The sequence below is a fragment of the Leeuwenhoekiella sp. W20_SRS_FM14 genome (genome assembly GCF_052119605.1).
Taxonomy (GTDB): Bacteria; Bacteroidota; Bacteroidia; order Flavobacteriales; family Flavobacteriaceae; genus Leeuwenhoekiella.
Genome location: NZ_JBGQOK010000007.1, coordinates 173015 through 230685, shown reverse-complemented (window position 1 = coordinate 230685; position 57671 = coordinate 173015). Strand labels below are relative to the sequence as shown.

Below are 57671 nucleotides of genomic sequence, written 5' to 3'. Positions count from 1 at the left end.
CCTACATTCAATATAAAAACACTAACCTGAGAAATTCCCTCATAATAACTTGAAAATCCAAATTGTGGACTCACACCTGTACCGGGCTCTACTGCAACGGTTGTCGCGGTACCTTGTAAAATTGTGGCATTGTTGGCAAAGGTGATTCCCGTAGGATTATTATGCGAATAAGAATCAGGAAGGGGGCTTAATTGTACACGTTCTCTTAAATCTACATTGTTACCATCAACGTCTAATGCGGTTATATTAAAATTTAGTGTTACCGGGGTATTTGTACCCGTAATCACATATTGAATGTTAAATCGAGCTCCAGAATTGGCACCATTTGTTCTAAGTGTAGGTTGAAAAGCTCTATCAAACCCATCAGAACCCTCTATTAGTGCTGGTCTGTCAAGTTGAGGTAAAGTAGCTCCGTTTAGTAGTTGGGTAATTGTTACACGGGCATCAACGCCAGGCGCAACATTTGAAAAACGATAAATATCTCCTTGATTTGCAACATTATTGTTACTGCCACTTTCAAATGTTGGGTTTTGAAAGTCTAGACTCGCCGGTGAAAGACTTACATTATTACAAGAGCGCTGAGAAAAAGCTGTAAAACACGAAAAAAATATAAAAAATGATACTAAAAAGTAGGTGAAAGTAGTTTTTTTCATGGGTGCGAATTAAAGTTGGGATACAATTCTTAAAAAGCTGTTTAGTGACATTAAATTTACAAATCAATGTTAACATCTTTGCGATTTTGTTGATAAACGACGCTTAAATATCGTCAAATATACGTAATAAAGCGATAAATGGGTTTTTACGCTCTTGTAGAATTAATTATTTTTTAGTAGGAAAATTCAACAACACGCGCCAATTTATTATTAAGGTTATATGAGAGCATATAAATTATTATTTATAGTAATAAATATTGTCGTTTTTATTATGTTTTGAAGTAATGTATGGGAAAATTTTTTATATGTTAAATTTTATAATTTTTTTATAACAATCGATTGTGCAATTATTTACGTAGGTATTTTAAGTTTTTTATAAGACAATCTAGTGCGTTGAATATGTATATTCTTATTTAAAAAAGCGACGTTATGAGCAGAGGATTTGTAAAAGAAGATGATCAGGAAGAAGCACTAATTATTCCGCCCAGGGCAGCTTTGCCAAAAGGAGAAATTAATTATGTAACAAAAAATGGACTAGCTGCACTTAAGGCTGAAAAACTAGAATTAGAAAATGAACTTCTAAATCTCACTGAAATTGATGAACGCGAATTAAGGCGTTCAAAAGCTATTATCGTAGGTAAATTGCAACTGCTTAATGAGCGGTTGCTTTCTGCTCGTGTTTTAGAAAATACAGAAAGTGACGAAGTACGTTTTGGAGCGACAGTAAGTTACCAAATAGAACCTAACTCAAAGCTAAATACCATTACAATTGTAGGGGTAGATGAGGCAGATGTAAAAAAATTGAAAATTGCATTTACAGCACCTATAGCGAAAGCTTTAGTGGGAAAAAAAGTAGGTGAAATTGCAGAATTAAAATTAGGTAATGAAACGAGACTTTTAAAAGTTAAAGAGATTCGTTACACTAATTAGTTTGTTTTAAAGGTAGTAAATCTATATAATGATAATTAATTGTTCCCAAGTGCTCAACTTCAATAGATTCACTGTGTAAAGTACTCCAGTTACATTTTCTAATAAACTCTTCTTTGTTGTAGTTGTTTAGAAGTTGGTCTGAAATGAGTAAATACTCATCAATTTTTATAGAATTTTTTAATAATCTGTGCGCGGTAATGACATCTTCCCCCATTAATTTAATTCTGTTCCCTATAGGAACCATGGCTATTTCTTCACCGTAATGTACGATGATTTTTAACCCTAAAATTTGCGGAATACTTTCTGCGTCTTCAGCTTTCTTATGTTCTTTATAAAGCAAATTCATGCGGTGATAAAAATCAAGATAAAACCGTTTACATTGATCTATAAGATCGTCAAGGATTGGTAATTCTCCACTTCTAAAAAACAGAACGGCGTCTCCTTCAATTTCAGACACTTTTAAATCTATTGTGTTTGAATAAATGATCTCATTGAGTAGTGCAGGTATAATTTGTGAAGTAAGCTCAAAATTGGCCTCGCGCATAAATTGGGTAAAACCGCTAATGTCTGGGATACAAATTAAAGTGGGTTCTGCTTTCATAGCGGTAAATATCTATTATTTTAAAATATACCTGTGATATATTGGGAAATATTTAATCGCCCGTGATGTCTTTGACTTGGGTAGCTTTTAGAATTGCTTTTAGTTTATCTGCTCTCAATTGTTTATCATCACGTAATTTGTCTTTTTTGCGCTTGAGCAGCTTTGTATGTAATGCCTTATTCTTTCCGTTCTTGGGAGTTCCTCGCTTTGCCATTAGATTTCAGTATCTGTTTTTGCCTTTTTAAAGATAAAGGGATCTACTAATTTTGCTAAAGCAAAAATAATTAAAGTGGGTATAACCCAGGTGATTCCGTAAGTTGTAAATGGGATTAATTCTTTGGCTGTTTCTATAGACAGTAGGTTAAGACTTATTAAAAAATCTGGGATACTCAATAAAAAAGTGCTAATGGTTACAGTTCTAAATATAAATGCTGACACCATTCTAGCCGGAAAGACATTCAGGATAATCAAAACGATTACTAACGGATAAATAAAATTTAATGCGGGTACTGCAATACTTATGATATATGCTACGCCGGTTTGACCGATAATGACTCCTAAAATACATGCAGAAACGGCGGTAATTATATAGGCTTTTTGTGACCCTTTGAGAATGCCTTTTACAAAGTCTGAAGTACCTGTAACAATTCCTATAGCGGTTGTAAAACAGGCCAGGCTTATAAGTACAGAAAGCATTACCCTGCCACCTTTACCCAGGGTCTCATAACTAAGTAATGAAAGTAGGTCTGTACGGGAAGAAGTCTCCAGTATTGTGCTGTATAATGCCCCTACGTAAATAAGACCAAAATAAATTAAGAACAAGCCTAGACCTGCAAAGATACCTGCTCTAAAAAGAAGCTTTTTCTTTATATCTGCAGATTCGTGATCTTTAAGATTTAAGGAAACTACTAAAATCGCACCTATTACAATAGCTCCTATAGCATCAAAAGTTTGATAACCTTCTATAATTCCTTTAAAAACTGAGCCCTCTTCCGAGATTTTTTGAGGAGCGGGTAATTCTGCAAAAACAGCAACTCCAATTATAGTTGCTAATATGATTAATAAAAGTGGGGTTAGATATTTACCTAGGAGGTCAATAATTTTAGATCTGTTAAGTACAAAAATTAGAACCAATCCAAAATAGATGCTGCTAGACGTTAATGAGTTAATGGCGAAATAAGGTTGTAATCCCATTTCGTAGGTGACAGAAGCAGTACGCGGCCCTGGTAAGGTAATGGCAATAAGATAGACGATAATACAAAAAATAAGACTAAATATAGGATGTACTTTATTTCCAAAATCTAGTAAAGTTCCCTGTAAACGTGCGTGAGCAAAAATGCCTAAAATGGGAATTACCACTGCCGAAAGCGCAAATCCTAAACTGGTTATAAGCCACATACTGCCAGCTGTATATCCTAAAAAAGGAGGTATAATTAAATTTCCGGCTCCAAAAAAAAGGGAGAACAAGGCAAATGAAGTAATTGCGGTCTCTTTGGTAAATCTCATATGCTGCGTATCTTTCGGGGCGAAAGATAAAATAAAATGACACTATCTATAAAGTCTGAAGGACTTAATTACACCGTTGTTGGAAATGGGGAAAATCTTTGCTTACTGCATGGTTTTCTAGAAAATAAAGAAATCTGGGATCCATTCTTAACTAATCTCGCAAAACATTACCGGGTTATTAGTATTGACTTACCGGGTCATGGAGAAAGTAGTTTGCTTGCTGCCGGAAACACAATGGTAGATATGGCACATGCAGTACATTCGGTTTTACGAGAATGCGGTATAGCTAAGGTTAAATTTATAGGGCACTCTATGGGTGGTTATGTTGCACTGGCTTATGCGGAAACATTTCCGCAAGAAGTCATGGGTGTTCTATTAATGAATTCTACACCTGAAGCAGATACTTTAGAACGCAAAGAATTGCGTAAACACGGAATAAAAGTAGCTAAAACCAACTATGAGGCGCTCATATCAATGTCTGTAGTGAATTTATTTACACAAAAATTTAGAGCAAATTTAGAGGAAGAAATTCAGCAAACAAAAAATACAGCTTTGGCTACTTCTCAACAAAGTTATATAGCTTGTCAGGAAGCGATGGCTTTACGAACAGACTATAGCAATTTATTTAAACAAGCCTTATTTAAGAAGAAAATTGTGTTAGGAGCTCATGATACATTGCTAGATTCTAGTCATTTGACCCATAAATTTAGCAACCAGAATGTCGAAGTAGTCGTTTTAGATGGCGGGCATATGTTGCATCTTGAAAATCCAAATGATTTAATGAAGCATTTAATTCAATTTTAAAAAACTGTAAATCAATAATTTAACCAGCTATAAGTGTAATGTGTTAAATTGAATTCAAAGATTTACAGCGCTTATAATGTTTTTAAGCGTCAAAATAAACCTTTTAACGTTATTTTTTGTTAATTTCACGGTGTTCAACAGTTTAACTCCCTAATATGAATTCTCCACAATTAATTAAAAACATGTTTAGCAGTATACTATGTAAAATCTTAGGTCATAAATATGAGATCTTAAGATTTTATAAAAATGAACAGAAAGAATTTCAGTGTATTCAATGCAAAAAGCAGTTCACAGAAAATGAAGATGGCGATAAACTAATACTTACTCCAAAACTAAGACAGATAAACGAAGTAATGGAGAAGTTTTATGTTTTTAGGCATCAGCGTCAATCTGCATAATCTAATCTTCACTATCGTTAGTTAGTGCATTCCAGCCACGTGCTACAAGCGGAATAGAGGTATCTGCTCGTGTGATTAAATTCATTCCGTCACCTTCTGGAGTAATATGGCCTATAATTGTAAAATTAGGATTTCCTTTAATCTTCTCATAGTCTGCTTGCGGCATTGTAAACAAGAGTTCGTAATCTTCACCGCCACTTAATGCTACTGTGGTGCTGTCTATTTTAAACTCTTCGCAAACAGTAATCATTTGCGGGTCTAGGGGTATTTTATTTTCATAAAGTCTCACACCCACATTTGAGTTTTTACATAAGTGAATAATTTCTGAAGAAAGACCGTCGCTAATGTCAATCATTGCGGTGGGTTTTATTTCTAATTTTTTGAGTAACTCAATAATATCTTTACGAGCCTCAGGCTTAAGTTGGCGCTCTATTAAGTAGGAATAAGGTTCTAAATCTGGTTGAGAATTAGGGTTTACTCTATGTACTTGTTTTTCTCGTTCTAAAATCTGAAGCCCCATATAGGATGCGCCTAAATCACCAGATACAACAAGTAAATCTCCATCTTTAGCACCATCTCTGCCTACGATTTGATCTGCATCGGCCAGACCCAGAGCGGTTATACTTATTAGTAACCCTTTTGTGCTTGAAGTTGTGTCACCACCTACCAGGTCAACGTTGTAGATCGCGCAGGCTAGCTCAATACCGGCATATAATTCTTCTAAAGCCTCTAACGGAAACCGGTTAGATACGGCAATAGAAACTGTAATTTGTGTAGGTTCTGCATTCATCGCGTAAATGTCAGAAAGGTTTACCATAACGGCTTTGTATCCTAAATGTTTTAAAGGCATAAAGCTCATATCAAAATGAACACCCTCAACCAGTAAATCTGTAGAGATTACAAGTTGTCTTCCGTTTGCATCTACAACCGCAGCATCATCGCCAATGCCTTTTACAGTGCTAGATTGTCTTATGGTAAAATCTTTAGTTAAGTGATTAATTAAACCGAATTCACCAAGTTCGCTTAGAGACGTGCGGGATTGATCTTTATTGTCAAACATAATAGCTGTTATTTTGCGCACAAAGTTAGTTTGAATATGTTGAATGGAAAATTACAGTCCCAAAATATTCATTTGTTTGTAATTTCAGTTTTAATGAGATGCTTCTAACTCTTACTTACTATGGATCTATTAATTGCTTATTTAAAACCAAATAGACGCTGAAACAAGTATTTTTGTTGCTTTTGCAGTCTAAACTTGTTTAATTTTTCGTAAGAATAAATTATTGTGATAACTAAATATTTTGCTATATATAGAAGCTATACAATCATAATATAGTTTAATGTAAGGAAGTATGGTAAAACCCTACTTAAATGGTATATTTGCACTAATTGAAAATGATATGATTAAAGTAAGTGAAGACGCTAAAAAGAAAATAGCCGCCTTGATGAATGAGGAGGGTTATGATGCTGTCGCTGACTATGTTAGAGTGGGGGTAAAGAGCGGTGGTTGTTCTGGTTTATCGTATGAATTAAAATTTGATAAAAGCATTGCTGAAGAAGATAAACTCTTTGAAGACAATGGTATTAGGCTTATAGTAGATAAAAAAAGCTTTTTATACCTCATAGGTACTGTTTTAGAATACAGCGGCGGTCTTAATGGTAAGGGTTTTGTATTTAATAATCCCAATGCACAGCGTACATGCGGTTGTGGTGAAAGTTTTTCACTTTAAAAAGAATTAAAAAGTTGTTCAATTATTTGAACAGGTTATAAAAAGTATATGGCATACACAGAAGACGATTTAGAAAAGGAATTAGCCACTAAAGAATATAAATACGGGTTTTATACAGATATTGAGTCTGAAACATTTCCTATAGGACTTAATGAAGATATTGTACGTGCTATTTCTTTAAAAAAGGGCGAGCCAGAATGGATGACCAATTGGAGGCTCGAGGCTTTCAGACATTGGCTAACGATGGACGAGCCGGAATGGGCAAATGTGCATTATGAAAAACCAAATTTTCAGAGCATTTCCTATTATTCTGCACCTTCAAAAAAACCTAAATACGATAGTCTTGACGAGGTAGATCCAGAATTGCTGGACACGTTTAAAAGATTAGGTATTTCTTTAGATGAGCAGAAAAAACTTGCAGGTGTTGCAGTAGATATCGTAATGGATTCTGTTTCTGTAGCAACTACTTTTAAAAAGACATTGGCTGAAAAAGGTATAATCTTTTGTCCTATTTCTGAAGCGATAAAAGAACACCCTGAGCTAGTGAAGAAATATTTGGGAACAGTAGTTCCTCAAAAAGATAATTTCTACGCCGCTCTTAATAGTGCTGTATTTAGTGATGGTTCTTTCTGCTATATTCCTAAAGGGGTGCGTTGCCCAATGGAACTTTCTACATATTTTAGAATAAATCAGGCAAATACCGGTCAGTTTGAGCGCACGCTTGTAGTGGCAGATGAGGGTAGCTATGTGAGCTATTTAGAAGGTTGCACAGCTCCATCACGAGATGAAAATCAATTACATGCCGCTGTAGTAGAGCTTATCGCTCTTGATGATGCTGAGATTAAATATTCTACAGTTCAGAACTGGTATCCTGGTAATGAAGAGGGTAAAGGCGGTGTTTACAATTTTGTAACAAAACGTGGTCTTTGTGAGAAAAACGCTAAAATTTCCTGGACGCAGGTTGAAACAGGTAGTGCGGTAACCTGGAAGTATCCTAGTTGTGTTCTTAAAGGGGATAACTCAATTGGTGAATTCTATTCTATTGCGGTAACTAATAACTTTCAGCAGGCAGATACCGGCACAAAGATGATTCACTTAGGAAAAAACACTAAGAGTACAATTATCTCTAAAGGTATTTCTGCCGGAAATTCTCAAAATAGTTATCGTGGTCTGGTTCAAATTAATAGCAGAGCAGACAATGCGCGTAATTTTTCTCAATGTGATTCCTTATTGATGGGTAATAAATGTGGGGCGCATACCTTCCCATACATTGAAGCTAAAAATAAATCGGCAAAAATAGAGCACGAGGCAACTACAAGTAAAATAGGTGAAGACCAGATTTTTTATTGTAACCAGCGTGGTATAGATACAGAGAAGGCTATTGCACTTATTGTTAATGGCTTTAGTAAAGAGGTTTTAAATAAACTTCCTATGGAGTTTGCTGTTGAGGCTCAAAAGCTTTTAGAAATTTCATTAGAAGGGTCTGTAGGATAATTGTTTAATAATTAGGAAAAGAAATACTAAATACAATGATTAAAAAAATTGCTTTTTATTCGCTTGTTGCTCTTGCTTTTGCAAGTTGTAAAGACTCAAAAAAAGAGGAAAATAAAGAAGAAGTTGTTGTAGAAGAAACTGCAAAACCAGACGTTGAGCTTTATGCCTTTGATGGAGGAACGGTAATGGCTAATAATTTAAATCTTTTTGCGCAGGGAGACACCTACAAAGGAGAAAGTAAAGAGTTAGCAGACGCATTTTATGTGATAAAACACCCTAACGGGATTCTTTTGTGGGATACTGGTTTGCCAGAAATGCTAGTAGGTCAGGAGCCATATACTCCAGAAGGAGGAGCCTTCACAATTACTAGAAAAGACAGCATACTTAATCAATTAAAAACAATAAATCTTAAAGCTGAAGATGTTAATATGATTGCGTTTTCTCACATTCATTTTGACCATACGGGAGCTGCAAATCATTTTCCAAATGCAAAATGGTTAATTCAGCAAAGCGAAGATGATTTCTTAAACAGCGATGATATAAAAGGAAATACATTTTATGCTCCTGATTCTTTTTCGGCATTAAAGAATAAAGAAATTATTGCAAATACAGATTATGATGTTTTTGGAGATGGTAGTGTTGTCATCAAATATATGCCTGGTCATACAGCAGGTCATAATGCATTGTTTGTAGATTTGCCAGAGACAGGACCTCTGGTTTTAACAGGCGACACCTATCATTTTGAGCAAAATAGAATAGATGGTGTAGTGCCACAGTTTAATTATGATATCCCTCAATCTGAAGAGAGTATTAAGGCATTTGAAGCTTTTGTAAAAGAGAAGAATGCTAAAGTAATTATTCAGCACGATATGGATGATTTTAAAGAAATAACTAAAGCTCCTGACGCTATTAAATAGTTAGGTTTAGAAATTCTTAAGGGAGTTTCAGTTTAGAGAAATAAATCGTAATTCTTACCCTTTAACGGTCAGAATTTAAACGTTAAATAAGAAATTAAAGAACGATTGCTAAAGTGCAATCTGTAGAATCGAGATTATGTTAGAAATTAAGAATCTAAGTGCAGGTATAGAAGGAAAAGATATCCTCAAGGGAATTAACTTAAAAGTAAATGCAGGTGAAGTACACGCAATTATGGGGCCTAACGGTTCTGGTAAAAGTACTTTGTCATCTGTAATTGCCGGTAAAGAAGAATACGAGGTTAGTGCAGGAGACGTGATTTTTGAAAAAGAATCGCTTTTAGATTTAGATGCCGAGGAACGAGCACATAAAGGAGTTTTTCTTTCATTTCAATATCCTGTAGAAATTCCTGGAGTTTCAGTTACTAACTTTATTAAAACGGCGATCAATCAAACGCGTAAAGCTAAAGGTCTAGAAGATATGCCAGCAAGCGATATGCTAAAGATGATACGTGAAAAGTCTGAACTTTTAGAAATTGACCGTAAATTTTTATCAAGATCGTTAAACGAAGGTTTCTCGGGAGGAGAGAAAAAGAGAAACGAGATTTTTCAAATGGCAATGTTAGAGCCAAAATTAGCAATATTAGATGAGACTGATTCTGGTCTTGATATTGATGCATTACGTATAGTATCTAATGGTGTTAATAAATTAAGAAGTAAAGACAATGCGGTAATTGTAATTACCCATTACCAGCGTTTGCTAGATTATATCGTACCTGATTTTGTACATGTATTAGTTGATGGTAAAATTGTTAAGTCTGGAGGTAAAGAATTAGCTCTTGAACTAGAAGAAAAAGGTTACGACTGGGTGAAGGCAGAATTAGCTGCAGGATAATAATTATCTGGAATTACAGATCGTTATTAAACAATGAATATTGAATTGAACACATATGAATCTTAAAGATAAATTACTTTCTTCTTATTTAACATCTCAGGAACATCTTGATTTAGATAATAGCATTCACGATATTAAAGATGAAGCTATTAAGATTTTTGAAGAAAAAGGTTTCCCTACTAAAAAGCAGGAAGACTGGAAATATACGTCACTTAACAGCCTCGTAAAACAAGACTTCAGTTTAGTTCCTAAGCAAGAGGATACTATAGAGTTTAAAGACGTTAAAAAATATTTCATTCACGATATAGACACCTATAAGATTGTGTTTATTGATGGTGTTTACAGTTCGTACCTTTCAGAAACTACCCACGATGGTGTTGATGTTTGTTTATTGAGTGCTGCGCTTACAAAGCCTAAGTACAAGGCCGTAATAGATGTTTATTTTAATAAAATAGCACCTCAGGATAGTCTTACTTCTCTTAACACAGCTTTTGCAAAAGAAGGAGCCTATATATATATTCCTAAAGGAAAAGCAGTAAGCAAGCCTATTCAGATTTTACATTTTGCTACCGGTAATGAGTCAAGTTTAATGCTTCAGCCACGTAACTTAATTGTTGCTGAAGAGAACGCAGAAGTTCAGATTATAGAGCGTCACCAGAGTTTAAATGCTAATGCTGTATTCACAAATAGTGTTACAGAGATTTATGCAGGTAAGCGTGCGATGATAGATTACTATAAGATTCAGAATGATAAAGAGAATGCTTCTTTAATAGATAACACCCATATAGATCAACAAGATTCTAGTGAAGTGTCTGTACATACATTTTCTTTCGGTGGAAAATTAACACGTAACAATCTTAATTTTTACCAGAATGGAGAGCATAATAATTCCATTTTAAAAGGGGTTACCATAATTGAAGATAAGCAACACGTAGATCACAATACATTAGTGCATCACAAGCAGCCTAATTGTGAGAGTCATCAGGATTACAAAGGTATTTTTGATGATAGTTCTACGGGAGTTTTTAACGGTAAAGTACTTGTAGACAGCATTGCGCAAAAGATTAATGCATACCAGTCTAATAATAATATTCTGGTAAGTGATAAAGCTTCTATAAATTCTAAGCCGCAACTTGAGATTTTTGCCGATGATGTACGCTGTTCTCATGGTTGTACAATAGGTCAGCTAGATGAAGATGCCTTATTTTATATGCGTTCACGAGGTATTGGCGTTAAAGAAGGTCGTGCATTATTGATGTATGCTTTTGCAAATAACGTACTCGAGAGTGTAAAAATACCTCAGTTAAAAGCTCGAATTACAAAACTAATAGCCAATAAATTAGAGGTGAATTTAGGATTTGACGTGTAGTAGAATACATTTTGTGTCATAAAATATTTGCACAAAGAGTTAAACTTGAATTGGCTTTAAAATTTAATTGAAAACATTTCTGATAGCTGTAGGCATTGTCAGGAATAAAACAAGAAATGCTTATGGCTTCCGCTACTGCAACTACCACTTTTGATGTTTCTAAAATACGAGCAGATTTTCCTATACTTAACAGAAAAGTTAATGGGTATCCGCTAGTGTACTTAGATAATGCTGCGACCTCTCAAACACCGCAACAGGTAATTGATGTTATTGTAGATTATTATTCTAACTACAATGCAAATATACATAGAGGTGTTCATGCACTTTCTCAGGAAGCAACAGATGCTTATGAGCAGGCTCGTATTAAAATTCAGAAGCATTTTAATATTCCCAATTCGTATCAAACTTTATTTACTGCTGGTACAACACACAGTATAAATATAGTGGCATCGGGTTATGCTTCAATACTTAAGGCTGGCGATGAAGTGATGGTTTCTGCTTTAGAGCACCATTCTAACATTGTGCCCTGGCAAATGTTATGTGAGAAAACAGGGGCTGTGCTTAGAGTAATTCCTATGCTAGAAAGCGGAGAGTTAGATATACAGGCTTTTGATAAATTAATTTCAGAAAATTTAAAACTGGTTTTTGTTAATCATGTGAGTAATGCTTTAGGTACTATAAATCCTATTGAAGAAATTATTCAAAAAGCACACCGAGTAGGGGCAGCCGTTTTAGTAGATGGTGCGCAAGCAGCCCCACATATAAAAGCAGATGTGCAGGAGCTTGATGTAGATTTTTATGTAGTTTCGGCTCACAAAATATGCGGTCCAACAGGAGTGGGAATGCTGTACGGAAAAGAAGAGTTACTTAAAAAGTTACCTCCATATCAAGGTGGTGGTGAGATGATAGATCAGGTAACTTTTGAGAAAACAACTTATGCCGGTTTACCACATAAATTTGAAGCAGGCACACCTAATATTTGTGGAGGTATTGCTTTTGGCGCTGCTTTAGACTATATGAATGCAATAGGTTTTGATGCTATAGCAAACTATGAGCAGGAACTTTTAGAATATGCTACGCTCAAGCTTAAAGAAATAGAGGGTTTGCGTATTTATGGGGAGTCAACACATAAAACAGCTGTAATTTCTTTTAATATAAAAGGAATACACCCGTATGATATGGGGACAATTCTAGATAAGCTAGGTATTGCAGTGCGTACAGGGCATCACTGCGCACAACCTATAATGGACTTTTATAAAATACCCGGAACGGTAAGAGCCTCATTTTCATTTTATAATACGTTTGAAGAAATAGATAGCCTTGTGAGTGCAGTAATTAAGGCGAAGGAGATGTTGAGTTAAATTTAACCTAGTATTAGAAGTCTATATCGATGATTACTAGTAATTTCATACAAAATTTAAAATATGAAAGCAACCACAACCATCTTACTCGTAATTATAATTTGTTTCAGTTCGTGCAAATCTTCAGATAAGAAAATGCTGGGCCCTAAAGGAGAATATCTTGTAGAAACAATAGATAAAGACTCTGTAGTAGATAAGCAAATTACTATAAAATTTAACCCCGAAAAAGGCCAGATTAATGGTACGGGAGTTTGTAACAGTTATAGTTCTACATACGTCGTGAGTGCAGAGAATATAAAGTTTTCTCCTGCAATGGCTACAAAAATGATGTGTCCTGAAGGAACTTCTTTAGAATATAACTTTTTTCAATCATTACTAAAGGCAAATACCTACAAATTAAAAAAAGGCATTTTAAGTATTTATAATGCTGAAAATAAACTGATTTTGACAGCAAAAGAGGATTAATGCGTATGAGTAGTATACAAGAAATACAAAACGAAATTGTTGAAGAATTTGAGATGTTTGATGACTGGATGCAGCGCTATGAGTATATGATAGAGTTGGGTAAGTCACTGCCTCTTATTGATGAAAAATACAAAACCGAAGAATATATTATTAAGGGGTGTCAGAGTAAAGTGTGGGTTCACGCTAATTTGAATGAAGATAAAATAGAATTTACTGCAGATAGTGATGCTATTATTACAAAGGGTATAATAGCTATTTTAATCCGTTCATTTTCTAATCAGCCACCACAGGAAATTTTAGATGCAGACACTTCCTTTATTGATAAAATAGGTTTAAAAGAGCACCTTTCACCTACACGTGCAAATGGGTTAGTGAGTATGATTAAACAAATTAAATTATATGCCATAGCCTATCAGGCTAAGGCAAATTCTAATTAGAATACTATGAGCGATACAAAAGAAATAGATACAAAAGAACTTGGCGAAAAAGTCGTTCGTGTTTTAAAAACTATATATGATCCTGAAATCCCGGTTGATATTTATGAATTGGGATTAATCTATGACGTTTTTGTAAATGAAGATTATGAGACTAAAATCCTCATGACTTTAACAACTCCTAATTGTCCGGTAGCAGAAACGCTTCCAGTAGAGGTAGAAGAAAAAGTGAAAACTATTGATATGGTCAAAGACTGCGAGGTAGAGATTACGTTCGACCCGCCGTGGACACAAGATCTTATGAGTGATGAAGCAAAGCTAGAATTAGGATTGCTTTAAAAGTTTTGAAACTTCATGGAGGAAATCATAAATAGAGTAGCAAACAGTAAACTTATCACGTTTAATCTGGAAGATTTATATCTTCCGGGTAAACGTGAGGTTATTGATATCTCCCAATGGCTAACTGAAGGTTTTATTTTACGAGAAAAAGACTTTCGGGAAAGTTTAAAAAACTATGATTGGTCTGTATATCAAGACACCTTTGTAGCGTTATCTTGCAGCACCGATGCAATCGTACCGGCCTGGGCATTTATGCTCGTGTCAACATATCTACAGCCAGTAGCTAAGAAAATAGTGGTAGGTACTTTAACAGACCTGGAAACGGTTTTATATGCTGAAGAAATTCAAAAACTCGATGTTTCTGAATATAGAGATCAATATGTTATAATAAAAGGGTGCTCCAATAAGCCTGTACCTCAAAATGCTTATATTTTACTTACTCAAAAATTACAAGCCACAGTAAAAAATTTGATGTTTGGTGAAGCCTGTTCTTCAGTTCCACTCTACAAATCAAAATAGTTTCTCAATTTAATTTTCAAATTTTCTTAAAATTGAAGACTGCGCATATTTTTTGTGTGCTGTATATTTGCGCTACAAAACCAACAATTTAAGAAGGATGAAAAAAATTATTTTTATGTTACTGGCTATCTGTAGTTTCAGCTTTGCGCAGGCGCAAGAAAAGACAGAAGAAGAACTAAAGCAGGAAATGGCTCCTAAGAAAGCTGAAATTGCAAAACTACAGAAAGAAGTAGGTGCGTTGCAGGCTCAAATAGACAATATGCCTGGCTGGAAATTTGGGGCATTTGGTACTGTAGGAGCAAACTTTAGCAGATTTAGCAGCTGGTATTCTCAGGGTACTCCTAATGTATCTTCGGCTAATGCAGCAATTACAGTAAATGCATTTGCTAATAGAAAAGAAGAAAAATACTTCTGGCGTAATGCATTAAATCTAAATTTAGGCTGGGTAAAATTTGATGATCGCGATGATGAAAATGATGATGATAGCTTCCGTAATGCTACAGATGTTTTTAATATTACTTCACTTTATGGTTATAAACTAAGTGAAAAACTCGCTGTATCAACACTTGGTGAATATCGTACTACAATTCTTGACAACTTTAACGATCCTGGTTATTTAGACCTGGGTGTGGGTATGACCTGGACTCCAATAACTAATTTGACGGTGGTTGTACACCCGTTAAACTACAATTTTGTATTTAGCAGTGGGGAAACCGTATATGAGTCTTCTTTAGGTGCAAAAATTGTTGCAGACTACACACGCCAGATTGGTAAAATTGCTTTTAAATCAAATCTTTCAGCTTTCCAAAGCTATAAGAGTAGTGACTATTCAAACTTTACGTGGATCAATGCATTCAACTACAAATTATTTAACAATATAGGTGTTGGTTTTGAAGTAGGCTTGCGCGGTAACAAGCAAGAGAACTTAGCGAATGCTATTGAAGAAGCTGCGGCATTAACTCCTCCAGGAACTGTACCTACTTTTGATAGTATAGACAGCCAGTTACAATCATACTATATTTTAGGGCTTACCTATTCGTTTTAATTAGCAAAAGCATTTAAAATAAGAAAATCCGATACGCAGGTATCGGATTTTTTTTGCTTTTAGAATTTACGTAGGACCTAGGCTTATTCTTCCTCGTCATCATTACCTGTATACAAATCGTACTCAGGATATAAAAAACTATTATAAGGAAAACGTGTAATGTGTATTTCACGTACGCGCTCATAAACCTTTTTCTTAAAGGCATCCATATTATCCTTATTTAAAGCCGAAATGAAAATAGCATCACCATCTGCTCGTGACATCCAGGTACGTTCCCATTCTTCTAATGTAAAATGTTCTTCAGTACGTTCGGTTACCAAATCATCTTCGTCTATGGTTTTATGGGTGTAGGCATCAATTTTATTAAACACCATAAGCATAGGTTTATCAGCACCACCTATTTCATCCATAATTTGATTTACAGATGCAATATGATCTTCAAACTGGGGATGAGATATATCTACAATATGCAATAGAAGATCTGCTTCACGAACCTCGTCTAATGTACTTTTAAACGACTCTACGAGCTGCGTAGGCAACTTTCTAATAAATCCTACCGTATCACTTAATAAAAAAGGAAGATTGCGTATAACCACTTTGCGTACCGTAGTATCCAGGGTTGCAAACAATTTATTTTCGGCAAACACCTCGCTTTTGCTAATTACATTCATTAAAGTAGACTTACCTACGTTAGTGTAACCCACTAATGCTACGCGTACTAAAGCACCACGATTGCCACGTTGTACAGCCTGTTGACGGTCTATTTTTTCTAATTTCTTTTTTAGCAAAGAGATGCGATCACGCACAATACGTCTATCTGTTTCGATTTCAGTTTCACCAGGTCCGCGCATTCCTATACCTCCACGCTGCCGCTCAAGGTGCGTCCACATACCTGCAAGGCGTGGTAATAAATATTCATATTGAGCAAGTTCTACCTGTGTACGCGCATAACTTGTTTGTGCACGTTGTGCAAAAATGTCAAGAATAAGATTTGTACGATCTACAACCTTACATTTGAGTATTTTTTCAATATTCTTTTGCTGTGCCGGGCTCAATTCGTCATCAAAAATTGCAGTACCTACTTCATATTGCTCAACATAGGCACGTACTTCTTCCATCTTACCGGTTCCTAAAAACGTTTTAGGATTAGGAGATTCCATTTTTTGAGTAAAACGCTTCAGCACTTCACCACCTGCGGTGTATGATAAAAACTCGAGTTCATCAAGATACTCAGTCGATTTTTCCTCGTCCTGATACTGCGTGATTACACCGATTAAGACGGTTTTCTCGTATTCTATTGTATTCTCTTCTATCATAAGATTAAGTAAGCGGTAAAGATAACGATTTAGACGCTAAGCTTTTCTTAAATTGAACCCACCAAAATCATAAACATGCCTCAAAATAATTTGGCAATAGCCTTTTACAATCTTGAAAATCTTTTTGACACGCAAAATGATCCCAACATCTTTGATGACGACTTTACTCCTAAGGGAGAGTTGAAGTGGGATGCAACGCGCTACGCTAAAAAACTTAATGATCAAAGCGCTATAATTGCTGAAATAGGAAAAGAAGAAACCGGCGGTTCTCCCGTTTTATTGGGGGTAGCTGAAGTTGAAAATAAAAAAGTACTGAATGATCTTATAACTACCGAAGCTTTAAAAAATCTTAATTACGCATTTGTACATCACAACTCCCCAGACGAGCGCGGAATAGATACGGCTCTGTTATATAAGAAAGATTATTTTGAAGTTTTAGAATCTAGAAGTTACTCACTTCATTTAGAAACTGCAGAAGGTTTACGTGATTTTACACGTGATATTTTATATGTGTACGGTAAGTTAAAGGATGTCAACGTATATATTCTTGTTAATCACTGGCCCTCTAGACGCGAAGGGCTTGAAGAATCTAACCCAAAACGTATTCTCGCGGCAAAACGTAACCGTGAAATTTTACAGGAAATACAGGCAAAAGATCCTGAAGCACGAATTATAATAATGGGTGATTTTAACGATGATCCTCAGAGCGTAGCTGTGCGTGATCATCTGGTATCTACAGATTTTTACAATCCGATGATATTTCTGCTAACACGTTATGCAGGATCTTTAACTCATCGAGGAGACTGGTATTTATTTGATCAAATAATCTTATCGCCAAACTGGATGAAAGCGTACGAGAACCCATTAGAATATGTGAAATCTGCAATTTTCAATCCTGCTTACTTAGCTGAAGCAGCGGGGAAGTATAAAGGAAATCCCTTGCGCACCTATGCAGGAGACAACTATCTGGGAGGTCCCAGCGATCATTTCCCGGTGTACACGATTTTTAAAACTGAACCTAGCTAGTCTTTCTTTGTACTTCGCTTCTTTTTTTCTTCAGCTTTAGGAGCATCTTTTTTAGGTCTCTTATCTGGCATGGGCCCGCGCATATGAATGACTAGTCCGTTTAGGAAATTGCGGAGAAATTGATCGCCACATTCTACATACTTGGGGTGATCTTCGCTTCTAAAGATTGCACCTAATTCACTTTTAGTAACTGCAAAATCTACTAGAGCACAAATTTTTACGATATCATCATCGCGTAATTTTAATGCTACCCTTAATTTTTTAAAAACATCGTTATTTGATAAAGCCATAGCCGCAAAAATAGTTTAATTCTTCAGATTATCTAGGGTTTTGAGACCTTGAGCGTCTTTGATTTCCTGTTTTAAATGATCTAGATAGATGATACCGTTTAAGTGATCTATCTCGTGCTGAAAAATAACAGCCGTAAAATCTTCTACCATTTCTACTATATGACTGGTATCTGGTTTGTCATATTCTACTAAAATTGCATACGCTCTACTAGAAAGTGTATCGCGTCTTCCGGGAATAGAAAGGCAGCCTTCTGGGCAGTCCTGCTTTTTCTTAGAATATTGTTTTATTACCGGGTTAATAATTACTTCAAAAGGAAAGCCTTCTTTATCAAAACGCTGAACCCAGGCTATATTTTTTAAAATACCTACTTGTGGTGCTGCAATACCCGCTCCTAGAGATAAACTATCTCTTACCGTAGCGTACATTCGGTCTATTAAATTCTTAAGTTCTGGATCATTGGGATCAACAATTACATGTTGACTAGGTGTTCTCAATAAAATGGAGTCGCTTTCTTTTGTAATTTTAAATACGCGCATAGGTTTAGTACCATCTGCGGCCATAATTAAAGATCTGTCACTTTCTGTAAATTGTGAAGCTCTAGAAGTAGCCTGAATATCTTTTTTTGCACTTGTGCAGCTTAAGCAACTAATTAGTACAACTGCCGTAACTAGGGATCGTATCATTATGAACTGTTTTATATCCTTAAAAATAGAATATTTTACAATATCCTTTTTCAGTCTTACTTAATGCTGATGGTTTATGAATAAGTCATCGCTAGAGCTCAAAAAAAACTAATCTGATGTTATGGTTATATTATCGAGTTGATATGTACCGTCAAAAGCATCTTTTGTACTTCCTATATATTTAAAAGCTACATAACCTGTAGAGCCCTCTGCACAGGAAAGGTTTAAAATACCCGAACTGTACCAGTCTCCAAAAAAATCCTGATCGCGTATAACAAATGCATCACCTAAAACTAACCAGTTTGCTTGTGTAATTGTTGCTTGCTCCCCGTCCCAGTCTGAGCTGAAAAGTACTTCGAGATCACTGCCATCTGCAAAACTACTGCTGGTTTCAAAACGTATTTTTACATTAGAATTAGTTTGTAAATCTATTGGCGGAGTAATTAACCAACACATAGTAAGGGCGTCACCAGATTGATAGGAGTCTATGCGGGCAGAAACTCCTTGAGAGGCATTTGTACCGGTTGCAGTATAAGCCTCCCAAACCTGATTGCCGTATTCATTAAAATTCGTCCAGCCGTTGCCGGTAATGGGTTGATTGCGCGTTTGTGCACTAAAATTATCCTGAAATAAAATCTGAGTTCCTTCAGCATCTGCTAAACCACATTTGAGTTCGTTAGGATCACATCTATTTCCTGTATCGAAAGAAATATCTTCGAGTGTATTTAAGCGTAGAATATAAAAATCATCATAAAAATCCCGACTTAAAATCCCCTGTATACTTCCACCTCCTAAGGGAAGTTCAACAGCTTTAAAACCGGCAAAAGTACTGGTACTTACTAAGGTTCTCCCGCGTGCGTCACAGGTTTCTAAAATACGAATGCCATCAAACTCATCTGTAGCTTCGCCAGCAAAAGTTTTTCGGGAAATACCTAAAACCTCATTTCGGTTAAATTGCGCACTGGGCAGGCTTATTAATAAATTTTCGGTGTCGTCAGAGAAGTCTGCGATGGTAATAGGTAAAGGGACGAGTGTGGCTATTTCGATGCTTCTGGTAATGTGATTTGTAATGAGCGAGGTAGGGATTTCGGTGATAGAATTACCATCTCTGATTCCTAACTGTACAATGCCGTTTTCTGTAGTTGCTGAAAGTCCGTTGAGATTTACATAGATTTTTCTGCCTAATTCATAATAGGTGTAAATGGCATTTTGATTAAGTTGAATGGTGATGCCACTTGTGGGATTTTCGGGTTTGTCCTGAACAACTACTTCTCTAAAAAAATTACCGGCAACATCACTACTTATCACATAGCCTACAAAATAGGTATCTGTATCTCTAAAGGTGACAATGCCCTCTGTACTTTGAGCAAGTATATTTTTAACCGAAACTAAAGGTACTTCTGTACCAGTAAATTCAGGTTCGATTGCAGACGTTTCGGGGATTTCAAATTCAGAATCTACGCAAGAAACGAATACAAGTATAATCAAGACTGTAAAATAGTTAAGATATCTCATAAGGTTTTTGTTTTACGCTTCCGCGGAAGCGCTAAATTCTTTAAAAGCGTACATAGAGATTTGCATAAATAGTTGCGCCATAACCTAGAAAATAGCGATTTCCAAAGAGGGGCTGCTCTCGTTCTTTTTCTTCTTGTAAACCTCTGTAGTCGGCGATACGTGAATCTTCAAAACCACCGGTCTTGTATTTAGTATTTAGCGCATTATTAATAGTTGCAAAAAAGCCAATTGAGCGCCCTTTTACTAGCCAGGATTTACCACCTACAATATTTAGCAAATAATAAGAGCCTAATTTTTCCTGAATGAGTACGTCTCTCGCAATTGCAGGATCAAAATCATTAAACGGGAGACCGTCATAATCTGTAGAAAATGCTCCAGATCTGCGTAGGTTACTCACATCTATATATGCATTTGAAAATCTGTTAATGCTTGCTCCAAGCCACCAGAATTCAGGATCTCTGTAGTCAAAACCAAGTTGTATGGCTTGCTCTGGGCCACCAGATACGTGGTAATTCTTGAGTTTTACTGTGCCGTCGCCAAATGTAATTTTGTTATTTGCGAGAGTTGTTGTGTAATAAACATCTGGGTTGTTTGTAAATGTATTTTGAGATAGGGCAGCAGCTGTTTTAAAGGTTAGAGTGGGTAGGATTTTATATTCAATACCCAGTTCAAGACCTACATTTCTTCTCGAAATATTAGTAGTTACTTCCTGAACCAGCGCATTGCCTTGTTCAATTAAGGGGCTTTGTAATGACTGAGTATAGAAAAATGAAAGTTCGCTCCCGTTAGCAAAATCAAGATAATAACCGGTGAGTTTTGCTTTGAGTAATGCACTGCGATAGACATAACTTGCATCAAGGTTGAGAAGTTTTTCTGCGGAAGCATCTTCTATTATAGCATTGTTTTGTCGTGAATTTGTAAAAACCGTGTTAGATGGAAGTTCAAGTGTTTGTAAACCTGCATTGAAAAGCGCAAAATGCTTTCCTGAAAATTTATAGGTAAATCCACCTTTTAAGCCATAGGTTGTAAAGTTAACCTCCGGACTTTTGCCTAAAGATGCCTCGCCGGGATAATAGCCATTTTCATACAACCCATTGCGTTGATAGTTTACCATGCCTGCCTGCAAAGCAGTATAAAAATCAATGTGTTTAAAAGTGGCCTGTAGTTGTGTAAATCCAGATACTTTAAATGCAGAAATATCAAAATTGTATTTGTAGCGATCTCCTTCCCGTACAATTCGATTCCTGTTATTTAAGTCGGTTTGTGCGAGGTTACCTCCTGTAGAAGCATCATCTTCAGCAAAATTATCTATATCAAGCCAGGTGTTTCCACCTAATAAATCTTCTAGTTGTGCATAGTTTGAACTTTTGAGTGTTGAAACAGAGACACCTGCTGTAAGCTTAAAATGTTCAGAAAAATTACTGTTTAAGATACTTGATGCCTGTACAAAGATGTCTTTATTTACATCATTTTGTACAGCATAAATACTGTTTAAACCGGCATTTGTAGCAATCGTATTTGCAGCATATAATTGAGACCAGTCTAGCTGCCCATCGTTTGTAAATGCTTCTTGAGCGAGATAGGCATTTTGATAATTTGCAGCCGTAGGATTGGGAAATCTAAGAAAGTAGCTGGGTAAATTTTGATAGTAATTGGGTGCAGGGTTGCGGGCACCGCCTATAAAACTTTCCTGACCTTCAGAGCTCGTGATTAGCGTACTTCCTGTATAATCAATACGTGAATTTTTAGTAGTTCCCCATTGGTAAGCCAGATTTGTACTTAAAATAGATTTATCGGTTAAATTCCATTCATGACTTAAAATAAAAATAGGTTCCTCAATCATACGCATACGGGAATTTCTAATTTTTCCGTTTTGTAATCCCCAGTTAGGGTTGTAGTCGTTACCTTTTAAATCAATTACCTCCTGAGTAAGGGCTGTACTTCTTCCTCTACGGTTAGGTGTATAAAAAGCAACCAGATTTATGCGGTGATTTTGAGTTAGTTTCTTTTCAATACTTAAAAATATCGAGTTAGCTTCATACGAAGTTCCTTTTATAGCTCCCTCGGCACCAAATCTTCTGGAGCCTAAAATCGTAAATGCCCAACCCTTTGTACTTAATCCGCTGCTGTAGCTCCCCATAACTCTGCCGGTGTAGGTTCGGTTTGCATAAGCATAAGATACTCGCCCACCGCGTCTGTATTGGGAAGCGTGCATATTAAAATGAAGTACACCTGCGGGAGCGCCAAAACTATATTCACTAGGTTGAATACCTAAACTAAATTCTCTGTTGCGCATTACATCATTAAGACCTCCCCAGTTACCCCACTGTGGTCTGCCGGTATTTATCTTATTTAATTCTATGCCATTTATAAGAACCTTACTGTATTTACTATCGAGACCACGCGGTCGAAAAAACGTTGAACTAAAGTCATAAGCAGCAGCGTTGCTAAAAGCATCATTTGTAGCACCTAAAAGGCCTGAAATAATATTGTCTTGTTGCTCTTCATCGCTGTTGAGTTCAGTCTCTGTTAGACTTATACGATCTAGTTCTTCATTTAGTTCTTTAAGATCAATTTCTAAAGGAATATAAAAGAGGTTAAGTTCTTTACCTCCTTCTAGCGTTATAGGTAGTATAAGTGTTTTATATCCTGCTTTACTAAGAACTAATTGTTGCTTTCCGTCTAGCGTTACACCTTCTAATATAAACGCGCCATCGGCATTAGTTTTAATACTGAATTTAGAATTTTTTAAAGTCACGAGAACTTCCGGAATACTGGCCGCTGTAGTTGCATCTCTAACGTTTCCATATATGGTATATTCTTGAGAAGACAATTTATGTCCGTAAATAACTAATAAATAGACAAATACTAATGTTCGCAATTTTAAAAAAGCACATATTTATGTCGCGCCGGTAAACCTAATATATTAATTAATTATATCTTAATGTCCTGATAATAGATGTGTTATGCAAAAAATTCGATTAAAAGTAATAATTACGGTATTCTGTCTTTGTTCAATTATTAATTATGCCCAAAAAGCCCGTGATTATCAATTAGTAACTGTTGCATTTTATAATCTTGAAAACTTATTTGATACCGAAAACGATCCTGTGACCTTTGATGATGATCGTACTCCAGAGGGTAAAGATCGCTGGACATTAGCTATTTATCAGGATAAATTGGCTAAAATGGCTGAGGTTATTAAACAGATAGGTCCTGAAAATGCTAAAATGCCACCGGTGATAGTAGGCGTATCAGAAATTGAAAACCGAAGAGTTTTAGAAGATTTAATAAGTCAATCACCGCTTTTACCCTGGGATTATGGCATTGTACATTATGATTCGCCAGATCGTAGGGGTGTAGATACCGGACTTCTATACCAAAAGAAATATTTTCAACTTATAAGCAGTACTGCGCACGAACTCTTGCTTTATGATCCAGAAAACAATAATACACGTATTTACACTCGTGATCAATTATTGGTGACAGGTTTACTCGCAGGTGAAAAAGTTCATTTTATCGTAAATCACTGGCCTTCGAGAAGTGGAGGAGAAGCCAGGTCACAACCCCGGCGAGAAGCTGCAGCTTATTTAAATAAGAAAATTATAGATTCTATTCGATCTAAAGAACCCTATGCGAAGATAATTACGATGGGCGATTTAAATGATGATCCAAAAAATAGCAGTGTAAAATCTATTTTAGGAGCTAAAGGAAGTTTAAAAAAATTAGGATTGCAGGATCTTTATAATCCTATGGATGCTTTTGCTAAGAAGGGATTGGGCACACTTGCGTATCGGGATGGGTGGAATCTCTTTGATCAAATAATACTTACTACGGCCTGGTTCTCTAAAGACTATACATCGTTTCAGTTTTATAAAGCCGGAATATTTAATAAGAAATTTTTGCAAACACCTTCAGGTCCTTATAAAGGCTATCCGTTTAGAAGTTTTGCAAACGGAAGTTATACCGGTGGTTACAGCGATCATTTCCCTGTTTACGTTAGCCTAATACGAGAATACGCTAATTAAGAATTAGTTTTCTTTTTTTGTGGTTTTTCAGGGTTGTTAATGAGCTTTATGGCATCTTTTTTATCTTGATCTAAGAGCTTTTTTTTTTCATTTAAAGCGGCGACTTCATCTTCATGAGCAAGCTTAGCATGTTTATTGGGTACAATCTTATGTCTTTTAATTAAGGCATATTGAACCGTTATTTGTGCACCGAAAAATAAAATTAAACAGGTATAATTTACCCATAGAAGTATTAAAACAATTGAAGCTGCACCACCATAAACTGAAGCAGGATTACTACTTGTAAAATAATAACCTAATAAACTTTCACCTATTAAGAACAAAACAGCTGTGATTCCCGCTCCCAGTAAGGTCGTTTTATACGTCATTATTACATCGGGCAAAATCTTGAACATTGCAGCAAATAATCCGGTTATAAATATAAACGAGATTAAAAGTCTCAAAATTTCGGCAAAAACTACAGTGATTTCTGGAGCATACTGACTCAGATATTCAGTAAGTAGATTAAGGCCCAGAGTTACCACAAAAGCAACAAGAAGCATAAAGCCAAGAACCAGCACCATCCCAAAGGCAATAGCACGGTTGATAAGCATTCGCTTAAAGTTCTGCTTTTTCTCAGTAACATTCCAGATCATATTCATAGTAATCTTCATCTGAAAAAATACTCCGGTAGCACCATAAATAAGGGCCGCTATGCTTATAATAAGGGTAATCCAATTGTCATTTTCTAGTGTAACATTACCTATCATATCTTCAATCGCAATTGCTACATCTTTAGATATAAAACGCGCAATTTCTGTATGTATGCGTCCTTGAACCGCTTCTGCACCTACAAAATAACTTGCGATAGAGGTAACAATCATAAGTAATGATGGTAGAGAGAAAAGCGTGTAGTAAGCTATGATAGCACTGCGGGCAAAAGGATCTGTACGGTCCCAGGCAAAATAGGTTTTCTTTAAAAAAGCAAAAAGAAACAACCCCCTTTTTACAATAGGATTTTTAGGATTATTCATCTTTTAAAAAGGGTTTTATTACGTAATTGAGATCCTGTACCGCGGTTTTACTCAAGTCTATAGTTTCATTAATTTCTGTGTTCTTACGTGTAAGTTGTGGGATCACATAATCTGTATTTGCAGCAGGTAAGGCTTCCTGCGAAATTTCAAATTGTTTTTTGCAGGTAGCTGCTATTTTAGAATAATCATTGAGCGAGATATTTAATTCAAGATGATATCCCTGATCTTTAATGCCGTCTATAGTATTCTCTGCAGAAGCAGGATCGTAAATTAATTTATTTGGAGAAATACGGTATGTATTTCCTTCAGTGTCTAAATACGTGTATACCGGTAAATTAGCATCGACATTCTGGGTGAGATTTGTCAATCCTGGTGTAGCACCACAGCTCATTAAAAGCATAGTGCTTAGTATAAATATAGAAAACAAGCTGATTCTTTGCATAACTGGGTCTTTTTTGAAAAATTTAAATTACGAAAGCTGCAATTTTTGTTATTTCTGTTTAGGCTTAGTTTAACGTTTTAGGCAACAACTTTCAGAAATAGTTGTAGTTTTGAGTAAATACAAAATTATCCCCTTCCCTTATGTCAGATTTTTGGTTTTATTTTAATATAGGTCTTGAACATGTACTAGACTATAAAGCTTACGATCACGTATTATTTCTAATTGTTCTTACTGTACCCTACATATTTAGTGATTGGCGTCGTGTTTTGCTACTTGTTACGCTGTTTACCTTAGGACATACCATTTCTTTATTATTAGCCGTCTATGGCGTTGTTAAAGTAGATCGTGGCTTTATTGAATTTTTAATACCCGTAACCATCTTTATTACTGCTTTGTACAATGTGTTTACAGCGGGTAAAGGAGCTAAAAAAGACAAGTTAGGAGTTTTGTTAATCACCGCATTATTTTTCGGTCTTATACACGGTCTGGGATTCTCTTCATTTTTTAAATCATTAACGGCACACTTATCAAGTAGATTGTTACCGTTAGCAGAATTTGCTCTGGGTATAGAATGTGCACAGATAATTATCGTCTTAATTGTCTTAATTATAGGGTTTATTTGTCAAACTATTTTTAGATTTTCTCGCAGAGATTGGATGATGTTTATTTCTGCTGTAGTAATAGGTATGGTAATCCCAATGCTTATAGCAAATTATCCGTGGTAAAGTGTTTTTTTACAGATTATAAGCGGTGTAAGTTTTTTATCTTCGCTCACCATTAACTGCCTTCAAATGTTTAGTAAGCTAACATATGTCTTCAATATCTTCAGATAAACAACTTACTTATGATATTGCTTATTTGCGAATGGCTCGTGAATGGGCAAAACTTTCTTACTGTAAAAGAAAACAAGTGGGAGCGCTTATCGTTAAAGATAAGATGATTATATCAGACGGCTATAACGGTACACCTACGGGATTTGAGAATGTCTGCGAAGATGATGAAGGGTATACTAAGTGGTATGTGCTTCATGCAGAAGCAAATGCAATTTTGAAAGTAGCCTCTTCTACACAGGCTTGTGCAGGAGCGACACTATACATCACGCTTTCTCCGTGTACAGAATGTAGTAAATTAATTCATCAGGCAGGTATTACGCGCGTGGTGTATCATATGGGATATAAAGATCCTAGTGGACTCGATTTTTTAGTGCGGGCAGGTGTTGAGGTAGAGTGTATAGAAAATATTGAAGAATAATGGGAGGCTACAAAAAAAAATACCTTCCTATATTTTTTGCTGTAGCAGTTGCGATAGGCATATTTATAGGAAGTAAGCTTAATTACAGCAGTAATACTACAAGTCTTCTAGGAGGTAATGCCAAGAAAGAAAAATTAAACCGACTTATAGATTATATAGATTACGAGTATGTAGATTCAATAAATACAGATAGTATTGTTGATGTTACAGTAAATAGTATTTTAGAAAATCTTGACCCGCATTCTGTATACATACCGCCAAGCGAACTGGAGCGTGTTAATGAAAGCATGAAAGGCGATTTTGTGGGTATTGGTGTTAGTTTTTACAATTACAACGATTCTATAACAGTTAGTTACACACTTCCCGGAGGCCCCAGCGAAAAAGCCGGAATTAAAGGCGGAGACCGTATCATTGCAGCAGATAACAAACCACTTACCGGAGCTAATTTAATAGACGATTCTATAACATCTCAGCTAAAGGGAAAAATAAATACGCAGGTTAATCTTAAAGTGAAACGGCCTGGCGTAAAAGACCTAATGGATTTTAAAGTAAAACGTGCAACAGTTGCTCTAAAAAGTGTAGATGCGTACTATATGCTAACCGACACTTTGGGCTATGTTAAAATAAATCGTTTTGCCGAAAGTACACCTGCCGAATTTAAAAATGCTTTAAATACGCTAAAGCGAAAAGGTGCCAGTCAAATAATTTTAGACTTACGCGATAACCCGGGAGGTTATATTTCTGCCGCAGAACAAGTTGCAGATCAATTTTTAGCAGATGACAAGCTTATCTTATTTACAAAAAATAAAACCGGAAAAATTGAAAAAGCATTTGCTTCTGATGATGGCGTCTTTCAAGAAGGGCGAGTATATGTTTTAATTAATGAAAATTCTGCCTCTGCGAGTGAGATTGTTGCGGGAGCATTACAGGATAACGACCGTGGCGATATTGTAGGCAGACGCTCTTTTGGTAAAGGTCTTGTACAACGGGAAATGGAGCTTGGTGACGGCAGTGCAGTACGCTTAACAATTGCCAGATATTACACACCTACCGGCAGAAGCATACAGCGTCCCTATGGAGAAGGTAACAAAGCATATTATGAAGATTACCTTTCTCGATACAAGAACGGCGAGATGCAAAGTATAGATAGTATAAGTATAGCAGATAGTTTACGATATGTAACTCCTAAGGGTAAAGTGGTTTATGGTGGTGGTGGTATCATACCAGATATTTTTATACCTAAAGATACTAACTACGAGAAAGAAGCCATAAATTATGCATTGCGCACTGGTTTTATGAACCGATTTGTATTTGAATTGCTAGAGAAAAATAGACCGTATTATAATAAACTTACCTATAAGCAATTTAATGAAGAGGTGGTTATCTCAGACGCTAACATTTTAGAATTTGTAAATTATACTGGTAAGCGAGATTTAAAAATAAGAGTAAGAGATTATAAAGAAGATTTAAAGCGCTATATTAAAGCTGTATTTGCGCAGCAACTTTTTGGAAATACTATCTTTGAGAAATTAATAAACGAAGAAGATGCTGCTATTCAAAAGATTAAAGAATTAAGCAGAGAGGAATAATGGTAATAATCGCGTCTATATTTGTATTTTGTATTGCTGCAATTTTTAGATTGTTAGACAACAGTGCGGGTATTCTTATCTCAAACGGAATATCTGTAAGTCCGTTTTACTTAACCGAATCTGAGGTTAAAAAACAATTAGATAAAATTGAAGATAGCACACTTCGTAAGCAGCTTAAACGCACTTTAATTTATCAAAAGTTGCACAAGATTTTTCTGGTACTTTCTATAATTACATTTATTGGGGGTATTATATACGAGTTTATAAATCCTACCCTTGTTGAACTTTTATGAACTACGCTTTTTCTTTTCTACAATTTTTCTGGAGATAAGTAATATCACAAGTAATAGTATAGCACAAAGACAAGCAAGTACAGAAATCACTGCGACAGAACTATTACCGTCTAGAGGAGCTGCATAATCTATTTTTGAGAAGTTAAAAATAAGTAATGCACTTGCAAGGCCTAAAATAATATATAGAGCAATTTTCATAAAAAGGGGTTTAAAAAAGTCCTTGAATATTTGTTGTAAAGAGCTTTACAGCCATCGCCAACAAAATTACGCCAAAGATTTTTCGAATAAGACTAATTCCTTGTTTTCCTAGCAATTTCCCTATTTTTCCTGAAGATTTTAAGACTAAATACACAAAAAGGCAATTAATCACAATCGCTACAATTATATTCTGAACTGCGTATTCTGCACGCAATGATAATAAAGATGTCATAGTACCTGCGCCGGCAACAAGTGGGAAGGCCAGGGGAACAATACTCGCGGTTTCTGGAGCATCATCTTTATAAAGCTGAATGCCTAAAATCATTTCGAGAGCAATAAAAAAGATGATAAAAGCACCTGCAACTGCAAATGAATTTACATCAATGCCTATAAGTTTTAAAATTTCTTTTCCTAAAAACAAAAAAACAACCATAAGAATAGCAGCAACTATAGAAGCCTTTTCACTTTGAATATGCCCTACTTTCTCACGCAATCCTACGATAATAGGAATGCTTCCTATGATATCTATAATTGCAAAAAGAATCATACTTGCTGTTGCGATTTCTTTAAAATCAAACCCCATAATCTAAAATTTTTTAAAAGGTCGGCAAAAGTACAGTTATTTGTATGATTTTCAGGTGTTATTGCCTAGAGATTTAACTCATTGTTAACCTTGGCAAATATGTATCTTTGCAGCTATGTTTCAGATAGGAAAAACCATAGTTTCAGAAGAGGTCATTCAAAAAGATTTTGTGTGTAATCTCTCATCGTGTAAAGGCGAGTGTTGTATTGCCGGTGAGGCGGGAGCTCCTTTAGAGCCGCAAGAGGTAGAGATTTTAAAAAATATCTATCCAAAAGTGAAGCCTTTTTTACGTCCCGAAGGCATTGCTGCTATAGAAGAACAGGGTACTCATATTACTACAGATCTTGATGAGCTTGAAACGCCGCTGGTAAACGGTGCAGAATGTGCATATGTGACGTTTACTAAAGAAGGTGTCGCTTCCTGTGGTATAGAAGACGCCTACAACGCAGGCGAAGTAGATTTTAGAAAACCTATTTCATGCCATTTATATCCTGTGCGTTTGCAGGAGTATTCTAAGTTTACGGCTGTAAATTATCATAAATGGCCTATTTGTGATGATGCGTGCAGCTTAGGAAAAGAGCTTCAGGTTCCTGTTTATAAATTTACTAAAGATGCCCTTATACGTAAATTTGGCACCGAGTGGTATGAGGAGTTAGAAGCTGTTGCGGCACATTTTAGAAAAGAATAATGCAAAGCAAATTACCTAACTCGACGCTCTCTATTTTTGCTGTTATGAGCAAAATGGCGGCAGAATATGATGCGCTCAATCTTTCACAGGGTTTTCCTGATTTTGAAACCGATCCTGTTCTTATCGAGTTGGTAACAAAAGCAATGCGAGATGGTTTTAATCAATATGCGCCACTTGCGGGAGATTTAGGCTTACGCGAAAGGGTTTCGGAAATGATTGAAACGTTGAGGGGTAAATCATACAATCCGCAAACTGAAGTAACTATTACTGTAGGTGCTTCTGAAGCTTTATATGCCGCCATTACTGCATTCATACATCCCGGAGATGAAGTAATTGTGCTTAAGCCTGCATACGATACTTATGAACCTACAATACAACTACAGGGAGGGAAGCCGGTAAGAGTGCAATTAAAAGCTCCTTATGATCAGGTAGATTGGGATGAGGTTGCAGCTTGTATTACTTCAAAAACGCGAATGATCATCATTAACAATCCGCATAATCCCAGCGGAATGGTGTATTCTGAAAGTGATCTCAAACGTCTACAGGAAATCCTGGAAGGCACTTCAATTCTAGTTCTAAGCGATGAAGTTTATGAACATATTGTTTTTGACGAGAAAAAACATCAGAGTGTTGCATCCTACCCAGGTCTGGCAGCGCGTTCTTTAATCACTGCTTCTTTTGGTAAAACTTTTCATACCACCGGATGGAAGATAGGCTATTGCCTTGCTCCTGAGAATTTGATGCGCGAATTTCAGAAAGTTCATCAAAATACAGTTTTCTGCGTAAGTCACCCTATGCAAAAAGCACTTGCAGCGTATCTTAAAAATCCTGACAATTATTTGAATCTTTCAGGTTTCTACGAGCGTAAGAGGGATTTGTTTTTAGATGGAATTAAAGATTCTCGATTTAAATTTAAACCTGCGATGGGTACGTATTTTCAAATGCTAGATTATAGTGCAATCTCTCAGGAAAATGCAAAACTTTTCGCCGAAAGGCTTACAAAAGAGATGGGAATTGCCAGTATTCCAGTTTCGGTATTTAACGTAAATGAACAGGATGCTAAGCTACTTCGTTTTTGTTTTGCAAAGTCAGACGAAACGCTTTTGAAAGCGACTACAATTTTAAAGAGTTTATAATTCTCCAGTTTATATCAAATCGCTTACATTTTTATGTATGTAGCGCTTTAAGCTGCTTATTAAAGTCTTCACTTAATTTTTTGAGCCATTTTAGCTGTTCTGTAAGAATATGTGCTTCGTGAAGTTCTTCATTTATATAAATTGTAGGTACAGGTACTTCTAGTTTTTTAGAGGTATCTGGTAGTGTACCAGTAGTAGATTTGTTTTCTAGAACTGCAATTGCAGTATCTAAATTTTGAAAAATAGGATTTTTGTATTTACTAAACACATCATCTATATGGGTAGTGTTGTGATTGCGTAAATAAGCACCTATAGATGCAAGTGCACCTAAAAAAGCGTGATTTAATACAACCAGTTCATACAGTTTACCCGTGAGTTTTCCTGTTGCGCCAGGTTCTTGTAGTAAGCGCTGTATGGCAGCATTTACTGTAGCTGTTGCTAAAAAAGCTTTTTTACGCGCTAGTTTGTAATGTGTTTCAATTTGTTTTTTAGTCTCATAATGTGATGATATTACTTGCAGATAATTACGGTTTGTCCTTAGACTGTCCGCTAAATTATATTTGAGGCTTTTTGCTTCTCGGGTTGGCCATAAAAAGGCACTGGCCAGCGCTGTAAGCGCTGCTCCCAGGCTGGTATCAAGCACACGGAATTGTATAACTGCCAGGATATCTGGTCGCAATAACGCGTAAGCAAAAATGATACTTAGCGTAATAAAGAATGCCCCGGTACGGTAATTTTTTTGTAGCGATGCGTGAGCCATTATAAAACTAAGTACAGCAAGTATTCTAAAAAGTGTATTATCTCTAAAAACGTACACTATGCCTGTCGCCAATGCTGCCCCAAGTAAAGTGCCTATAATTCTGTTTTTTGATCGCTCTTTTGTGAGGCCGTAGCTGGGACGCATTATTACAATTATAGTAAGCAAAATCCAGTAGGGGTTTTGAACTTCAAAAAAGTTACCCAGACCAAATCCTAAGACTGCAATAAAAGCAATACGCAATGCATGCTTAAAAATAGGGGAGTCCTTATTTAGATTGTCAAGCAGAATTTGAAAACTATAATCCTGTTTAGTGACAAAACCTTCGAGGTCGTTTAAGTTTTCTGTATTTGTGTTTTTTATTATCTTATTACGATCTAATATTTGCGCAATGTTTATGATGCGTTGAGTTTGATTTTCCTGAAGCTCATACAAGTTATGCAGTATTATATCATCTTCGGTAGAGGCAGTAGGGGCTTTGTAGTTATCGATTTTATTTTTAGTTTCTTTTAAAGCAGCTCTAAGTGCATTTAAGTCTACTTTATTTTTTTTGAGATCGGTATGAGCAATCTTTCGTAAGGTTTCTGTTTGTGCTTTATTTAGGTTTACAAATGCATGTAACTGCTGAGGATATTTCTTAAGAATTTCGTGCATTCTCGCAGGCGGAATAGGGCTTGTCAGGGATAATTCTAATAGATCTACAAGCTCTCCCAATACTAAAAATCGCTTTCGATAATAACTTGAAGTTCCTGAAGCATGCCTGCTATCTAATAGGATTTCCCTGAGTTTCTCGAGATGGTCATTAAAATCACTTTGTACAGTAAAAAGTTTTTTTAAGCCGGTATCACGATCTATGCTTTGGCGTAAAAATTGACCACGAGCTTCAATATATCGTGAGCTTAATTCAATAGCAGTTTCCAGTAATTCTTCGGTTTGTTTTTTTGGAGCTAGTACATCATAAAGCAGGGTTAGTAGTAGATAGAGAATACCACCTAGCCCTATAAGCAGGGAGCGTTCATAAGGAGGCATTCCTGATGATGATAAGTTTGCAAAACTTAAAACAAGTGCAAATAATCCCGAAAACCCTACGAGAGAGGCTCTAAAACCATACACTGCAATAAAAGCCAGTGCAAATGTCATTATACCTAAGTAAGGCAATTGTATCCAATAAACATCTGGAATGTAGGCGCCAATAAAACTAACCAGCGTTGCAATTAATGAAGAGAGTAGAATTCCTTTACGTTTATTCTTTAAGCTACCACTTACCGAACTTGGGGAGCTTAATACAACACCGGTTCCTATGGCAATTCCCAGACCTAAATAATCAAGGTAATAACCTACTAAAATAGGCGTTACCACACCGATGGTCACTAAAATAGCCTTTGCAAAGTCTGTACTTTTTGCAAAGGCTATTGAAGAATTGTAATGCTGCTGGAATCTAAACATTCAGCAATTTAGAATGATTTTTTAGCTTATAATGTGCATTTTGCAATTTTTTAATCACGCAATTTTCGGGCAATGAGACCGCGTACTACTTCTGTTGTGATTCCAAATGCGACGTGAGCGATTAGCTCATTAATTTGAATATTTAAGGGTATTTCTTTTGGGCTTTCTTTTAAACCCAAAAGCGGTAACGAAGTTTCGTGTGTTCCTATCCACGTTGTAGCACCGTAGGCGACTCCTTCAAAAATATTAGTCTCCATTTTATCGCGTTTTGCATAACCATAGGTTGCGCCTAAACTTGCCCCAAAAGGTATGTTGACCAGTTGTTCTGCAAGCTCGTGATTTGTGGTACTAATGCGATCTCCGGTAAGTTTTACAGACAGATCATCAACCATTTTCAACTGCGCAGAGCGCGTATTTGGTTTTCTAACTGGTAGTACTTTTTCTATGGCACTCTTAACTACAGTCCCTGCAATACCTCCTAACAATCCGGAGATAAGGCCACGACTTACATTAGAAGTGAACGTATCTTTTTCTAGCCAGGCTTCAAGTGAGTTACTCATAATTTTAAATTTGATCTAAAGTTAAAAGTTCCTTGCGATGTGGAATAAGGTTTAACATCGCTTTGACAAGATTTAAAACTCTCTTAAGTTTTTGATGTTACTAATAGTTAGAGTAGCTTATTTATTTCAATTTGATTTATTTACATATTCTCTAACAGTTTTACCTGTATTCAATAGATATATTTGAATAAATTTTAATTATTCTCAACAATTCTAAACTGCTTTGAGTTTTGATTCTAATTTGTAAGTTCTTCGATATGTTGCTATAGGATTTCAAATTGGATATTTATAAGGATTTAAATTTGATAAGTGTTTTCTTCGGAAGAAGTAGCAATAAATTTAATTTTCAGCAAAACTCATGCATATTTAATTGAAGGATAAGCCGATAAGAATATAAAAAACAGATTAAGATTATTTCTTTATAATAAATACATTATTTTAACACTATGAACTCAGAGTTATTATTCGATACCATACGATTAGGAAACGATCAAAAAGTGCAGGAACTTTTAGAGAACAATCCTGAATTAATTGCTGCAACAGATCAGCGAGGTTCAACGGCTTTAGTACTTGCGACCTATTACGGGTTTGAAAAAGTTACTGAAGTGCTTGTAGCACATAATGCAGATTTAAACGCAAAGGATGCTTCTGGGAATACAGCCCTTATGGGTATTTGTTTTAAGGGCTATCCTAAAATCGCTAAGATTCTTATAGATAATGGAGCAGATGTAAATGCCCAAAATTCAAATGGTGGAACCGCCTTAATTTATGCGGCAACATTCAATCAAAAAGAATTAGTAGAAATGCTAATTGCAAATGGAGCAGATCCTTCAATTAAAGATTCTAAAGGTTTAACCGCAAAAGATCACGCAAAAATGCAAGGCCTTGATCAAATAGAGCAATTGCTATGATATGTTAGACAATCATACAATTTTAAATGATTTGCATTGTGTGCGTTTTAGAAACTCTGGTTTTAAACGCACAATGGTGCTTTCGCCTGCAGCAGAAAAATCATTTAATAGGTTTCTTATAGATTCTTTGGGACAAAATGTGTTCCTCATAAGTACGGCCTTAGGACTGGATATTTATTATTGCAATCCTAGTAGTAAAACTGATTTTATTGTCAAAAACCTCTGGATATTTCAAGGTGATACTCCAAATTTAAAAACACAGATCGTTCAGGAGCATCACGATGTTAACGTCATAAAATATTTCTACATCGTTGTAGATACCCTTGTTAAACATCCGCAGTTATTTTTATCTACCTGCAAAAAGTTTACAGCACAATATCAAAGTACACTTATTAAAAACCGGCTGCTTACGTTGTTATATTCTGCTTTTGAAAGTCATTTACACGAATTAAGTGCACAAAATAAGTTGCCTTACATTAATAAAGTAGAACAATTAATGCGTGAGGTTTATGTGCCTAATTTTGAAAATTTAAATGGATTAAGTTCTATTCATTTAAAACACCATAATTTAAATTAGAATATCTTTCAACGTAATTTTCTTAGATCCTCTAAGTCTGTTCTGGATTTTTAAAAAAGCCAAAGCAGTAATAAACGCATCTCCCATAGCTTTATGACGGTCATTTTTAGAAATGTTGAGTTCTTCGCAGAGTTCATCCAAACTATAAACTTTATCAGGGTTTGTAATGTTTACAAGGTGTACGCTGCGTTTAAAAAGTATGCCGGTATCTGTAAACCTATTTTTAAGCTTAGGGGCTCCTAATCGTTTTAGAGCATAATTTATTATAGCGATGTCAAAACCTACGTGATGGCCTACTAATACAGCGTTGCCTATAAATTCTAAAAATAATTTTACGGTCTCTTCTTCAGAAATTTTAATCTGATTTCTATGTTGACGCAGAATCCCGTGAATAGCAACCGCTTCTTCATTAAATATCTCTTGTGATACGTACACCTCAAGACTTTTAGCCAGTTGAATCTGATTACTTTTTATTTCTAAAGCTCCAAGACTAAGCATCCTGTCTTTACGTGCATTTATTCCGGTTGTTTCGGTGTCAAAAACTACAAAGCGGGTATCTTCAATAGTAGAAGGGATAGCTTCTGAAAACGCTTTGGCGTAGGTTTTATAGAATTCTGGCGGGTCTGGTTTTTTGTCGAAAAAGGGTATACGCATAGTTTATTTGAGTTGGTAGCGTATGGTGAGTAATTCTTGAATGTCGTGTATAGATTTAAAGCAACGTTTCAGCTTTAGTTTTTCGGCTTTGCTTAAGGTTGCAAGTTCTATAAACCTTCCGGAGTCATCGTGTAAAATACCTTGTCTGGTTCTAAATTTCAACAGTGCTTTAAAGGCATACGAACAGTTTTCGTATATCTCTTTATTATTATCTTCAACTTCGGCAAGACGTTCAAAACGTCCTGCAGTGTTGTTAATATTCCGCAGTTTATGCTGTAAACTTAAAACGCGTGCTGCATCTATTAAGGGCATAAGCGCTCGTGCTTTAATATCAAAGAAATCTTTATGATCTCCACTTTCTTCAACCAGAAATTGTCTAAAAAAACCGAGTGGTGACGGACTTCTTATGGCGTCTTTTGCCATAACCCTATAAAAATTTGTATTGCGATCTAGTGTTTGTAAAATACTGTCTGAAAGTTTAGTGACTAGTAGTGTATCGCCATAAACATAACTGTAATCAAAGAATATTGCAGAAAGCAACTGACTTTCTGGAGATGGCTCTAGAATCCATATATTAAATTGTTTTTGCCATTCTGATAGCGACTGGCACCACCGTGGGTTACTTGCCATCATATCTGCGGGACAATAAGCATATCCCACTTTGTGCATTGCTCTGGTAATGTGTCGTGCTAATTGAATAAAATAGACCTGTGTTTGCTCATAATCTTCTTTAGGAACATCGTCAAACACTATTGCGTTGTCTTGATCTGTATATAAAAGCTGTTCTTTTCGCCCCTGACTACCTAAAGCCAACCAAGCAAACTTACATGGCGGTGGCGTTTCCATTTTTGCAAGTGCAAGTTCGATTGCACGTACCGCTATAGCGTAATTAATCTCATTTAAAATATTAAGAATCTGCGATAACGGAAGATTTTGATCCAGGTATTTTTTGAGGAGTTGCGCTACTCGCAGGCGTACTTCGCGCAATCTCTTAGTACGTTTTGCAAGTTTTACTTCTTTAAGTAAAACAACAGGATTGTTAGCAAAAGAGACGACTACATCGTGCTCTGATAACAACCCCAGAAGTTTAGTATCTGGTGTGCCATCTTCGGTAATGCACAAATGGTTTATGTCATTTCTAAGCATAATAAGCTGTGCCTGCGATACGCTAAGATCTTTTTGAAAACAGCGAACCGGAGCGCTCATAATCGAAGTGACCTCATCTGAAATAGGAAATTTACCGGTAGCAATCTTATCTCTCAAATCGCGATTAGTTATAATACCTAAAGGTTTGTCATCTTCAACAACAACTATAGAACCTACACCGCGATGTTCCATTTTTAAAGCAGCGATTTTAATGGTTGTTTCAGGTGGACAGGTTAAAATATTTTTTGAATAGCGGGCTTTCTGAAGATCAAAAATCTCACTATTGCGCTCAACAGAATACTCAGTAAAAAGCTTTCCGCTTTCTTCTAAAGAATAGGGGTCGCTCACATTTGAAGCAAATGAAGCGATTAAAAAATTGCTTACATCTTTATGCTCTAATGCTATGGGTAAAAATAAGTCTATAGGAATACCATACAGAATTGACTCTTCATTTGCAGATGCAGAAAGCTCATAATCTTCTTTAGTGATTAATGGCCTTAGGCCAAAAAGGTCACCCTCGTCGCAAATATCAACGATTTTAGGCTCATTGTCCTGTGTTCTATACAGGCGTACCGCACCATCTTTAACCACATAAAACATTCCGTGGTTTTTCTCGTGCTCTTTAAAAATAGATTTATTTTTTTCAAAATACAGCACGCTTACTTGACCGGCTATGGTAAGTAAACTTTCGGCCTCCAGAAACTGAAACGGCGGATACCGTTTTAAAAAATCTGCTACCCGCTCTGCTATTGTATTTTTAGTAGTCATTCTCTAAAAGTAAACTAATTAAGATTTCGTTTTTCGATAAAAAAGCGCTTTAGAAGTGCTGCTGCCTCATTTTGCATCACCCCACTGCTTACCGTAGTTTTAGGATGTATCTGGGTGCCCATTTTTTTAAAACCTCTCATTTCATCAGAAGCTGCAAATACAATACGTGATAACTGACTCCAGTATAATGCTCCTGCACACATTTGGCAAGGTTCAAGCGTTACATAAAGCGTACAATCTTTAAGGTATTTACCACCCAGATAATTTGCTGCTGCAGTTATTGCCTGCATTTCAGCGTGTGCTGTAACATCGTTTAAGCGTTCTGTAAGATTGTGTGCTCTGGCAATTATTGTATTGTTAACTGTGATTACCGCACCTACAGGAATCTCACCAAGCTCAAAAGCGGTCTCTGCTTCCTGCATTGCTTTTTTCATAAAGTAGTAATCATCAAAAGGTTCTATAAGTGCCATTGTAACGTATTTGAGGAAGTAAGATATAAAGTTTTAACCATTAAGTACGGTTAAAAATTAAGAGGCTTACAGATAGTATAGCGCTTTTTATAGTTCAGAAATGCTATGCATTTTTTTACGGAAAAGCGTTCACATCATTTTTATAGAGGAAACTAATTATTTATTGAACATCGGCTACCTTTGTTTTATGAAGTATCGTGTTTTAGAAACCCTTGACGATCCGGCAGATTTACGCAAATTACCGGTTAAAGCTTTGGCTGAAGTTGCAGCAGAGTTGCGGCGTTTTATTATAAATATCGTTGCGACAAAAGAAGGTCATTTAGGAGCAAGTCTGGGGGTAGTAGAACTTACTCTGGCATTACATTATGCGTTTAATACTCCTGATGATAAATTAATTTGGGATGTGGGGCACCAGGCTTATGGGCATAAAATTTTAACCGGTAGAAGATCACTTTTTGAAACTAACAGACAATTTAAAGGCATAAGTGGTTTTCCTAAACGAGACGAAAGTGTTTATGATACGTTTGGAGCGGGACATTCAAGCACATCAATATCTGCAGCTTTAGGAATGGCACTAGCTGCAAAAATTCAAAATAATACAACCAGACACCATATTGCAGTTATAGGTGATGCATCTGTAGCTAGTGGGATGGCGTTTGAAGCGCTTAACCATGCGGGAGACAGCGATGCAAATATACTTGTAATCCTTAATGATAATGCAATTGGTATAGACCCCAGCGTAGGCGCATTAAAAAACTACCTTACGAGCGTAAAAACCGGAAGTCAGGGGCAGGATAATATTTTTGAAGCATTAAATTTTAATTATTTTGGACCTGTAGATGGTCATGATATTGAGAAACTATTAGAGATTTTTAATACGCTAAAAAAAATAAAAGGGCCAAAGTTTCTACACGTCATTACCACAAAAGGAAAAGGACTCAAACAAGCCGAAGACGATCAGGTAGTTTACCACGCTCCCGGAAAGTTTAATGCCATAACAGGAGAGTTAAATCCTAAAAGCAAGGATGTACAACCGCCAAAATATCAAGATGTCTTCGGGCTTACGTTAGTTGAGCTGGCAGAAAAAAATGAGAAAATTGTAGGTATAACCCCCGCTATGCCTACAGGAAGTTCGTTAAAGTATATGATGCGGCGTTTCCCAGAACGGGCATTTGATGTGGGTATTGCAGAGCAACATGCTGTAACTCTGGCAGCGGGTATTGCGGCAGAAGGATTGATTCCTTTTTGTGCCATTTACTCTACCTTTTTACAGCGTGCTTATGATCAGGTAATTCACGATGTGGCATTACAACATCTTCCGGTAGTTTTTTGCATAGATCGTGCGGGTCTGGTGGGCGAAGATGGGGCAACACATCACGGCGTTTTTGATTTAGCTTATTTGCGCTGCATTCCAGATTTAATTATTTACGCTCCGCGGAATGAAACTGGTTTGCGTAACATACTATATTCAGCACAATTGGGCTTACAACTTCCTATCGCGATTCGCTATCCACGTGGTCGGGGAAACACTTTAGAATGGCAACTTCCGTTTACAAAAATTGAAATAGGAAAGGCAGAACATCTTATTCAAGGTTCTAAAATTGCAATCTTAGCAACCGGCAATCTTACAGATATAGCTGTAGCGCTTGCTGAAGAATTTAAAGGTGCTGTTTCGGTTTACTTTTTTGGGTTTGTAAAGCCTTTAGATTTAAGTGCGCTTAAACGTATTTTTGAAACTTACACGACTGTCGTTACCCTTGAGGATAGCGCCAAAGCGGGAGGTTTTGGGAGTGCTGTTGCAGAAGAAGCGGCGCATTTTAAATTTACAGGTAGCCTTGAAATTTTAGGAATACCTGATGCGTTTATAGAGCATGGTTCAACGGCGCAACTTTATACTTCTATAGGTTTAGATATTGAAAGTATTAGACAGAAAATTAAAAGTCTTCTTTCAGAATAACTTATTTCACATCAAGCCCTTTTATTTTTTTGTAATTGCGCAACGCCTTACCGTCTGTCATTGTTGAAACTTCAGCACAAATCTGAATAAGATTAGCGTATAGACTTTTTTCAGATTGATCTGCAGGAGCCAGTAATTTCTGAATAAGCCTATTGTAATGGGTGTCGTGATTATCTAAAGCTTTACAACGTGCTTCAAGAAGCGTTGAGAGAATCTCGTAACCGGCAATTTCTTTTTCAATCACCTCACGACTGTTATAAATACGATTAATACTAAGATTTATGATGTCTGTAATCTGAGCCTGATAGGCACTTTTATCTATTAGAGAATGACTAAAGGTGCCTGCCAGAATTTCTTCTTCATATTTCATAAATGTTTCTACACTCTCGTTAATGAGTGTTCCTATGGCTAAAGCTCTTAAATAACTTACACGATCTGCAGTGTCTTGTAATGCATTGTATTTATTACGGTCTATAGTGTTACCTACCAGTTTTACCATATATTCTAATGCATATTCTTCAGGTATTAAACCTAGATTAATACCGTCTTCAAAGTCAATGATGGTATAACAAATATCGTCTGCAGCTTCCACTAAAAACGCTAGTGGATGACGTGACCAGCTTAGATGCTCAGCACTGCGGTTAATTAAGCCCAGTTCTACAGCAACATCATCAAAGAGTTCTTTTTCAGATTGAAAGAAGCCATACTTTTTATCTGAAATATGGTCTGTAGGTTTGTGAGGCAGCGATTCTTTTGGGTATTTAGTAAATGCTCCTAAAGTCGCATATGAGAGACGTAAACCTCCGGGAGCACCCGGTTTACTTTGTGAAAGTACCTTAAAGCCGTTTGCATTACCTTCAAACGTGATGAGGTCCTGGTATTCTTTCGCCGTAAGGCTGTCTTTATAACGAGCACCGTAGCCGGTTTTGAAAAATTCGCCAATTGCTTTTTCTCCAGAATGCCCAAAAGGCGGATTCCCAATATCGTGCGCTAATGCCGCTGCAGCTACGATAGCCCCAAAATCGTTAAATTGATACCCGTGAATTTGCTCTAAGTGCGGGTATTTTTCGATAATACGTTTCCCTACCATTCTACCCAGGGAACGTCCTACCACAGAAACTTCCATACTGTGAGTAAGTCGTGTGTGTACAAAATCTGTTTTAGAAAGCGGGATTACTTGCGTTTTATCCTGTAAGCTTCTAAAAGGTGCCGAAAATATGATGCGGTCGTAATCAACTTCAAAACCCAGGCGGGTGTCGTCTTGTTCAATTCTTAAGCGTTTTGCAGTGTCGCCCTGACGTTTTAGAGACAGTAATTGCTCCCAGTTCATCATAATTTTCAATTTTGAGCAAGATACATTTTTTGTAAAATTTTTGGTTATTTGATTTATAGCGTTTTCGCAGATCTCTTAACGTTAAGGTAACCATGATGTAACCCCTAGCTTACGAATTGATAACAATGCATTAACCCACTAGCGGTTCTTTAGCAACATCTTTGCAGCGATAAATAAAATCTAACGATGAGACAATTCTATCTGTTTTTACTAGGACTTATAATAACTGCCGGTGCTTTTGCACAAGGTAGCGGAAGTATAGTAGGAGTGTTGAGTGATAAAGAAGTTAATAACGAGCCTTTACCATTTGCGACAGTTCAAATTAAAGGAACAACAAAAGGAACAACTACAGACTTTGACGGTTTATATGAGATTGCTAATGTTGAAGCAGGTTCTTATACAGTAGTATTTAGTTTTGTAGGTTATGAGACGGTAGAAATACCTAATGTGGTTGTAGAAGTAGGTAAGGTTACTACAATCAATACTGCACTTGGTGCGACAGCAGCGGCTCTTGATGAGGTTGTGATTACCACTACTGTTTCTCGAGAATCAGAAGTGGCCTTACTTTTAGAACAAAAAAACGCAACTGCGATTCAGCAGAGTATAGGTGCAGATGAATTAGCCCGTAAAGGGGTGAGCGATGCTGCAGCTGCCATTGCAAAGATCTCAGGGATATCTAAGCAATCGGGTGGCTCAGGTAATGTTTACGTACGTGGTTTAGGCGACAGATACCTTAATACTACATACAATGGCTTAACACTTCCTTCTAATGATATCGAAAAGAAAAATATTGATCTTAATCTTTTCCCTTCAGATATTATTCAGAATGTAGGAGTAAGTAAAGCCTATTCTACCCAATTTTACGGGGACTTTGCCGCAAGTAATATTGATGTGATTTCAAAAGATTACAAAGGGCGTGGCTTTTTAGATATTCAGTTGGGCTCTTCAATAAATACCAGAGCAGTTGGTAAAAACTTTGTGCGAAGTGAAGGAACTGGTTATTTTGGGTTTTACAATCGTTACGATAATGATCCTTATGCAGTTTTATTATCACATCCTGTTGATCCGGTTGATGGTGGTACACCTATTAATATTTCAGGTTCTATTTCGGGTGGTAAATCATTTCAAATGGGAGATAGTGGTAGATTAAGCCTTTTTGCTACAGCTTCATTTTCTAACGGGTATGAATACCGAAGAGGTTCTGCAGCAGACTTTACTACTATTGAGAAGCAGGTTTATGATGATGTGGAAGAATATGAGTACAGCACCACGACAACAGCTATGTTTAATGCTAACTACAGTTTGAGCAGTGGTCATAAGATCACTTTCAACTCTTTGTTTTTGAACAGTTCTTCAGATGAGGTTGGGAATTTTGGTATAGATGGTAATGGGGTTTTCTTTGATGCTTTCTTAAATAATGATGGAGGATTTTTTGTTAAGAATATCCAGTTTAATCAGGATATGGTGTTTGTTAACCAAATATCAGGATTACATACATTCAATGATAAATTTGAACTTTCGTGGGGTGTAGGTTACAATAAAGTTTTTTCCAATCAACCCGATCGTAAGCGTTTCGCACTAGAGAATTACGATTTTGCTTTGGATAATGATCCAAATACAAATCCATCATTCTACAACAATACAAACTTTGACAATCAACGTTATTTCCAAAATATCGAAGATTCTGAGTTGAATAGCCGCTTAAATTTAGAATATACGGCATCTGAAAATGTGAAGTTCAATTTTGGGCACAACGGAAGAACTAAGGAGCGTTATTTTAAAAATATCAGATACGGTTATGATTTATTAGAGGCCAACACTCTGGTTACCGATGTGAATAATTTAGACGGTATTTTTAATTTAGAAAATCTGGCTAATGTTTATGATACATTTGTGTTCAGACCCTTAGCTCCAGAATTGGGAATTGGTAATCGTAACTTTCCTGGACAATATGAAAATACTTATACCGGAAATCTAGATATTCACGCAGGTTATGTTAATGCTGAAATTACTACGGGTAACTGGTTATTTGTTCCAGGTTTCCGTATTGAATCTTTCAAGCAATCTATTGCATATGACGTGATCAACCTTGGGAATGACGGCATAGGTGAAGCTGAAAGCTACAAGAACTTTTATCTGCCTAGTTTGAACGTACGTTATGCATTAAATGATGATTCAAACCTGCGCTTCTCAGTATCTAAAACAGTTTCCTTTCCTGAATTTAAGGAGGTGGCACCTTTCGTTTATGAGGATGTTACCAAGCGAGTAGGAGGTAACCCTGATTTGTTAAACGATCCTGCTATTTCAAATGTTTATAATTTTGATTTGAAATACGAATGGTTTTTTGGAAAATCAGAATTACTCTCTCTAGGAGCATTTGCCAAACAAATCAATGATCCGGTTAACTTGGTTATAGCAAACGACGCTACCGGAACCCGTCGTTATTTTAGAACCGGTGATAAGGCTAATGTTTACGGTATTGAAGTTGAAGTGCGTAAAAGCATTTTAAAAGATCAGGATGATAATGCTGTTGTTTCAGCCGGACTTAACGGTACGTATATGTACACTAATCAGGACCTGAAAAGCTCAGAAGGTTTATTTACCTCTACACTAGATCGGGAAGATCAGTTACAAGGAGCTTCACCTTTTTTAATTAATGCAGATATTAACTACAGTCCTACTTCTTTTAAAAGTTTTAAACCTGTTGCTAACCTTATTTACTCCTATTTCGCAGACCGTATTGATGCATTGGGATCAGGGCAGCTGGGTAATATTGTGGAGAAAGGCTACGGAACTCTTGACTTTGTTCTGCGTAATGAAGTAGGAGAAAACTGGGAAATCAACGCCAGTGCTAAAAACCTTCTTGATCCAGACATTGAGTATCAACGAGAAGGAACTCCTTTCGGAGATTATACAACTTCAATCTATAAGCGTGGTATCAATCTCGGTCTAAACGTAAAATACAAATTTTAAACATAAACGATAGAAAATTAATTAAATACTTTAAATCAAATGAAGACAAATTATTTATTTACAAGCTTAATGGCAGGAGCATTGCTTCTTGCTTCTTGTGAGGCTGACGATACCGCTGATATTGTAATTAACAGTACCATCACAAATAATGATAACAGCGTTACAAATCCTGGTCCTGTAGAGCCAGGTGCAGAAGAGATTGATCTTGAAGGTACTTTCACTTCAGATCTTGTTTTGCAATCTAAAAACACGTATACACTTACCGGTCCTGTAGTTATGGCTCCTGGTACAAAATTGACTATTCCTAAAGGGATGACAATCAAAGCTAATAACGGGGCAAGCGTTTATATCGCAATTTCTCAAGGTGCTCAAATTGATGCTCAGGGAACTGCCAGCGAACCTATCGTTTTGACTTCAAATGCTGATAGTCCTGCTGCAGGTGACTGGGGTGGTCTTATTATCTTAGGTAGAGCTCCTATTAACTCGACTTCTGGTGGAGCTACTTCAACTTCAGAAATAGGTAATTTACCCTATGGAGGTAATGATGCTTCAGATTATTCAGGAGTTATTAAATACGTGCGTATTGAGTATTCTGGTGGTGCTGCTGACAGTTCTTCAGAAAACAACGGTTTCTCATTCTATGGTGTAGGAAATGGAACTATCGTAGATCACATTCAATCTTTTGAAGGAAAGGATGACGGTATTGAATTCTTTGGTGGTACTGTAAGCGCAAGCTATGTTTCTATGGTTAACAATCAGGATGATTCTGTTGACTGGACTGAAGGTTTCAGCGGAAGACTTAGCAATGTTTATATCAAGCACGGGGAGAAGCACGATAAAGGTATTGAAGCTGATGGTTTTAACAGTGACATCGGTAATAACTCTAATCCTAAATTTTTCTCTAACCCAGTAGTTTCTAATGTTTCTATTGTTGGTCAGGGATCAGCTTCTGGTGAAGCAGTTAGATTACGTGTAGGTACTAAAGGTGAGTTCACAAACATTTCAATCACCGGTTTTGCGCTTGGATTCCAAATCGTTGGCGATGGTGCTGACAGCCCAACTGGTAAAGGTGTTCTTGATGGAGAATTAAGTGCGACTGACGTAACATTTACTGATGTGACAACCAAACTTAAAAATGCAACTACTGAAACTTTCGGTGAAGCTGATTTTATCAGTGGTGACGGTAACGGTACAGGTAGTGACTATGCGACTTGGGGTGCAGGTTGGACCAAATAATATTTATTTTAATTTGCCAATAAAAAACCCGGACAAGCGTCCGGGTTTTTTTATGTTCAACTTTTAGGTAGTATATAAAACAAAAAAGGGATGCTCAAACGAGCATCCCTTTTTTATTTAAAGTATTTGAGGTTTATAAAGTAACCTTCAAATTCAATTCTTTTAATTGTGCTTCATCAATTTTTGCGGGTGCATCTATCATTACATCTCGACCAGCATTGTTTTTAGGGAAAGCAATAAAATCACGTATAGTTTCTTGTCCACCTAAAATAGCAACTAATCTATCTAAACCAAAAGCTAGACCACCGTGTGGAGGTGCGCCATATTGAAAAGCATCCATTAGGAAGCCAAATTGTGCCTGAGCTTCTTCTTTAGTAAACCCAAGGTAGTCAAACATCTTAGACTGGGTTTCTTTATCGTGAATACGTATCGAACCTCCACCTATTTCGTTACCGTTTAAAACAAGGTCATAAGCGTTTGCTTTAACGTCGCCGGGGTTGGTGTCCAGTAATTCCATTTGGCCCGGTTTAGGCGATGTAAATGGGTGGTGCATCGCGTGATAACGCTGCGTATCTTCATCCCATTCTAATAATGGGAAATCTACTACCCAAAGCGGTGCAAATTCGTCAGATTTACGCAAGCCCATGCGGTTTGCAAGTTCCATACGTAAGGCGCTCAATTGCGTGCGGGTTTTTAGGCTTTCGCCAGAAAGTACACAAATCAAATCGCCGGGTTTTGCGTTTGTAGCTTCTGCCCATTTCGCAAGATCTTCCTGATCGTAAAATTTATCTACGGAAGATTTAAAGCTTCCGTCATCATTACATTTTACGTAAACCATGCCTAAAGCGCCTACCTGTGGTCGCTTCACCCAGTCGATTAAGGCATCTATTTCTTTACGTGTATAACTTCCGCCACCGGGAACAGCAATACCTACAACAAGCTCAGCCTCGTTGAAGACTTTAAATTCTTTGTGTTGAGTTACAGCATTTAATTCGCCAAACTCCATCCCAAAACGAATGTCTGGTTTATCATTACCGTATTTAGACATCGCCTCGTCATAAGTCATTCTTGGGAAGTTTTCGATCTCAAAACCAACGACTTCTTTCAGCAAGTGTTTAGTTAATCCTTCAAAAATATTCAGAATATCCTCCTGCTCAACAAATGCCATTTCGCAGTCAATCTGCGTAAATTCAGGCTGGCGATCGGCACGTAAATCTTCATCTCTAAAGCACTTTACAATTTGAAAATACTTATCCATACCGCCTACCATAAGCAATTGCTTAAAAGTTTGTGGCGATTGCGGAAGTGCGTAAAATTGACCTTCGTTCATACGGCTGGGCACCACAAAATCACGGGCGCCTTCCGGTGTAGATTTAATTAGATAGGGCGTTTCAACCTCTATAAATCCTTTATCTGAAAGATAATTACGAACGGCTATGCTTACTTTATGTCTAAATATTAATTTCTCTTTCACGGGATTACGACGTATGTCGAGATAGCGGTATTTCATACGTAAATCCTCACCCCCGTCTGTACTGTCTTCAATAGTAAAAGGAGGTGTTTTTGCCTCGTTTAAAACTTCAAGTTTTTCTACCAGAAGTTCTACATCACCCGTGAGCATTTTTGAGTTTTTAGATTCGCGCTCGATTACAGAACCGGTCACTTGAATGACAAACTCACGACCCAATGTTTTTGCAAGATCCATAACATCCTTAGGCGTGCGCTCTTCATCAAAAATAAGCTGGGTGATCCCATAACGATCTCGTAAATCAACCCAGATCATAAATCCTTTATCTCGTGATTTTTGTACCCAACCGCAAAGTGTTACGGTTTCATTTATATGTTCGGCGCGCAAAGCTCCATTGTTATGCGTTCTATACATCGTAATTTATTTGAGGTGCAAATTTAAGAAGTAATTGTTCTAAGTATACTAAACTGAGTGAAATTTGAAATAATCATTTAAATATGAATATTTGTAATTATATGTTAATAAAAATCACAATATTTGATAATACTTTGATATTTTTAAGTTTTAATTAAATAAACTATTTATGAAGCAATTTAACTTTTTGTGGTATTTAAGGGTTTTATTTTTCTTGAGCATATCCGTGGGGGGATTTGCCCAAGAGACAATAACGGGATCTGTAAAGAGCAGTAGCGGAGGTACTATACCTTTTGCAAATGTTGTAGAAAAAGGTACTTCTAATGGTACAACAACAGATTTTGATGGTAATTTTTCGATTAAAGTAAGTGAATTACCTACAACATTAGTTTTCTCAACATTAGGTTTTACATCTGCCGAACGCAAAATCACTGATGCCAGTGCTGTAACTATTGTTTTGCAAGAATCAACAGAATCTTTAGAAGAAGTTGTAGTTACGGGTCTTGCAACCTCGGTAAAGCGATCTAATCTTGCTAATGCAGTAGCAACAATATCTGCGGAAGCTTTAACAGGAACAACCGCACCGCCTACATTAGACGCTGCATTATACGGTGAATTTCCGGGAGCGGTAGTAAGTGCAAACTCTGGTGCGCCGGGAGGAGGTTTAAATATTAAATTAAGGGGAGCAACGTCTATCAACGGAAACACACAGCCTCTTTATATTATTGATGGGGTTTATATTGACAACTCTTCAATAGCATCAGGTTTAAATGTGGTTTCTGCCGCTGCCGCAGGAGGTAGTGCTTCTAATCAGGATAACCCTTCTAACCGTATTGCAGATATAAACCCAGAGGATATAGCAAATATTGAAATCTTAAAAGGAGCATCTGCTGCAGCTATTTACGGCTCTCGTGCAGCTGCCGGAGTGGTTATTATTACTACTAAAAAAGGTAAAACCGGAGAAACACAATATAGTTTCTCTCAAAATTTAGGTTTTACAAGTGTCATCACATTATTGGGTTTGCGTGACTATACAGAGCAACGCGTATTAGATTCTTTTGGAGCAGATGCTGCTGCACAGTTTGTACAGGCTCAAAATCAAAACAGGCTGGTAGATTATGAAAAAGAAATGTTTGGTCGTAAAGGTCTGGTGAGCAATACTAACTTTAGTATGAGTGGAGGAAGTGATAAAACACGCTTTTACTCTGGGGTGTCTTATGTTTCTGAGAACGGTATTGTACAAAATACCGGCTATGATAAAATCTCTTTACGTCTAAATCTTGATCACCGTGCTGCAGATTTCATTAAATTAGGATTGAGTACAAACTTTATCAATTCGTCTTCAGATAGAGGGTATTTTAATAATGATAATACAGGAACTTCAATAGGTGTGGCACTAACCGCTACAACACCGTGGTTGCAATTATTTCCTGATGCAAATGGGAATTATCCTAACAACCCCGCGGGAGCCTCTAACATTTTGCAAACCCGAGATCTGGTAACAAACCGTGAGAAAACAAATCGTTTTATAATGGGTGGTACAGCTAATATAGATTTATATAAAGCTGAAAAATCAAATCTTGAGTTGATATTAAGAGGAGGACTTGACTTTTACAATCTTGAAACCATTGCTTTATTTCCTAAAGAATTACAGTTTCAACAACCAGAGCAAGGGGGAGTAGATGGTGTTTCTGTTCAGGGAGCAAACTCAAACAAGCAATACAACCTATCTGCTTTTCTGGTACACAATTACACGGCAAGCGAACGTCTTGATTTTAGAACACAGTTGGGTATTACTAAAGAGGTTTTTGACAGAAACTCTTATTTAATCACTGCAACAGATTTAATTGCTTCAGAAAGTAATGTAGATCAGGCAGGAAATATAGGGGTTGATCAGTTTAGATTGAAGCAGCAGGATGCGGGATTCTTTGTTCAGGAAGAGATAAATTTTGAAGATAAGCTTATCGCTGCCATCGGGGTACGAGGAGATAGATCATCTAACAATGGTGATGCAAATCAACTCTATTACTATCCTAAAGCTTCACTTGCAGCAAACATTCATGAATTTGGTTTATGGGAGGAAGACTCTTTCTTAAACCAAGTTAAATTAAGAGCTGCTTATGGGGAAGCGGGTAACTTTCCTTCTTACGGAAGTTTATTTACCAGCTATTTTGCGTCTTCAACAGGAGGATTATCGGGTATTAGCTTGTTAGGTACTTTAGGAAATCCAGATCTTCAGCCAGAACGTCAAAAAGAATTCGAAACAGGTATCGATATTGGTCTATTAAACAACAGAATTACAGCTTCTGTAACCTACTACGTTAAAAAAGTAGATGATTTGATTTTACAAGCAGCAAAAGAACCTTCATCAGGTTTTGATTCTGAATTTGTAAATGCAGGAAAACTTCAAAATAAAGGTATTGAGATTAGCCTTGATGCAACTATTGCTCAATCTGAAAACTTCAGCTGGGATGCCGGAATTAACTTCTTTAAAAACAAATCAAAAATTACGCAATTAGATATACCAGCGTTTAACATAGGTGCTTTTGGAGCAACTTTAGGAACTTTTAGAATTGAGGAAGGTCAAAGTGCTACACAGATTGTAGGTATAGGTCCTAATCCAGGTGAAAATGGTCTACAAAAATTTGGTGATGCAGAGCCAGATTTTCAAATAGGTTTCAATAATAACATTAAGTATGATAATTTTTCGCTTTCTTTCTTATGGCAGTGGAAAAAGGGTGGTGATAACATAAATCTTACTAACCTTTTAAGTGATCTTAACGGTACAAGCCACGACTTTGATACCGTTGATCTTGATCCTGACGGTCAATTAGGAAACGGTCCTTACCGTGTAAGTCAGTTAGGTTCTTCTGCAAAAGTATTTGTGCAGGATGCATCTTACATTAGATTGCGTGAGATTGGTTTGTACTATACGTTACCTTCAGGATTGCTTGATAACTTCTTAGGTGGCACATTTAGTCAGATAAAATTAGGATTTTCAGGAACTAACCTAATCAATATTTTTGATTACAACAGTTATGATCCTGAGGTTTCAAACTTTGGTTCAAATGGAATATTTACAGGAGTTGAAGTAACACCGTTTCCATCTTCAAAACGTTACTTGTTTAACGTATCATTTAAATTTTAATCGCTACACTATGAAAACATTTAAATATATAAGTATGCTTTTTCTTGCGGGGACGTTAAGTGTCTCGTGCGAGGTTGATGAGTATTCTAATCTTAATGGCCCCGAAGTATCTGATATTGTTGCAGATCTTTCTAGAGGTGATTTAAGGGATTTAGTAGGAGGAACTTTTTATTCGATGCGTAACCGTTTAGGTACGTATTATGATGATGTGGGTGTTGTAGGTCGCGAGTATTTTAGATTCTCAAGTTCAGATCCGCGATTTACTGCAGATTTATTAGGTGGAGAGAATTCAGTTTTAGACAATAATACATTTTATACCACCGGCCCCTGGTCTGCACGATACCGTACGGTAAAAGAATTAAATATTATAAGTGATGGTATTGCAAATTCTACAGCAGATTTTACAGAAGCAGAGCGCAATGCAACCCTGGCGTATGCAAATACGATTAAAGCGCATGAGTTATTGTTGAATCTTAATCTGATGGATGAAAATGGGATACGTCTTGATGTGAGTGATCCTAATAATCTGGGACCAATTGTAGGTAAAGCAGAAGCGCTTACAGAAATTTTAGGTCTTTTAAATGAATCAGCTACACTATTAGCTAATGCAGGAGATTCTTTTCCGTTTGAGTTTCCGGTAGGTTTTACGGGTTTTGATACGCCGGCAACCTTTTTAGAGTTTAACAGAGCTCTTGCCGCTAGGGTAGCATTATATCAAGAAGATTATGCAGGAGCTTTAAATTATTTAAGCAATTCCTTTCTTGATTTAAGAGGCGATTTGGATACTGGTGTTTATTATAGTTTTTCTTTAGATGCTACAGATTTACCTAACCCTATGTTTTTTCCATTAAACGCATCAACTGCCGGGGCACGAATTGTACAACCTAGTTTTGTTACAGACGCAGAGGCAGGTGATACTCGTCTGAGTAAAGTAGTTCAGCGCGATGAGTCCTTAACATTAGACGGTCTTACGGGTAATTATGATGTGTTTCTTTATCCTTCACAAACGAGTTCTATTCCGTTAATTCGCAATGAGGAGTTAATTTTAATATACGCTGAAGCAAGTATTTTTACTACTCCTGCAAATGCGGTTACTGGTATTAATCGTGTGCGCACAGCAGCAGGCCTTACAGCATATACTGGTGCTCAAACAGAAGCAGCATTAATTGATGAACTTCTAAAGCAACGTAGATATTCATTATACGCAGAAGGTCATAGATGGATAGATGTTAGAAGATATGATCGTTTAAATACGTTACCTCTGGAGCGTCCTAATGATGATGTATGGAGTTCATTTCCTATTCCGCTTAATGAAAATGAGTAAATACCCACAATTAGTTTAAACTGAAAATGGCTGCCTTATAAGGCAGCCATTTTTTATATGAGGTATTTTAATTATTACTCGATTTCCTGAGTTTCAGTTTCAACAGATGTATTCTTTTTTCCGTGAATACGCAGTTTAAATTTATGTACCATTAAATACAGTAACGGCACAATAATTAGCGTTAGGAACGTAGCTATAATCAGACCGTAAATTACAGACCAGGCTAATGGACCCCAGAAAATTACGTTGTCCCCACCAATGTAAAAACCGGCGTCAAACGAACTAAATAAGCCAAAGAAATCTATGTTGATACCTATTGCAAGCGGTATTAAACCTAATACTGTTGTGATAGCTGTTAGAAGTACCGGTCTTAGACGGGCACGACCACTTTCTACAACTATATCTATAACTTCACTTTTAGGAAGTAACGCGTCGTCATCAAGGTCAAGCTGTACAATTCTACGATCTACTAGAAGTTGTGTATAATCTAATAGTACAACACCATTGTTTACTACTATACCTGCTAACGAAATAATACCCATCATCGTCATCATAATAACGAAAGAAGCTCCCGTAATTAATATACCTCCAAAAACACCTATGAAGCTCAAGAAAATTGCTATCATAATTATAGTAGGCTTAGAAATAGAAGAGAACTGAAAAATAAGAATAAAGAAGATTAATGCAAGACCGCCAAAAAACGCTCCCATTAAAAACTGCATTTGCTTATTTTGTTCTTCAATCTGACCGGTATAATCAATATGAATACTGTCTGGTAAGGCTGTAAAAGACTGCATTTCTGCCTGTATTTTAGTAACCACGGCAGTTGCATCAACAAAACCAGGGGCTAAGCCCGAATAAACAGTTACAACACGTTTAGTATCTCTGTGTTTAATAGCACTAAAAGATGAGGTGTTTTTCTTAGTAGCAACCGCAGAAACAGGGATTTCTTTAATTACCCCTGTCGCAGCATCTCTAAAGGTTATATTTTGATCAAATAATGCCGAAGTATTGTAACGATCGTCTTCTTCAAAACGTACATTAATATCATAATCTTCCCCGTCTTCCTTATAAATACCCGCTTTCTCACCAAAAAGAGCTCTACGAAGCTGGTTGCCTACCTGGCCGCTGGCAACACCCAGAGCACCTGCTTTCTCACGATCTACAATAACTTGCATTGCCGGTTTAGCACGGTTAACATCAATCTTTAATTCTTCAATTCCGGGTATGTTTCTAGAATTAATAAAGCTGCGCATATTTTCAGCGGTAGCGATTAACTCATTGTAATCTGTGCCTTCAAGTTCGATATTTATAGGATATCCCGCCGCAGGACCTGAAGCATCTTTTTCAACCGAAATGGCTACACCCGGGTAAGCATCTGTCAATTCAGACTGAACACGGGTACGTAATTCTTCAGAATCTGCACCATTACGGAATTTGTACTCCCGCATAGTCGCTGTAATCTTAGCACGGTGTGGCATTTCTGCCGCACTACCACCATCTGTTTGTGGGTTACCGGCACCCTCACCTACTTGTGAAACAGCACTTTCTACCAGAAAATTGAAATCTCCGTTAAGGTAGCGCTCATCATTAAGAATAGCATACACGCGTTTTTCAATATCTTTAGCGATGGTATTTGTCTTAGAGATATCTGTTCCTTCAGGATATTCTATATAGACAATTATTTGGTTGGGTTTATTGTCTGGGAAAAATTCGATACTCGTACGTTGTGATCCTACCGAAGCTCCAAATCCTATAAATACAAGAATAAGTAGTAGGAAAGTAGAAATGACCAGAACAGAAGGTTTTCTTCCTTTTAAGGCCCAGGTTAAAAATGATTTGTATTTATTTTCTAACCAAACCAGTGTATTATTTTGAAAATACTCTGCAGCTCCTTTTATGCTGTATTTGTACAGCCAGAAGATAATTGCAGTTACAATCATTACAGAACCTATACCGCGTATAGGACCGCCAAAAATTAGAATTAAAATACCTATAGGCACTAAAACCAGTGTAAGTCTAATTAGCTGTTTTCTTGTTAGAATTTTCTGGTCAACATCCATAAACTTACTAACCAACATCGAGTTGATGAATATAGCCACAAATAACGAAGAGCCCAATACTACAGAAAGTGTGATAGGGAAGTAGATCATAAACTGCCCCATTACGCCTGGCCAGGTCCCTAAAGGAACAAAGGCAGCTACAGTGGTAAGCGTAGATATAATAATAGGAAATGCAATCTCACCAATACCTTTTTTTGCGGCTTCAATACGGGACATTCCTTCTTCATCCATCAAGCGGTAGACATTTTCTACCACTACAATACCGTTATCAACGAGCATCCCCAGACCCATAATAAGGGCAAAAAGGATCATCGTATTCATCGTATATCCTAAAGCATTCAGGATCATAAATGACATAAACATAGACATTGGGATCGCAAAACCTACAAAAAGTGCATTTCTAAACCCAAGGAAAAACGTAAGTACACCTACAACCAGAATAATACCAAATATGATGTTATTAACCAGATCATTTACCTGGTTAATTGTCTTTTCTGATTGATCGTTTGCAGTGGTTATTTTTACATCTGGAGGAAATTCATTAGCCTGTGCTTCTGCTAAAATGGTGTTGATTTTCTCAACCGCCTCGACCATGTTTTTACCAGATCGTTTTTTAACGTCGAGCATCACTACATTTTCTCCCCATTCGCGGGCATACGTAGTTTTGTCTTCTTCTTTAAAAGTGATACTTGCTATATCCCGTAAGTAAACAGCTCCGTTTTGAGATTTAACAATAAAATTCTCAAGCTCTGAAGGTTTTTGAATTTCTCCAAGTATTCTAATGGTACGGCGTTGCCCGCTGTTAATTAAGTTACCTGCAGCCATAGTCATGTTCCCGTTGCGAATGGTGTTTAGGATATCGTCAAAACTTACCTGCGCAGCATTCATTTTAGTCACATCTACGGCAACTTCAACTTCTTTATCCTGAGCACCACGTATAGAAACTTCTTTAATTTCCGGAAGGTCTTCTATTTCATCCTGAAGGTATTCTCCAAACTTTTTAAGTTGCTCTACCTGATAATTCCCCTGAATATTCACATTAAGAATAGGCTGTTCTTCAGATAAGCTTAAGTCAAATACATTAGGTTCAACTTTAACACCGTTTGAAACCGGCCAGTCTTCATTTGCCTTTTCAGAATCTACCTCGTCTTTAACTTCTTGCTTAGCGCTTTCTACCGAAATATCATCTTCAAATTCTATGGTAATTAGGGCATAATTTTCTTGAGAGGTAGAAGTAATTTCTGTTACTCCCGAAACATTTTTTAAACGGTCTTCAAGAGGGTCTGTAATTAATTTTTCAACATCTTCAGCAGTATTCCCCGGGTAAGGAGCAGATATATAGATTTTAGTTTCATTAATTTCAGGAAAGGCTTCTCGTGGCATAACATAATATGCGATACCGCCCATTACCAGAAGTAAAGCCATTATGACATAGATCACTGTGGGGTTGTCTATCGCCCAGCTTGACATGCCAAATTCTTTATCTACCTGATTTTTTTTCTTACTTATTTTCTTTTCGCTCATCTCCTTAATTATTTAGGATTCTAATCTCCTGATTATCCTGTACGCTACGTGCGCCCTGAACGATGATTTCATCACCTGCATTCAATCCTGTTAGAACTTCTATTTTGTCTCCCTGTGCTTTTCCGGTTTTTACGATAACTCGTTTTGCAATTGTGTTGTTTTCAGTTCCTGAAGTTGCTACGTATACATATTGCTCGCCTTCCGCGTTTTCAGAAATTACGCTAAGCGGAATTAAAATAGCATTTTCACTGGTGTAATCATTAATTTTAAGTTTTGCAGTAAGATTTGGTTTTATACTTTTTTCTTCATTAGGTACTGCTACTTCAATTGTAAAGGAGCGGTTAGCAGGATTGATAAAATTACTGGTCTGGCGTATTTTAGATTCGATATTCTTATTGAGTACCGGGAAATCTACTTCTACAGTTTTGCCAATGTTTACGGTTCCTAAGTAACTCTCAGGAACTTCAGCAGTGATATACATATCGCTTAGATTTACAATTCGGTATAATTGAGTTCCCGGCATTACTGCAGAACCTTGCTCAGTCATTACCTGATCTATTGTGCCTGAAAAGGGTGCATTAACAGTGGTTTTTCCTAATTGACTCTTTAATTGATTTACTTGGCTTTGAGAAGCCTCGTAAGTTGCTTTTGCCTGTAAATATTGAATTTCAGAACCTATATTCTGATCCCATAAGCGCTTTTGACGTTCAAAAGTGGTTTTGTTAAGTTGGGCTTGGGTTTCTAACTGAGCCAACTGAGACCCTAAACCGCCGTCGTCTATACGTGCTAAAACCTGACCCTTAGTGACCTTATCGCCTTCTTTAACAAATACCCGAGATAAAACCCCGCTGTATTCTGCGCTAATCATTACATTTTGTTTGGTTTCAACATTCCCCTGTATTTCTAGAAAATGATTAAATAAAGTATCTGTTACTTTCTGAGTAGAAACTAACGGACCGTTATTTTTCTTTTCCGCATTTTCAATAACTGTATTTAATTTTTTAAGTTTTAATTGGAGCTCTGTACTCTCATCTTTTAACTGCGTCTGCGCTTCCTTAATAGCTTCAATATCTCCTGAAGCAATAAGTTTATCTACATCAACTTGTTTTTCGCCACAAGAAATTAATAGTGTGGTAATTACGAGTAGGGATACTATATTTTTCATATAAAAGAATTTCTAAGGTTAGTTTTGTTGAGGTTGATAAACGCTGGTGTCTAATGTTTTTTCTAATGCAGCTTTATTTGCAATAACTTCGTACATAGCTTGTAAGTAATCTTGTTGTGCCTGGTAGAGTTGGGTTTGTGCTTCACTAAGTTCAAAGCTGCTGGCGATACCTTCAAAGAATTTAATCGAATTTTTATTTTCAATACGTTCTGCCAATGCCAGATTTTTCTCTTGAGTGCTAAAATTATCTAGGGCAAATTGATAATCA

53 protein-coding genes (2 of these 53 running past the window's edge) are annotated in these 57671 nt (G+C 36.6%); 29 read left to right on the top strand and 24 right to left on the bottom strand.

The window, feature by feature from the left end; genetic code table 11:
* The coding region annotated (locus ACEN25_RS13645) for a cadherin-like domain-containing protein (RefSeq protein ID WP_441803387.1) crosses the window boundary (this coding region is incomplete at its 3' end): on the bottom strand, positions 1 to 653 show 653 of its 8318 nt. The annotated region extends 7665 nt beyond the left edge of the window.
* A gap of 429 nt (positions 654 to 1082) precedes the next feature.
* Here ACEN25_RS13645 and ACEN25_RS13640 point away from each other — a divergent pair.
* Positions 1083 to 1583 (top strand): GreA/GreB family elongation factor, encoded by a 501-nt coding sequence (locus ACEN25_RS13640; protein ID WP_441803386.1) that lies wholly within the window; start codon positions 1083 to 1085, stop codon positions 1581 to 1583.
* On the opposite strand, the gene ACEN25_RS13635 is transcribed toward ACEN25_RS13640, so the two are convergent.
* Genes ACEN25_RS13635 through brnQ form a run of 3 tightly spaced genes read right to left on the bottom strand, consistent with a single transcriptional unit; the run spans position 1576 to position 3690 of the window.
* Positions 1576 to 2184 (bottom strand): DUF2652 domain-containing protein, encoded by a 609-nt coding sequence (locus tag ACEN25_RS13635; RefSeq protein ID WP_441803385.1) that lies wholly within the window; start codon positions 2182 to 2184, stop codon positions 1576 to 1578. The two genes, ACEN25_RS13640 and ACEN25_RS13635, sit on opposite strands and share 8 nt — an antisense overlap.
* 52 nt (positions 2185 to 2236) lie before the next feature.
* Positions 2237 to 2398, bottom strand: coding sequence for a hypothetical protein (locus tag ACEN25_RS13630; protein ID WP_441803384.1), 162 nt, complete (start codon positions 2396 to 2398; stop codon positions 2237 to 2239).
* Entirely contained in the window at positions 2398 to 3690 is a 1293-nt protein-coding gene (gene brnQ, locus ACEN25_RS13625) for a branched-chain amino acid transport system II carrier protein (protein ID WP_441803383.1), read from the bottom strand. The genes ACEN25_RS13630 and brnQ overlap by 1 nt, the downstream gene beginning before the upstream one ends.
* 36 nt (positions 3691 to 3726) lie before the next feature.
* Between brnQ and ACEN25_RS13620 the strand changes: the two genes are divergently transcribed.
* On the top strand, positions 3727 to 4494 hold the full coding sequence (locus tag ACEN25_RS13620) for an alpha/beta fold hydrolase (protein WP_441803382.1): 768 nt from the start codon (positions 3727 to 3729) through the stop codon (positions 4492 to 4494).
* A gap of 155 nt (positions 4495 to 4649) precedes the next feature.
* A complete protein-coding gene (locus ACEN25_RS13615) occupies positions 4650 to 4892 on the top strand; it encodes a hypothetical protein (protein ID WP_028377344.1) in 243 nt (80 codons plus the stop codon).
* 1 nt (position 4893) lies between these two features.
* Here ACEN25_RS13615 and thiL read toward each other — a convergent pair whose 3' ends face one another.
* Positions 4894 to 5952, bottom strand: coding sequence for a thiamine-phosphate kinase (thiL, locus tag ACEN25_RS13610; RefSeq protein ID WP_441803391.1), 1059 nt, complete (start codon positions 5950 to 5952; stop codon positions 4894 to 4896).
* Between the two features lie 340 nt (positions 5953 to 6292).
* Between thiL and ACEN25_RS13605 the strand changes: the two genes are divergently transcribed.
* The 11 genes from ACEN25_RS13605 (at position 6293) to ACEN25_RS13555 (ending at position 15457) form a co-directional block, all read left to right on the top strand.
* Positions 6293 to 6622, top strand: coding sequence for a HesB/IscA family protein (locus ACEN25_RS13605; RefSeq protein WP_441803390.1), 330 nt, complete (start codon positions 6293 to 6295; stop codon positions 6620 to 6622).
* Between the two features lie 48 nt (positions 6623 to 6670).
* Positions 6671 to 8116, top strand: a complete 1446-nt coding sequence (gene sufB / locus ACEN25_RS13600) for a Fe-S cluster assembly protein SufB (RefSeq protein WP_441803381.1) — start codon at positions 6671 to 6673, stop codon at positions 8114 to 8116.
* Positions 8117 to 8151: 35 nt separating this feature from the next.
* Complete coding sequence (locus ACEN25_RS13595; protein WP_441803380.1) at positions 8152 to 9033, top strand: N-acyl homoserine lactonase family protein; 882 nt, start codon at positions 8152 to 8154, stop codon at positions 9031 to 9033.
* 136 nt (positions 9034 to 9169) lie between these two features.
* On the top strand, positions 9170 to 9925 hold the full coding sequence (sufC, locus tag ACEN25_RS13590) for a Fe-S cluster assembly ATPase SufC (RefSeq protein WP_028377349.1): 756 nt from the start codon (positions 9170 to 9172) through the stop codon (positions 9923 to 9925).
* 55 nt (positions 9926 to 9980) lie between these two features.
* Positions 9981 to 11294 (top strand): Fe-S cluster assembly protein SufD, encoded by a 1314-nt coding sequence (gene sufD / locus ACEN25_RS13585; RefSeq protein ID WP_441803379.1) that lies wholly within the window; start codon positions 9981 to 9983, stop codon positions 11292 to 11294.
* 122 nt (positions 11295 to 11416) lie between these two features.
* Positions 11417 to 12655: an aminotransferase class V-fold PLP-dependent enzyme gene (locus tag ACEN25_RS13580; protein ID WP_441803389.1), complete on the top strand. Its 1239-nt coding sequence runs from the start codon at positions 11417 to 11419 to the stop codon at positions 12653 to 12655.
* Between the two features lie 63 nt (positions 12656 to 12718).
* Entirely contained in the window at positions 12719 to 13120 is a 402-nt protein-coding gene (locus ACEN25_RS13575; RefSeq protein WP_028377352.1) for an META domain-containing protein, read from the top strand.
* 5 nt (positions 13121 to 13125) lie between these two features.
* Entirely contained in the window at positions 13126 to 13557 is a 432-nt protein-coding gene (locus tag ACEN25_RS13570) for a SufE family protein (protein WP_441803378.1), read from the top strand.
* 6 nt (positions 13558 to 13563) lie between these two features.
* Positions 13564 to 13893, top strand: coding sequence for a DUF59 domain-containing protein (locus ACEN25_RS13565; RefSeq protein WP_028377354.1), 330 nt, complete (start codon positions 13564 to 13566; stop codon positions 13891 to 13893).
* A 15-nt stretch (positions 13894 to 13908) separates the two neighbouring features.
* Entirely contained in the window at positions 13909 to 14412 is a 504-nt protein-coding gene (locus ACEN25_RS13560; protein WP_441803377.1) for a DUF2480 family protein, read from the top strand.
* Between the two features lie 97 nt (positions 14413 to 14509).
* Positions 14510 to 15457 carry a DUF3078 domain-containing protein gene (locus tag ACEN25_RS13555; RefSeq protein ID WP_028377356.1) on the top strand — a complete coding sequence of 316 codons (948 nt, stop codon included), beginning with the start codon at positions 14510 to 14512 and terminating at the stop codon, positions 15455 to 15457.
* 83 nt (positions 15458 to 15540) lie between these two features.
* On the opposite strand, the gene hflX is transcribed toward ACEN25_RS13555, so the two are convergent.
* Positions 15541 to 16773 carry a GTPase HflX gene (hflX, locus tag ACEN25_RS13550; protein ID WP_441803376.1) on the bottom strand — a complete coding sequence of 411 codons (1233 nt, stop codon included), beginning with the start codon at positions 16771 to 16773 and terminating at the stop codon, positions 15541 to 15543.
* A gap of 75 nt (positions 16774 to 16848) precedes the next feature.
* Between hflX and ACEN25_RS13545 the strand changes: the two genes are divergently transcribed.
* Complete coding sequence (locus tag ACEN25_RS13545) at positions 16849 to 17799, top strand: endonuclease/exonuclease/phosphatase family protein (protein ID WP_441803375.1); 951 nt, start codon at positions 16849 to 16851, stop codon at positions 17797 to 17799.
* Here ACEN25_RS13545 and ACEN25_RS13540 read toward each other — a convergent pair.
* The 4 genes from ACEN25_RS13540 to ACEN25_RS13525 all read right to left on the bottom strand — a co-directional run bounded on the left by ACEN25_RS13540 (position 17796) and on the right by ACEN25_RS13525 (position 23169).
* Positions 17796 to 18089: a DUF1456 family protein gene (locus tag ACEN25_RS13540; protein WP_441803374.1), complete on the bottom strand. Its 294-nt coding sequence runs from the start codon at positions 18087 to 18089 to the stop codon at positions 17796 to 17798. The genes ACEN25_RS13545 and ACEN25_RS13540 overlap by 4 nt on opposite strands.
* 15 nt (positions 18090 to 18104) lie before the next feature.
* Entirely contained in the window at positions 18105 to 18773 is a 669-nt protein-coding gene (locus ACEN25_RS13535; RefSeq protein ID WP_441803373.1) for a peptide deformylase, read from the bottom strand.
* 108 nt (positions 18774 to 18881) lie between these two features.
* Positions 18882 to 20288: a DUF5689 domain-containing protein gene (locus ACEN25_RS13530; RefSeq protein ID WP_441803372.1), complete on the bottom strand. Its 1407-nt coding sequence runs from the start codon at positions 20286 to 20288 to the stop codon at positions 18882 to 18884.
* Between the two features lie 40 nt (positions 20289 to 20328).
* Positions 20329 to 23169: a carboxypeptidase-like regulatory domain-containing protein gene (locus ACEN25_RS13525; protein WP_441803371.1), complete on the bottom strand. Its 2841-nt coding sequence runs from the start codon at positions 23167 to 23169 to the stop codon at positions 20329 to 20331.
* Between the two features lie 85 nt (positions 23170 to 23254).
* Between ACEN25_RS13525 and ACEN25_RS13520 the strand changes: the two genes are divergently transcribed.
* Positions 23255 to 24316: an endonuclease/exonuclease/phosphatase family protein gene (locus tag ACEN25_RS13520; protein ID WP_441803370.1), complete on the top strand. Its 1062-nt coding sequence runs from the start codon at positions 23255 to 23257 to the stop codon at positions 24314 to 24316.
* Here the strand turns inward: ACEN25_RS13520 and ACEN25_RS13515 are convergent.
* Together ACEN25_RS13515 and ACEN25_RS13510 are read right to left on the bottom strand one after the other, a co-directional pair.
* Positions 24313 to 25329, bottom strand: coding sequence for a YihY/virulence factor BrkB family protein (locus ACEN25_RS13515; protein ID WP_441803369.1), 1017 nt, complete (start codon positions 25327 to 25329; stop codon positions 24313 to 24315). The two genes, ACEN25_RS13520 and ACEN25_RS13515, sit on opposite strands and share 4 nt — an antisense overlap.
* Entirely contained in the window at positions 25322 to 25771 is a 450-nt protein-coding gene (locus tag ACEN25_RS13510) for a hypothetical protein (protein WP_441803368.1), read from the bottom strand. The genes ACEN25_RS13515 and ACEN25_RS13510 overlap by 8 nt, the downstream gene beginning before the upstream one ends.
* A gap of 140 nt (positions 25772 to 25911) precedes the next feature.
* On the opposite strand from ACEN25_RS13510, the gene ACEN25_RS13505 reads away from it, so the two are divergent.
* The 4 genes from ACEN25_RS13505 (at position 25912) to ACEN25_RS13490 (ending at position 28904) form a co-directional block, all read left to right on the top strand.
* Positions 25912 to 26496, top strand: coding sequence for a HupE/UreJ family protein (locus tag ACEN25_RS13505; protein WP_028377365.1), 585 nt, complete (start codon positions 25912 to 25914; stop codon positions 26494 to 26496).
* Between the two features lie 85 nt (positions 26497 to 26581).
* On the top strand, positions 26582 to 27022 hold the full coding sequence (locus ACEN25_RS13500) for a deoxycytidylate deaminase (RefSeq protein ID WP_028377366.1): 441 nt from the start codon (positions 26582 to 26584) through the stop codon (positions 27020 to 27022).
* Entirely contained in the window at positions 27022 to 28611 is a 1590-nt protein-coding gene (locus tag ACEN25_RS13495) for a S41 family peptidase (protein WP_441803367.1), read from the top strand. The genes ACEN25_RS13500 and ACEN25_RS13495 overlap by 1 nt, the downstream gene beginning before the upstream one ends.
* The gene (locus tag ACEN25_RS13490; protein ID WP_028377368.1) at positions 28611 to 28904 is read left to right on the top strand and encodes a hypothetical protein; all 294 of its coding nucleotides are present in this window, start codon (positions 28611 to 28613) and stop codon (positions 28902 to 28904) included. The genes ACEN25_RS13495 and ACEN25_RS13490 overlap by 1 nt, the downstream gene beginning before the upstream one ends.
* Here ACEN25_RS13490 and ACEN25_RS13485 read toward each other — a convergent pair.
* Positions 28899 to 29102 (bottom strand): hypothetical protein, encoded by a 204-nt coding sequence (locus tag ACEN25_RS13485; protein WP_028377369.1) that lies wholly within the window; start codon positions 29100 to 29102, stop codon positions 28899 to 28901. The genes ACEN25_RS13490 and ACEN25_RS13485 overlap by 6 nt on opposite strands.
* Before the next feature lie 10 nt (positions 29103 to 29112).
* Entirely contained in the window at positions 29113 to 29685 is a 573-nt protein-coding gene (locus tag ACEN25_RS13480) for a MarC family protein (RefSeq protein WP_028377370.1), read from the bottom strand.
* Positions 29686 to 29800: 115 nt separating this feature from the next.
* On the opposite strand from ACEN25_RS13480, the gene ACEN25_RS13475 reads away from it, so the two are divergent.
* Positions 29801 to 30373, top strand: coding sequence for a DUF3109 family protein (locus tag ACEN25_RS13475; RefSeq protein WP_441803366.1), 573 nt, complete (start codon positions 29801 to 29803; stop codon positions 30371 to 30373).
* Positions 30373 to 31509 (top strand): methionine aminotransferase, encoded by a 1137-nt coding sequence (locus tag ACEN25_RS13470; protein WP_441803365.1) that lies wholly within the window; start codon positions 30373 to 30375, stop codon positions 31507 to 31509. Before ACEN25_RS13475 ends, ACEN25_RS13470 begins: the two co-directional genes overlap by 1 nt.
* 31 nt (positions 31510 to 31540) lie before the next feature.
* Here ACEN25_RS13470 and ACEN25_RS13465 read toward each other — a convergent pair whose 3' ends face one another.
* Both ACEN25_RS13465 and ACEN25_RS13460 read right to left on the bottom strand, forming a co-directional pair.
* Positions 31541 to 33712 (bottom strand): FUSC family protein, encoded by a 2172-nt coding sequence (locus ACEN25_RS13465; RefSeq protein WP_441803364.1) that lies wholly within the window; start codon positions 33710 to 33712, stop codon positions 31541 to 31543.
* Between the two features lie 50 nt (positions 33713 to 33762).
* Positions 33763 to 34272, bottom strand: a complete 510-nt coding sequence (locus tag ACEN25_RS13460) for a DUF1440 domain-containing protein (protein WP_441803363.1) — start codon at positions 34270 to 34272, stop codon at positions 33763 to 33765.
* Between the two features lie 446 nt (positions 34273 to 34718).
* Between ACEN25_RS13460 and ACEN25_RS13455 the strand changes: the two genes are divergently transcribed.
* The gene (locus ACEN25_RS13455) at positions 34719 to 35183 is read left to right on the top strand and encodes an ankyrin repeat domain-containing protein (RefSeq protein WP_028377375.1); all 465 of its coding nucleotides are present in this window, start codon (positions 34719 to 34721) and stop codon (positions 35181 to 35183) included.
* A 1-nt stretch (position 35184) separates the two neighbouring features.
* Positions 35185 to 35760: a hypothetical protein gene (locus ACEN25_RS13450; RefSeq protein ID WP_441803362.1), complete on the top strand. Its 576-nt coding sequence runs from the start codon at positions 35185 to 35187 to the stop codon at positions 35758 to 35760.
* Here the strand turns inward: ACEN25_RS13450 and ACEN25_RS13445 are convergent.
* From ACEN25_RS13445 to ACEN25_RS13435, 3 genes are read right to left on the bottom strand one after another with little or no spacing between them, the layout of a single operon-like run.
* The gene (locus ACEN25_RS13445; protein WP_441803361.1) at positions 35752 to 36414 is read right to left on the bottom strand and encodes a 3'-5' exonuclease; all 663 of its coding nucleotides are present in this window, start codon (positions 36412 to 36414) and stop codon (positions 35752 to 35754) included. The two genes, ACEN25_RS13450 and ACEN25_RS13445, sit on opposite strands and share 9 nt — an antisense overlap.
* 3 nt (positions 36415 to 36417) lie before the next feature.
* Positions 36418 to 38328, bottom strand: coding sequence for a DUF294 nucleotidyltransferase-like domain-containing protein (locus tag ACEN25_RS13440; RefSeq protein ID WP_441803360.1), 1911 nt, complete (start codon positions 38326 to 38328; stop codon positions 36418 to 36420).
* A gap of 14 nt (positions 38329 to 38342) precedes the next feature.
* On the bottom strand, positions 38343 to 38798 hold the full coding sequence (locus ACEN25_RS13435; RefSeq protein ID WP_441803359.1) for a nucleoside deaminase: 456 nt from the start codon (positions 38796 to 38798) through the stop codon (positions 38343 to 38345).
* Between the two features lie 187 nt (positions 38799 to 38985).
* On the opposite strand from ACEN25_RS13435, the gene ACEN25_RS13430 reads away from it, so the two are divergent.
* Positions 38986 to 40755 (top strand): 1-deoxy-D-xylulose-5-phosphate synthase, encoded by a 1770-nt coding sequence (locus ACEN25_RS13430; RefSeq protein ID WP_441803358.1) that lies wholly within the window; start codon positions 38986 to 38988, stop codon positions 40753 to 40755.
* A 1-nt stretch (position 40756) separates the two neighbouring features.
* Here the strand turns inward: ACEN25_RS13430 and dgt are convergent, their stop codons facing one another.
* Positions 40757 to 42088 carry a dGTP triphosphohydrolase gene (dgt, locus tag ACEN25_RS13425; protein WP_441803357.1) on the bottom strand — a complete coding sequence of 444 codons (1332 nt, stop codon included), beginning with the start codon at positions 42086 to 42088 and terminating at the stop codon, positions 40757 to 40759.
* 186 nt (positions 42089 to 42274) lie between these two features.
* Here dgt and ACEN25_RS13420 point away from each other — a divergent pair, with 186 nt between their 5' ends.
* Positions 42275 to 45061 carry a TonB-dependent receptor domain-containing protein gene (locus ACEN25_RS13420; RefSeq protein ID WP_441803356.1) on the top strand — a complete coding sequence of 929 codons (2787 nt, stop codon included), beginning with the start codon at positions 42275 to 42277 and terminating at the stop codon, positions 45059 to 45061.
* A gap of 39 nt (positions 45062 to 45100) precedes the next feature.
* Positions 45101 to 46297, top strand: a complete 1197-nt coding sequence (locus ACEN25_RS13415) for a multidrug transporter (RefSeq protein WP_441803355.1) — start codon at positions 45101 to 45103, stop codon at positions 46295 to 46297.
* A 133-nt stretch (positions 46298 to 46430) separates the two neighbouring features.
* Here the strand turns inward: ACEN25_RS13415 and aspS are convergent, their stop codons facing one another.
* Complete coding sequence (gene aspS, locus ACEN25_RS13410; RefSeq protein WP_441803354.1) at positions 46431 to 48179, bottom strand: aspartate--tRNA ligase; 1749 nt, start codon at positions 48177 to 48179, stop codon at positions 46431 to 46433.
* Between the two features lie 169 nt (positions 48180 to 48348).
* Here aspS and ACEN25_RS13405 point away from each other — a divergent pair, with 169 nt between their 5' ends.
* A complete protein-coding gene (locus tag ACEN25_RS13405; protein WP_441803353.1) occupies positions 48349 to 51327 on the top strand; it encodes a SusC/RagA family TonB-linked outer membrane protein in 2979 nt (992 codons plus the stop codon).
* Positions 51328 to 51337: 10 nt separating this feature from the next.
* Positions 51338 to 52651, top strand: coding sequence for a RagB/SusD family nutrient uptake outer membrane protein (locus ACEN25_RS13400; protein WP_441803352.1), 1314 nt, complete (start codon positions 51338 to 51340; stop codon positions 52649 to 52651).
* A 74-nt stretch (positions 52652 to 52725) separates the two neighbouring features.
* Here the strand turns inward: ACEN25_RS13400 and ACEN25_RS13395 are convergent, their stop codons facing one another.
* The 3 genes in view from ACEN25_RS13395 to ACEN25_RS13385 are tightly spaced (at most 18 nt apart) and all read right to left on the bottom strand, a layout consistent with a single transcriptional unit that may run on beyond the window.
* Complete coding sequence (locus ACEN25_RS13395) at positions 52726 to 56238, bottom strand: efflux RND transporter permease subunit (RefSeq protein ID WP_441803351.1); 3513 nt, start codon at positions 56236 to 56238, stop codon at positions 52726 to 52728.
* 4 nt (positions 56239 to 56242) lie between these two features.
* The gene (locus ACEN25_RS13390; RefSeq protein ID WP_441803350.1) at positions 56243 to 57403 is read right to left on the bottom strand and encodes an efflux RND transporter periplasmic adaptor subunit; all 1161 of its coding nucleotides are present in this window, start codon (positions 57401 to 57403) and stop codon (positions 56243 to 56245) included.
* Between the two features lie 18 nt (positions 57404 to 57421).
* On the bottom strand, positions 57422 to 57671 hold the final stretch of the coding sequence (locus tag ACEN25_RS13385; RefSeq protein WP_441803349.1) for a TolC family protein. 1130 nt of this gene lie beyond the right edge of the window; the window shows 250 of its 1380 coding nt (coding positions 1131–1380); its start codon lies beyond the right edge, outside the window; its stop codon occupies positions 57422 to 57424.

Excerpts from the sequence above, each read along its gene's own strand:
- ACEN25_RS13640 (WP_441803386.1), top strand. The coding sequence starts at position 1,083 with ATGAGCAGAGGATTTGTAAAAGAAGATGATCAGGAAGAAGCACTAATT.
- ACEN25_RS13635 (WP_441803385.1), bottom strand. The coding sequence starts at position 2,184 with ATGAAAGCAGAACCCACTTTAATTTGTATCCCAGACATTAGCGGTTTT.
- ACEN25_RS13630 (WP_441803384.1), bottom strand. The coding sequence starts at position 2,398 with ATGGCAAAGCGAGGAACTCCCAAGAACGGAAAGAATAAGGCATTACAT.
- brnQ (WP_441803383.1), bottom strand. The coding sequence starts at position 3,690 with ATGAGATTTACCAAAGAGACCGCAATTACTTCATTTGCCTTGTTCTCC.
- ACEN25_RS13620 (WP_441803382.1), top strand. The coding sequence starts at position 3,727 with ATGACACTATCTATAAAGTCTGAAGGACTTAATTACACCGTTGTTGGA.
- ACEN25_RS13615 (WP_028377344.1), top strand. The coding sequence starts at position 4,650 with ATGAATTCTCCACAATTAATTAAAAACATGTTTAGCAGTATACTATGT.
- thiL (WP_441803391.1), bottom strand. The coding sequence starts at position 5,952 with ATGTTTGACAATAAAGATCAATCCCGCACGTCTCTAAGCGAACTTGGT.
- ACEN25_RS13605 (WP_441803390.1), top strand. The coding sequence starts at position 6,293 with ATGATTAAAGTAAGTGAAGACGCTAAAAAGAAAATAGCCGCCTTGATG.
- sufB (WP_441803381.1), top strand. The coding sequence starts at position 6,671 with ATGGCATACACAGAAGACGATTTAGAAAAGGAATTAGCCACTAAAGAA.
- ACEN25_RS13595 (WP_441803380.1), top strand. The coding sequence starts at position 8,152 with ATGATTAAAAAAATTGCTTTTTATTCGCTTGTTGCTCTTGCTTTTGCA.
- sufC (WP_028377349.1), top strand. The coding sequence starts at position 9,170 with ATGTTAGAAATTAAGAATCTAAGTGCAGGTATAGAAGGAAAAGATATC.
- sufD (WP_441803379.1), top strand. The coding sequence starts at position 9,981 with ATGAATCTTAAAGATAAATTACTTTCTTCTTATTTAACATCTCAGGAA.
- ACEN25_RS13580 (WP_441803389.1), top strand. The coding sequence starts at position 11,417 with ATGGCTTCCGCTACTGCAACTACCACTTTTGATGTTTCTAAAATACGA.
- ACEN25_RS13575 (WP_028377352.1), top strand. The coding sequence starts at position 12,719 with ATGAAAGCAACCACAACCATCTTACTCGTAATTATAATTTGTTTCAGT.
- ACEN25_RS13570 (WP_441803378.1), top strand. The coding sequence starts at position 13,126 with ATGAGTAGTATACAAGAAATACAAAACGAAATTGTTGAAGAATTTGAG.
- ACEN25_RS13565 (WP_028377354.1), top strand. The coding sequence starts at position 13,564 with ATGAGCGATACAAAAGAAATAGATACAAAAGAACTTGGCGAAAAAGTC.
- ACEN25_RS13560 (WP_441803377.1), top strand. The coding sequence starts at position 13,909 with ATGGAGGAAATCATAAATAGAGTAGCAAACAGTAAACTTATCACGTTT.
- ACEN25_RS13555 (WP_028377356.1), top strand. The coding sequence starts at position 14,510 with ATGAAAAAAATTATTTTTATGTTACTGGCTATCTGTAGTTTCAGCTTT.
- hflX (WP_441803376.1), bottom strand. The coding sequence starts at position 16,773 with ATGATAGAAGAGAATACAATAGAATACGAGAAAACCGTCTTAATCGGT.
- ACEN25_RS13545 (WP_441803375.1), top strand. The coding sequence starts at position 16,849 with ATGCCTCAAAATAATTTGGCAATAGCCTTTTACAATCTTGAAAATCTT.
- ACEN25_RS13540 (WP_441803374.1), bottom strand. The coding sequence starts at position 18,089 with ATGGCTTTATCAAATAACGATGTTTTTAAAAAATTAAGGGTAGCATTA.
- ACEN25_RS13535 (WP_441803373.1), bottom strand. The coding sequence starts at position 18,773 with ATGATACGATCCCTAGTTACGGCAGTTGTACTAATTAGTTGCTTAAGC.
- ACEN25_RS13530 (WP_441803372.1), bottom strand. The coding sequence starts at position 20,288 with ATGAGATATCTTAACTATTTTACAGTCTTGATTATACTTGTATTCGTT.
- ACEN25_RS13520 (WP_441803370.1), top strand. The coding sequence starts at position 23,255 with ATGCAAAAAATTCGATTAAAAGTAATAATTACGGTATTCTGTCTTTGT.
- ACEN25_RS13515 (WP_441803369.1), bottom strand. The coding sequence starts at position 25,329 with ATGAATAATCCTAAAAATCCTATTGTAAAAAGGGGGTTGTTTCTTTTT.
- ACEN25_RS13510 (WP_441803368.1), bottom strand. The coding sequence starts at position 25,771 with ATGCAAAGAATCAGCTTGTTTTCTATATTTATACTAAGCACTATGCTT.
- ACEN25_RS13505 (WP_028377365.1), top strand. The coding sequence starts at position 25,912 with ATGTCAGATTTTTGGTTTTATTTTAATATAGGTCTTGAACATGTACTA.
- ACEN25_RS13500 (WP_028377366.1), top strand. The coding sequence starts at position 26,582 with ATGTCTTCAATATCTTCAGATAAACAACTTACTTATGATATTGCTTAT.
- ACEN25_RS13495 (WP_441803367.1), top strand. The coding sequence starts at position 27,022 with ATGGGAGGCTACAAAAAAAAATACCTTCCTATATTTTTTGCTGTAGCA.
- ACEN25_RS13490 (WP_028377368.1), top strand. The coding sequence starts at position 28,611 with ATGGTAATAATCGCGTCTATATTTGTATTTTGTATTGCTGCAATTTTT.
- ACEN25_RS13485 (WP_028377369.1), bottom strand. The coding sequence starts at position 29,102 with ATGAAAATTGCTCTATATATTATTTTAGGCCTTGCAAGTGCATTACTT.
- ACEN25_RS13480 (WP_028377370.1), bottom strand. The coding sequence starts at position 29,685 with ATGGGGTTTGATTTTAAAGAAATCGCAACAGCAAGTATGATTCTTTTT.
- ACEN25_RS13475 (WP_441803366.1), top strand. The coding sequence starts at position 29,801 with ATGTTTCAGATAGGAAAAACCATAGTTTCAGAAGAGGTCATTCAAAAA.
- ACEN25_RS13470 (WP_441803365.1), top strand. The coding sequence starts at position 30,373 with ATGCAAAGCAAATTACCTAACTCGACGCTCTCTATTTTTGCTGTTATG.
- ACEN25_RS13465 (WP_441803364.1), bottom strand. The coding sequence starts at position 33,712 with ATGTTTAGATTCCAGCAGCATTACAATTCTTCAATAGCCTTTGCAAAA.
- ACEN25_RS13460 (WP_441803363.1), bottom strand. The coding sequence starts at position 34,272 with ATGAGTAACTCACTTGAAGCCTGGCTAGAAAAAGATACGTTCACTTCT.
- ACEN25_RS13455 (WP_028377375.1), top strand. The coding sequence starts at position 34,719 with ATGAACTCAGAGTTATTATTCGATACCATACGATTAGGAAACGATCAA.
- ACEN25_RS13450 (WP_441803362.1), top strand. The coding sequence starts at position 35,185 with ATGTTAGACAATCATACAATTTTAAATGATTTGCATTGTGTGCGTTTT.
- ACEN25_RS13445 (WP_441803361.1), bottom strand. The coding sequence starts at position 36,414 with ATGCGTATACCCTTTTTCGACAAAAAACCAGACCCGCCAGAATTCTAT.
- ACEN25_RS13440 (WP_441803360.1), bottom strand. The coding sequence starts at position 38,328 with ATGACTACTAAAAATACAATAGCAGAGCGGGTAGCAGATTTTTTAAAA.
- ACEN25_RS13435 (WP_441803359.1), bottom strand. The coding sequence starts at position 38,798 with ATGGCACTTATAGAACCTTTTGATGATTACTACTTTATGAAAAAAGCA.
- ACEN25_RS13430 (WP_441803358.1), top strand. The coding sequence starts at position 38,986 with ATGAAGTATCGTGTTTTAGAAACCCTTGACGATCCGGCAGATTTACGC.
- dgt (WP_441803357.1), bottom strand. The coding sequence starts at position 42,088 with ATGATGAACTGGGAGCAATTACTGTCTCTAAAACGTCAGGGCGACACT.
- ACEN25_RS13420 (WP_441803356.1), top strand. The coding sequence starts at position 42,275 with ATGAGACAATTCTATCTGTTTTTACTAGGACTTATAATAACTGCCGGT.
- ACEN25_RS13415 (WP_441803355.1), top strand. The coding sequence starts at position 45,101 with ATGAAGACAAATTATTTATTTACAAGCTTAATGGCAGGAGCATTGCTT.
- aspS (WP_441803354.1), bottom strand. The coding sequence starts at position 48,179 with ATGTATAGAACGCATAACAATGGAGCTTTGCGCGCCGAACATATAAAT.
- ACEN25_RS13405 (WP_441803353.1), top strand. The coding sequence starts at position 48,349 with ATGAAGCAATTTAACTTTTTGTGGTATTTAAGGGTTTTATTTTTCTTG.
- ACEN25_RS13400 (WP_441803352.1), top strand. The coding sequence starts at position 51,338 with ATGAAAACATTTAAATATATAAGTATGCTTTTTCTTGCGGGGACGTTA.
- ACEN25_RS13395 (WP_441803351.1), bottom strand. The coding sequence starts at position 56,238 with ATGAGCGAAAAGAAAATAAGTAAGAAAAAAAATCAGGTAGATAAAGAA.
- ACEN25_RS13390 (WP_441803350.1), bottom strand. The coding sequence starts at position 57,403 with ATGAAAAATATAGTATCCCTACTCGTAATTACCACACTATTAATTTCT.